This is a genomic window from Paenibacillus sp. J22P218, from assembly GCF_056269195.1.
Genome location: NZ_JBWDNL010000003.1, coordinates 114906 through 172576, shown reverse-complemented (window position 1 = coordinate 172576; position 57671 = coordinate 114906). Strand labels below are relative to the sequence as shown.

Below are 57671 nucleotides of genomic sequence, written 5' to 3'. Positions count from 1 at the left end.
ATCGCAAGACAAGATCAAGGTCAAGTACGTGCTGCAGCAGGATATGATTACGAAATTTCTAACGGCAGCGACTTCCGGCGGCTCGCCGGACATTCTGTTCTGGGATAGATGGCGCACATCGCTGTACGCGCCGAAGAACGTCCTGCATCCGATCGACGAATTCATGGAGAAGGACGGTCTGGCTCGCGGCGAGTTTTACGAGGAATCACTCAAAGAGCTCTCATATGGAGATAAATTATACGGTTTACCTTTAACGGTCGATGCTCGCGCTTTATTTTACAATAAGAAGCTTCTTGCGGAAGCGGGCGTTGAGCCGCCTACGACATGGGCGGAGCTCGAAGCTGCTGCGGCAAAGCTGACCAAGTGGAACGGCAACAAGCTTGAAGTATCGGGCTTCTCCCTAGGGGATAACGGTCTGTTCAACATGTATCTGCAGCAAGCGGGCGGCCAAATGCTGACGGAGGACGGCAAGACGGACTTCAACAATGAGCAAGGGAAGCAGGTTCTGGAGCTGTGGGATCGCTTGCTGAACAAGGATAAAGTGTACAAAGTCGGCTTCGAGCAAGGGCTTGGCGAAGGCACGGACGCTTTCGTAACAGGGAAGCTGGCGATGCAGTATACAGGACCATGGATGCTGAGCACCTACAAGAAATACGGCAAAGATCTCGACTTCGGCATCGTGCCGCCTCCTGCGGGACCGAATGGCGACAAGGCAAGCGTCATGGGCGGCTTCGGTCTCGTTATTCCGGAGGGCTCCAAGCATCAAGCGGAGGCATGGGAGTTCATTAAGTGGTGGACGGCGAACAAAGACAATGCGCTGCTATGGGCAAAAACAAGCTTCAATATCCCGGGCTTCAAGCCGGCGCTTGAAGATCCGTTCTTCCAGGACGATCCGTTCTGGAAGCCGATCTTAGAAACGCTGGAGTTCGCGAAGATTCGTCCGCAGCATCCGGGTTACTCCGTCATGGAAGGCGATGCATTGACACCGAACCTGCAGCTGCTTCAACAAAATAAGCAGAGTATCGAGGATACGCTGTCCAAAGCGCAGTCGCAAGGCGATAAGCTGCTCAAGGATAACGAAGTGAAATAATCGGCGTGGATGAAGAGGGGGAGGAGGTCCTCCCTTTCTTCGTTCCGCTAAGAAGGAGGTATTCCTCATGGCTTCCATGAAAAAGCTTGAACGGCATCAAGCGCGAACGGCTTATCTATTCATTACGCCAACGATGCTGCTGTTCATCGTATTCACGGTCATTCCCGTCTTTATGGCGCTTTATCTTAGCTTTACGAACTATGACGTCATTAGCAAAAAAGATTGGGTAGGCCTCGACAACTACAAACGGCTGATCGATGACACTCTGTTATGGACGACTTTCAAAAACGTACTTATCTACTCCGTCATATTCGTTCCGCTGAACATTATAATCTCGTTGTCGCTTGCGATGCTGATGAATCGCGCTTGGCGGGGCGTTAAGCTGTTCCGGACGCTTAATTATTTGCCGACCTTAACATCCGCGGTGGCTGCGGCTACCGTATGGATCTGGCTGCTTCATCCCGAATACGGGCTCGTCAACGGGCTGCTGTCTTCTATCGGCATAACCGGTCCTGCATGGGTAGCGCAGACCGAAACGGCGATGATGTCGATTATTATGCTGACGTTATGGCAATCGGTCGGCTCGAACATGATTATTTATTTGGCAGGGCTGCAAGGCGTGCCGGAATACTTATACGAATCGGCCAAGCTGGACGGCGCTACGAAATGGGATAGCTTCCGATACATTACATGGCCGCAACTGAGACCGACGACTTTCCTCGTCAGCACGATGTCCATCATCGGAGCGCTGCAGTTGTTCGATCAAGCATTCGTGTTGACGCAGGGCGGTCCCGCGAATGTCACGAAGACGCCTGTCTATCTGATCTATCAGCAGGGATTCAATCAGCTTCAGATGGGTTACGCTTCGGCGCAGGCATTCGTGCTTGCCATGGCTATTCTTATTTTCTCGCTTATTAATATGAAAATCAGCAAGGCAGAAGAGTCTGTCGTATAAGGAGGAGAAGCGATGGATACCATCGGAAGCACGGCAACCCTGCGAGTGGTCCGCAAGCTCGCTTATTACATCCTTTGCATCGGTATTGCGGTCGTCATGTTCCTGCCATTCTATTGGAGCGTCCTGACGTCGATCAAGCCGGATTCGGATATATTCTCGATGCCGATCAAGTGGTTCCCGACGGACATTACGTTCGAGCATTATGTCAAAGCGTTTACGACTGTACCCTTCGGGTTGTTCTTCTCGAACTCGCTCATTCTTGCCGCATCGGGCGTGCTTATGAATTTGTTCTTCGGGTCGCTGGCGGGCTTCGCGTTCGCGAAGCTGAAGTTCAAGCTGAGTCAGCCTTTGTTCCGCGTGCTGCTGGCCGCCATGATGATTCCGGGCATCGTTACGATGATACCGAGCGTCTACGTGCTCAAGCATCTGCCGTTGTTCGGCGGCAACGACTTGTTCGGAGCCGGAGGCAACGGGCTGCTGAATTCGTTTTGGGGCATTATTTTGCCGGGTGCGTCCGGTTCGTTCGCAGTGTTCTTCATGAGGCAGTTTTTCCTTACGCTGCCAAGCGACATGATGGAAATGGCGCGCATTGAAGGGGCTGGCGAGTTCAGGATATTTTGGCGCATCTATTTGCCGCTGACGAAGCCGGCCTTGGCTACGCTAGGCATCTTCACCTTCCAAGCGGGTTGGAACAGTTTCTTATGGCCGATGATCGTTCTTAACGATCCCGCCAAAGCGACGATCCAGATGGGGCTGCAGGCTTTCTCGTACAACTATCAGACCGATTACGGTCCGATGATGGCGGGGGCGCTCGTCGCTATTTTTCCGATACTCATTATGTTCCTGCTGCTGCAGCGTTACTTCATTCAAGGGATCGCGTTCAGCGGAATCAAGGGATAGGGGGATAAACACGGCTATGGGTTCACGGAAAGTTGTTCTCCTAACCGCATCCTGTCTTGTTCTGGTCGCTTTGTTAGCTGGAGGAAGCCTATGGGCGGCGGGAGTATGGAAGCCGTTCGGCGGCGGCACTTCGGATGGCGTATGGCAGGAGAGAGCCGATCTCGCGCAAGCGGAGCTGGCGGATTCGTTCTGGAATGAGAGCCGGGGTTTGTATGACAATGTCTCTCCGTGCATCGCGCAGTTATGTACCGACCCTTTCAACTATTGGTGGCAGGCTCATGCCGTTGATGTGCTGGTTGACGGATATGAACGCACAGGCGATGAGCGGTACGCGAAGCTGCTAAGCGGAATGTATGACGGCATAGCGGAGCGGAATGCCGGCGTCTATCCGAACGATTATTACGACGATATGGAATGGATGGCGCTTGCGTGGCTTCGCGCCTACGATGCGACGCGGGATGAGAGATACATGGAGGTTGCGAAGCTGCTGTGGGAGGATATCAAAACCGGCTGGAACGAGGAGCAGGGCGGCGGCATCGCTTGGCGTAAGGAGCAGTTGAATTATAAGAATACGCCTGCGAATGCGCCTGCGGCTATTTTGGCAACGAGATTATATGAGCATACGAACGATAAGGAAGAGCTGGAATTCGCGACTCGCATCTATGAATGGCAGAAAGAAACGCTGGTCGATCCCGATACCGGATTTGTGTGGGACGGTATTAATCGACAAGGTGACGGGTTAGTCGATAAAGATTGGAAGTTTACTTACGGTCAAGGCGTCTATATAGGCGCGGGGGTCGAGCTGTACAAGGCGACGGACGATGAACGTTACTTGCAGGATGCGAAGAGAACAGCTGCTGCTGCGATTAACGAGCTTACCAGTCCGGCTACGGGCATGCTGCCTTCGGAAGGCGACGGAGACGGAGGATTGTTCAAAGGCATATTCGTTCGTTATTTAGGAGAGCTCATTCAGGTGGACGACGAGCCGGAGGCGTGGATAGAGCTGCTGGAGACCAATGCGGCAAGCTTATGGGAATATGGCAAGGATAGCGAGAAGGCACGCTTCAGTAATTCGTGGGCGCAAACACCCGAGAAAGCGGTACAACTTAGCACGCAACTAAGCGCCGTTATGCTGCTGGAGCAACGGGCGCGACTGGAGGAGAGAGAGAAATGAATCAGGCAGAGCATGGGATTTGGGAGAATCGGGCGGATGATGCGCAGGCAGCGCTGGAGCGATTATTTTGGAACGAATCGATACGGCTGTACAATATCGAGACGCCGTGTCCGGACGGCGCATGCAACACGATCTTTCATTACTGGTGGATGGCGCATGCCGCTGACGTCCTGACGGATGGTTATCTTCGAACAGGCCAAGAGGCGTATGCCAAGAGGCTAAGCGTGTTTTTTGATGGATTGCTGGAACGCAACGGCGGCGAATGGCCGAATGAGCTGTACGATGATATGGAATGGATGGCGCTTGCATGGTTGCGCGCGTATCAAGCGACGGGAGCCGCGAAGTACAAGGAAGCCGCGCTCTTGCTTTGGGAAGATATCAAGACGGGCTGGAATGAGCATATGGGAGGCGGCATCGCATGGCAGAAGTCGCAGCTTGATTATAAAAATACGCCTGCAAACGCTCCGGCGGCAATCCTTGCCGCGCGGCTGCATCAAGCGTTCGGATCGGAGCCGGATTTGGCATGGGCCGTAAAGATTTACGAATGGCAGAAAGCCAATCTCGTAGATCCGGCCACCGGCTTCGTATGGGATGGGATGAATCGTCTCGGCGACGGGCAGATCGATAAGCATTGGAAGTTCACGTATTGCCAAGGCGTGTTCATCGGAGCTGCCGTTGAATTATACCGGATCACGAGTGATGATCGGTATTTGGCCGATGCATCGCGTTCCGCTTCGGCATCTCTTGCCGAGCTTGCGCACCCATCGACGAAGCTGCTGCCGGATGAGGAAACGGGCGACGGCGGGCTGTTCAAAGGCATCTACGTTCGCTATTTGACGGAGCTTGCACTCGAGAGCCGCGGTGTGGAGCAGGCGGTTGCCGATACATTAGCTGCTAACGCCAAGCTGTTGTGGGAGCAGGGCAGAACGGGCGAGCCGGTGCTGTTCTCGCCGAACTGGTCGGTGAAGCCGGAGGGCATTGTAACGCTGAGCGTCCAGCTTAGCGCGGTAAAGCTGCTCGAGGCGGCGACGAGACTGAACGCTGCTGGTCTTATTGGGGAGGAGGCGCTCGCCTAATGGGATTGTCCGATCCATTGGTTTCGGCGTGGAATGATTTGGCGAATGAGGCGCAGGCTGCCTTGAGAGAGCGGTACTGGAACGATGAGTTAGCGATGATGAATCAGTGGTACCCGCCTGTCAAAGCTTTCGGGGAAGAGAACTTCTATTATTGGTGGCAGGCGCATGTCATGGATGTTCTAGTTGACGGCTTGGAGCGAACGGGAGAAGCGGCGTACAGGGAACTGCTGAGTAAGCTGGCGGAAGGGGTTCATGCCTATAACGGCGACACCTTCAAACACAATTACTACGATGATATGGAGTGGACGGCGCTCGCCCTATTGCGCGCCTATGAAGCAACTGGTGAAGAGCCCTATTTGTCAAACGTGCTGGAGCTGTGGAAGGATATCAAGACGGCTTGGAACGGTCATATGGGCGGAGGCATGGCGTGGAAGAAGGATCAGCTCGATTACAAAAACACCCCAGCCAACGCGCCTGCCGCCATTCTGGCTGCCAGGCTGTATCGTGCCTATGGCAAGGAAGAAGACCTGGCGTGGGCGGAGCGAATCTATAAGTGGAATCGCGATAGCTTGGTAGACCCCGCCAGCGGTTTCGTGTGGGATGGGATGAACCGGCTTGGCGACGGACGGATCGACAAGGACTGGAAGTTTACCTATTGCCAAGGCGTCTTCATCGGAGCGGGCGTGGAGCTATATCTGGCAACGCGCGATGAGACGTATTTGCAGGAAGCTTGCCGTACGACGAGAGCCTGCTTTGCGGAACTTTGCGATGCCGGGACGCTGCTGCTGCCGGATGAAGGCATTGACGACACGGGTTTATTCAAAGGCATCTTGATCCGTTATCTTATGCAGATGGCCCTGGTAGCTCCGCCAGCAGAACGCGATGCCATCATCGCGGTCATTGAAGCGAATGCCGCATCGCTGCGGGATCAGGGGCTTAATCGCGAGTTGAATCTGTGCGGCCCGTCGTGGTCGATGCCCCCGTTGCTGCCAATCCAATTGAGCGTCCAGCTAAGCGGCATCATGCTCCTCGAAGCGATGGCGAAGTTAGCAAAACAATAGGCGTAAATCTAGTACTCTTTGAATAGGTATAGTGTATACCGAAATGAAAGAGGAGGATTGCGATTATATGGATTCCGCAACGCGCTCGCATGGCGATAGAGTAGAGACGGTCCTGACCTACGACAAAGAGACTGGCGAGATACGGATTATTGCCGCAACCATCGGTGACGACAATAACCTTACCGCAGAGAATGAAATTGTGCTCGATCGCGACAAAGCGCTCAAATTGTACTTGTTCCTTAGCAATATTTTCGCTGAGAGCGATCGTCCTAATTAATCGAATATGGTGAGCTTTAAAGAGTGCATATAAGACTTTTCGTTTGACCCAAAAAAGACGGGGGCGAAAAGTCTTATTTGTTTGAAAAAATGAGCAAAAAAATAGTTCTTGACGCCAATTTATGTCAATGTTATCATTTCGTTAAATACAAGTTAACTCATCGGATTAATTATATATTTGACGCTACCGGACCACCGGAGGTCTCTCTAATCGCACTGAAGGTGCGGGTGGGGAGACCTTTGTCTATTTATAACGATTCGATTAGAAACGAAGACGAGAGGGGTTTTGGATGATGAAGAAAAAGTGGGGGACTTCCAAGTTTGTAGCAGCGGCATTGCTTGCATTAACGATGGTGGTGACGGCATGCGGCAATAACGGAGAGAAAGCAAACGAAGGGGCATCGGGTAAGGAGACTAGAGATATTACGATCAAGATCGGTTATCAGAAGTATGGAACGATTAACATTTTGAAGGCAGACGGAGCGCTTGATAAGCGCTTGAGCGAGGAGCGCAACATTAAGATCGAATGGATCGAGTTTCCCGGCGGGCCTCAATTGCTCGAAGCGCTTAACGTAGGCAGTCTCGATCTGGGACATACGGGAGAAGCGCCGCCAATCTTCGCGCAGGCTGCAGGCGCACCGCTCGTTTATTTGGCGCATGAACCGGCTAGTCCGCAGAGTGAGGGCATTATCGTTCCGAAGGATTCGCCGATCAAGTCGGTTGCCGATCTGAAGGGCAAGACGGTCGTGCTGAACAAAGGCTCTAACGTGCATTACCTGCTCGTGAAGCAGCTCGAGAAGGCAGGCGTCGATTACAAGGATGTTGAAGTTAAGTTTCTGCCGCCGGCAGATGCACGGGCTGCTTTCGAGAAGGGCAGCGTAGACGCATGGGTCATCTGGGATCCGTTCCTCGCGGCAGCACAGACCGCTACAGGCGGCACGATATTAGCTGACGGCAAGGATGTCGTATCGAATCACGAATTCTATCTTGCCACTCGTACGTTTGCGGAGAAATATCCGGATATCGTTGACATCCTCCTAGAGGAAGCGGACAAAATCGATGCTTGGTCGAAGGATCATCCGCAGGAGCTGGCGGAGAAGCTGTCACCGCAGCTTGGCATTGATGTAGAATCGCTGCTGCTGGCGGCAGGCCGTCGCAATTACGGCGTGCAGCCGATCGATGAAGAGCTGATTAAGGCGCAGCAGGCCATTGCCGATACGTTCTTCAATCTGGAGCTCATTCCAGAGAAGCTAGATATTAACGATGCCATTCTTAAATAACCAAATACAAGATGAAACGGCTAACGCCGTCCTTTGGCTGCGCGGCTCGGTTATAAGTAGAAAACTTCTTATATTTTAAATAAAAGGTGAGGGTGATTATGATGAATGTATTCTGGTTTATACCTACGCATGGAGATGGTCGCTATCTCGGCACGAGCCAAGGCGCGCGTGCTGTGGATGCCGATTACATGCAACAGATCGCTGTTGCCGCGGATCGACTTGGTTATGAAGGCGTATTGCTTCCGACCGGTACTTCTTGCGAGGATCCTTGGATTATTGCGTCCTCGCTTGTACCGGCAACGAGACGCCTGAAGTTTCTCGTTGCCGTTCGTCCGGGCTTGATGTCGCCAACGTTGGCGGCTCGAATGGCTGCATCGCTGGATCGCATATCTGGCGGCAGGCTGCTCATTAACGTGGTAGCAGGAGGCGACCCGGTTGAATTGGCCGGCGATGGACTATTCCTGAACCATACGGACCGATACCACCTCACAAGCGAGTTTCTCCAAATATGGCGGAGGGAGCTTTCGGGTGAGAATGTGGATTTCGAAGGCGACTATCTGCATGTGAAGGGCGGCCATGTGCTGTATCCGCCGATTCAGCAGCCGTATCCGCCGCTCTGGTTCGGAGGTTCCTCGGAGGTAGCGCAGGGAATCGCGGCGGAGCAGGTCGATGTGTACTTGACTTGGGGCGAACCGCCAGCCGACGTTGCTGCCAAGATCGCGGAGATGAGGAAGCTTGCGGAAGCTCAAGGCCGCACGCTCAAGTTCGGCATCCGGCTGCACGTTATCGTAAGGGAGACGGAGGAGGAAGCGTGGCAAGCGGCAGATAAACTGATCCAGCACGTCGACGATCAGACGATAGCCGAAGCGCAGCGCATCTTCAGCCGCTTCGACTCGGTAGGTCAGCAGCGGATGGCGAAGTTGCATGAAGGCAGCCGCGAGCAGTTGGAGATTAGCCCTAACCTATGGGCGGGAATCGGGCTTGTCCGCGGCGGGGCGGGTACTGCGCTCGTCGGCAGGCCGGAGATTGTCGCGGAACGGATGCGGGAATACGAAGCGCTCGGGATCGAAACGTTTATTTTCTCCGGCTACCCGCATCTAGAGGAAGCTTATCGGGTGGCAGAGCTGTTGTTCCCGTTATTGTCGCTAGATCAGAAGCCGATAGCCGGTCCGACGTCTATTAGTCCTTTTGGCGAAATTATTGCGAATGTTGTCAAACCTACACCTAGAGCCTCGGCTCATTAATGGAGAGGGTTATAATGAGACATTCAGCTCGCAAGTTCACAACAATCGCGTTGCCGTGGTATATACCCGTACTCATTGTAGTTGTATGGCAAGTGTTAAGCAGTGCTGGCGTGATCTCCACACGAACTTTGCCGTCGCCGGATCAGGTCGTCAGAGCCGCGTTCGAGCTGCTGGCTAATGGAAAGCTTATTGAGGCGCTCGCCGTTAGTACCTGGAGAGCGGCAATTGGTTTCGTAATTGGAGCGGGTATTGGGTTCGTTCTTGGATTATTGAACGGTGTCATCGGATTATCCGACAAACTAACGGATTCGACGCTGCAGATGATTCGAAATGTTCCCCATCTCGCCATGATTCCGCTCGTCATTGCCTGGTTCGGAATTGGTGAAACGGCGAAAATATTTTTAGTGGCGCTCGGCGTTATGTTTCCGATCTATCTCAACACGCTTCACGGGATCAGATCCGTCGATACTGGCCTTATCGAGATGGGCAACGTTTACGGACTAAACAGATGGCAGCTCTATCGCCGAGTGATTTTGCCTGGAGCGATGCCTTCGATTCTCGTCGGTCTTCGCTTCGCGCTCGGTATCATGTGGCTGACGCTCATTGTCGCAGAGACGATCGCGGCTGATTCCGGCATCGGTTATATGGCGATGAATGCACGGGAGTTTTTCCAATTGGACGTCGTCGTTCTAGCGATTATTTTGTATGCGCTGTTGGGTAAGCTGTCTGATTTAATGGCCAAGTGGCTGGAGAGGAGATGGCTGCAATGGCATCCCCATTTCGCAAAAGCGGCGCCGCAGTCGAAGAGCTAGAACTAGAGAGGGAGACGGCGCAAAAATCGCAGGCTGCTACTAATAAGCAACTCTCGGCAGTTGCTCCTGCTGCTTCCGGTGAAGCATCAGAGGCACACGGCGTATCAATCGAACTGAAAGGCGTGTCCAAACGGTTCGGCGAGAAAAAGGTATTAAGCGACCTTAATCTATCAATCGAACCTGGCAAGTTCATCGCGATTGTCGGCCGAAGCGGCTGCGGGAAGAGCACGCTGCTAAGGCTGCTCGCAGGGCTGGACGAAATTTCCTCCGGCTCGCTGACGAGACAGGATGAACCGGTATCCGGCATTAACCAAGATACGAGGTTTATGTTTCAAGATGCAAGGCTGCTGCCTTGGCAGACCGTTCTTGATAACGTGAAGATTGGACTGGCGGGAGACAAGTCGGCGGACGCGGAGCGGAAGGCATATGCCGCGCTTCAATTAGTCGGTCTATCGGATCGGGCTAAGGAGTGGCCATCGATCCTATCCGGCGGTCAGCGCCAGCGCGTTGCGCTTGCGAGAGCGTTAGTCGGCCATCCTCATTTGCTGCTGTTCGATGAGCCTTTAGGCGCGCTGGATGCGCTGACTCGAATTGACATGCAGCGGCTGATTGAACGGTTATGGCAGACGCGCGGTTTCACGGCTGTTCTTGTCACCCATGATGTCAGCGAAGCGGTTGCTTTGGCAGACCGCGTCATTCTGATCGACGAGGGGCAAGTAGCGCTCGATATTCCGATTACGCTTGCCCGCCCGCGGGTGAAGGACAGCGGATTCGCATATTTCGAGAAGCTGATTCTCGACCGGGTGCTTACGCCGGCTGAGCAGTCTGTCATAGATCAGAGCGAATCTGTCTTTGACATCTAATCTATCTAAAAAAAAGTCGGAAGATCGCGGTAGGGCAGCCAATAGGTGCGCTAACGCGATCTTCTTTTGTTTTTTGCTTTATAGGGTTGATGGTGCATCCTATGTCATTATCCAGTATTATGAAGATGAATATATGTCGGGACTTGCAACTGGCGTTGTCGATTCCGAGTCAATCTGTTCGTCGTCTATATGGAGGCTGAAAGAGTTATGATGCCTCACATTATATCGAGGGTAGGTTATGAGTTATGCGATTTATGATGATTGTCAAAGCAAGTAAAGATTCAGAGGCGGGCGCAATGCCCAGCCAAGAGCTTATCGAAGCTATGCAGCGCTATAATGAGGAGCTCGTTAAGGCCGGTGTACTGCTTGCGGCGGATGGACTCCATGCGAGCTCCGGCGGTATTCGCATCTCGTATCCGGAGCCGGGCGGCAAGCCGAAAATAACGGACGGGCCGTTCACGGAAGCGAAGGAGATTATTGCCGGTTATACGCTGATCGAGGTGAAGTCGAGGGAAGAAGCGATCGAATGGGCGCTTCGGATGCCGGATCCGCACGGCTTCGGCGAAGGGCAGATCGAGCTTAGGCAGGTCATCGATCTGCATGATCTGATGGAAGATCCGGAGACGCTGGCCAAGGAGCTTGCGCTTCGCGATCAGATTGAGAGGTCTAAACCATAATGACCGATTCTTTGGCGGGGCGTACGATAGACGCTATCTGGCGCATCGAATCGGCGAGGCTTATCGCTGGATTGGCGCGAATGGTTCGCGATGTCGGCCTCGCCGAGGACTTGGCTCAGGACGCGCTTGTGATTGCGCTGGAGAAATGGCCTGAGTCGGGAATTCCCGATAATCCCGGTGCTTGGCTTATGACAACAGCGAAACGGCGAGCAATTGATCATCTCCGCAGAAGTAAGCTGCGGGATCAAAAATATGAAGAGATCGGACGCGGAAGCGAGCTGTATTCCGAGGATGATGTGAACAAAGCTATGGATGGAGAGGTCGGCGACGACCTTCTTCGTCTTATTTTTACTTCCTGTCATCCTGTATTGTCGCGAGAGGCGCGGGTCGCCCTTACATTGCGGCTGCTTGGCGGACTAACGACTGATGAAATTGCGCGAGCCTTTCTCGTTCCCGAGCCAACCGTGGCGCAGCGAATCGTTCGAGCGAAAAAAACATTAAGCGCCGAGCGGGTCGGGTTCGAGGCGCCATCTGGTGAAGCGCTGAAGGAACGTCTAGCGGCGGTTCTGGAAGTTATCTATTTAATGTTCAACGAGGGTTATTCGGCGACATCGGGAAGCGAGTGGCTTCGTCCGACCTTATGTCTCGAGGCGCTGAGGCTTGGTCGTATTCTCGCCGAGATCGCACCGGGCGAGTCGGAGGTTCATGGGCTTGTTGCGCTTATGGAGCTGCAATCCTCCAGATTCAGAACCCGTGTAGGCGCAGGCGGCGAGCCTATTCTTCTAATGGATCAGAACCGTGCGAAGTGGGATCATCTGCTGATCCGTCGCGGCTTAGCGGCGCTGGATCGAGCCCGGGCGCTTGGAGGACTGCTTGGTCCTTATACGCTTCAAGCTTCAATCTCTGCTTGTCATGCTCAGGCGATGGTCGCTGCAAATACCGATTGGGTACGCATTGCCGCTCTCTACGAAGCGTTGTCGCGCGTCCAACCGTCTGCGATTGTGGAGTTGAACCGTGCGGTCGCGATTGCTATGGCTTTTGGCCCTGCGTTCGGACTGCAGCTGGTCGAAGAGCTTGCCGCAGAGCCTGCACTTGCGACCTATTATTTGCTGCCGAGCGTAAGAGGAGATTTGCTAGTCAAGCTTGGACGAGCTGCCGAGGCGCGCGAGCAATTCGAGATAGCTGCCTCGCTGACGCGCAATGAACGCGAACGCGAGCTGTTGTTGAGACGTGCCGAGGAATGCGGTTAGCCGAGTCGAAATATTTTTTTGTGAAGCGTGTCGATTTCATTCCTTTCCATTCGTCGTCTTAGTAGAAAGCCAAATTCCAACTACTAAGAAATGAGAAAGGTTGATGAGAGAATGAACGTACTGCTAACCCCTTACCTAATGTCGGAGGATGCTAGAACGCAAGCGGAGTTCTATAAGCAAGCGCTTGGAGGAGAGACCATATCTGTCATGACGCATGCCCACACGCCTGGTATTCCAGAGGCATTCAAGAACAAGGTGATGCATTTGGCAATGTCGGTTGCAGGCGGCAACACGCTGTTCATGTCGGATTCCTTCGAGCCAGTGGCCGGCTCTCGATGCTTGAGTCTATCGCTAAGCTTTGAGAGCGAAGCCGAAGCGAAGGGAGCTTTCTCCAAGCTGAGCGAGGGCGGGGTCGTGAAGTATCCTCTCGAGAAGCAGCCATGGGGCGCTTCATACGGAGAGTTGCAGGACAAGTTCGGCGTAACTTGGATGATCGTGAACGAGACGAAATAGGATGTGTGACTAACGATAGCAGAGGAGAATGGAGAAATGAATCAAGAAGTAACTGACTTTATCGATGCATTGCCGGAGTCGTGGCACGCCGAGCTTAGCACGGCGCTGCGCGATGTTGTTCATCGCGCTATTCCGGATGTTCAGGAGCGTATTCAATATAAGAAGCCTCATTTTCTCAAAAACGGCAAGTACGCAGCTGCAATATCGACGTCGAAGGATGCGGTAAGCTTCATTATTTTCAATACGACGGGTCTAGCGCTGCCAGATGGGCTATTCGAAGGTCCGTCTGAACGCAAGACGATTAAGCTTAAGCGAGGCCAATCTGTTGATGCTGACTTGCTAATCCCGGTTGTAAGCGAGGCTTCTAGGGCGTTATAGGGTGAAATGAAGGGGCTGTCCTGAACTAACATGGTCTTAAGGCATGTTCGTTTGGGACAGCCCCTTTTATTGATCTCAATTTATATGATTTTTCACATAAGACCAGTTAAACAAGATGTAAACTGTCAAAACTTATACGATTTATCATACAAAAGTGGTCAATCTATCTACGCACTCAATGATTTAGTACGATTTTTCGATCAAAAACCCAGATTTGACCTATCCGTAAGGTTGTTTTATACGATAAATCGCCTAATTCGCCCATTAGCCCGTATGAAATCCATTCACCTCCGACTAGCTAAAGACTCGCGGCATTTTCCTTTTCTCTGCAGGCTATTTCCTTTAGCTTCAGTCTCCCTATCGCAGTGTAAGAAGATTGATTATTTTCCCAATTATCGGTATAATAACAAGAACATACGTTCTGTTCATTATACAGGGGAAGGGAATGGTTCTGTGGGGCGGCATGATGGGCAACTGCTGAAGTTGGAAGACCGAATGAGGCGGAGCAACGTTCAGGGCATTGGAGTAGCGGTCGTTCGAGATGGTTATGTGGAGTGGTCGGAGAGTTGGGGCGTATTGGAAGCGGGAGGACTTCGGCCGATCGATGCGGACACCCTCTTTCATGCATGCTCCATGAGCAAAATGGTGACGGCAATAGGAGTGCTGCGAGTAGTGCAGGACGGGTTGCTTGATGCGGAGTCTGACGTCAATCGGTATTTGACATCGTGGCAGGTTCCTGACAATACATATACGGACCAGGAGAAGGTAACGGTAGCGAGTCTGCTTGCTCACCACGCGGGTATCGTAGATCCTGACGGAAGCTTCGATGTTCATAATGGAGAGGATGACTTTCCTTCGCCAAAGCAGCTACTATCGGGACATACAGCGTATAATCCGGTTCCTGTAGAGGTAAGACAAGTTCCGGGCAGCCGGTTCTCTTATTCGGATGCTGGCTATACCGTTCTGGAGCAACTCATTGAGGACATTACGGGCGAGTCTTTCGCAAGTGCAATGAACAGGCTGGTGATAGAACCGCTGGAATTAAAGCGCACCTTATTTTGGAATGGCGAAACAGTAGATGGGGAATATGCTAATGCGCGCTTTGTGGAGAATGCAGCAGCAGGGCATGACAAGAACGGCCGCCTAGTTGAAGGAAGGAAGTGGCACTATCCCAATCTGTCGGGGGCAGGCCTATGGACGACGCCAGCTGAATTCGCTGCGTTGACCTTGGAGATTATTCGCGCTTGGGAAGGAAGCGTTACGTCAATATTGCGTCCTGATTTAGCGAGAGCAATGTTGACGAGCTATGGTCCGGCGCCGGGAGTGGGTCTAGGTGTTTTCCTTCCCGATGCCGCTGGAATGCCTTGCTTCTTTTCGCAAGGATGGGGCGTCGGGTATCAATGCAAGATGGTATCATTTCCGAGTCTTAAGAGCGGCGTTGTCGTCATGATGAACGCTGAACCGGGGAAACACCAGGATGAATCGTTAGTCGGTGAAGTCATTAGAGAAGTGAGCAAGGTGTGTGGCTGGCCAATTATTTAGGCCGAGGAACGACAACCGCCGATTGCTCGGCGGTTGTCAGGCATTACAGATGCAGCTTGCGGATGATTTCTTGCTCGGACTGCTCGGCGATAACGAATCCGAGAGATGCATATAGGCGGGCTGCCCGCTCGTTGCCTTGTCGATGTCCGAGCGTGATGCTGCTGCAACCGTGCTTCTCTTTTATATAATGAATGAGCTCAAGCATACCGGCTTTTCCGAAGCGCTTATTTTGATAATTGTGATCGATCATATAAGCCATAATCCAGTAAGCGCCATCGTCGGGATCAACGGCATAAACGGTAAAGCCGATTAATTGTTCGCCCGCATAAATAGCCAGTGGAGTGAATCCGCAATAAGCGGATTCTGCAAGCCAATAGACGGCGGGGCTAGGGAATACGCTTCGCTGTTCTTCTGTTACCTCAAGCGAGGAGCAAGCGTACCAATTATTATGGTCGATCGGCGCAAGTCTGACTGCCGGGCTATATTTTTCGCGAATTTGACCGCATATTCGCAACAGCTTATCTCTCAGCGCAGTGGCCCATTCGGGTGATGTCGCATCGTCCATTCCCTCGACGCTGCGCAGCAGCCTGGCGAATGAATTGAGATCGGAGAACTTCTGAAACAGGGGAATTCGTTCTATATAAAATTCATCCAATGGTTTAATTGATCTGTATCCAGCAAGGAACGACGCTAATTGTCGTCTTGCTTCTTCGCTATCTTGTTCGAGAAGATCGGATACAGCGGACGCCACGTCCATCATGAACCAATGAACCATCGCGTCATCGAAATCAATGGCGTAATAAAGCGCCTCATCAGACGAATAAAACATATTATCGGTCTCGAAATCATAGTGAATAAGTCCGGTATGTCCCTCACCGATTGGCAGCGCTTGAAGTTGTTCGTGTAAGCTTGAGAGCTCATGCTTAAGCGCGGTCTCTTCGGGGTAACGCTGCAAGACCGATGAAACGAAATGCAGCGCATCGTCCCAGCTCTTGCGCGAATTTGTGTCTGGGCGGTACGTTTCGGATAAATAATGCAGCGACGCTAGAGCCTTTCCCCAGCTAGTCAGGTGATCATCGGACATTTTCTCGAGGGGAATATACGAGCCTTTGGCCTGTTCGAATACCGTTCCGAAATAACGCCCATGATCGGTCGATATAGTCTCTAACCATTGCCCGTTCTTCGAACGGACCGGGGCGGCGGCCGGATAACCTTGGGCGATCAAATAAAGGATGAAATCGAGCTCGGCCCCAATTTGCTGGGGCGTATTATCTTCTTCGTGGATGAAACGGAGGAAATATCGTGTTCCGCTTCGTTCGAAGGTATAAACAAAGTTGCTGCTAGCTCGCCAAAACTTCAGCGTGCCTGCATCGTGCTCCCATAATTCAAGCAATTGCTCGGACGGAATAGGGCTTACCGTACCCCGAATCATATTTCTTAAATACATCATTGCCTGCTTGCCTCCCATTGCCTAATGAGAGGTGTATTTTACAAATGCGCTATACGACCTCTCATTGGCTCTTGTCTATTAAGGATCTTGTTCAAACACCATCACTCCTTCAAGTTATTGTAGGGAGGCGACTGGAACTGCATTTGTCGTTTGTACTCATTCCCTCGTTACACATTGTCAGTCAGTTTGCCTCGTGACATCAAGGTACAATTCAGATTAAAGCGAATGTTACCGTCCGCAGGAGACGGGTTTAGGAAACCGAATTGTTCATATTAGAGGATTTGCAATAATTTTTATGCGCGATTAAGCGGGGTGAGCTTTATGGAAGAAAGTCGGGAAGAGTATGACTCTTTGAAAAAGCGGATGGGCAAATTAGCCGTCCCTGACCAGGATTGGGAGATATTTGTGGAGCGGACGATGGTCAGAAGGTTGAAACGGGACTATTTTGCAGTGCGGGCAGGGGAGACGGTTCATTGCGCATACTTCTGCATAAAAGGATTATTTCGCTTCTTCTATACGTTGGACGATGGCAAGGAGTTCACGAAGAGCTTCGCGTTAGAGGGGGATATCGTTACATCTTATGGAGCAATGATTAGCGGCGAGCCTTCCTATTTCTCGATACAGGCGCTGGAGGAGGCGCTCGTCATTGAAATTCCGTATACGCTGCTGTTGGAATTAGTGGACCGGAGCCGTCATTGGGAAAGGTTCTTGCGTCATAGCGTGGAGCAGCTATACAGGAAGAAAGAAGAGCGAGAGCGGGAGTTGCTCTACTTGAGCGCGGCAGAGCGGCTGGAAGCGTTTAAGAAGAAATACCCAGGACTCGATGCGCGCATTCCTCAGTACTTTATTGCTTCCTATTTGGGTATTAGTCCGGTTTCGCTAAGCCGAATCGTCAATCAATCCAAAACTTAACCTATGTTAATGAAGCTCGCTGCGGGTGAAGCTACAATAAACTCATATTTCACTGCGATACGATTGTTTCTTGCCTCCAAAGGAAGGTAGCAGTCGTGTAAGTATGAATAATGAGGGAGTGGGCGGGGATGAGGTTGACGGGCCATACGGTGTTGATTACAGGCGGCGGATCTGGAATCGGGTTCGCGGTTGCGAAAAAGCTTGTTCGAATGGGTAATAAAGTGATTATCGTTGGGCGGGATGTGAGCAAGCTTGAAGCTGCGCGGAGAGCTATCCCTGAGCTGGCCATTCATGCTTGCGATATTGGTGTGGAGGAGCAGCGGGTATCGCTTGCGGAATGGCTGAAGGCGGAGTATTCGGAGCTTTCGGTACTAATTAATAATGCGGGTGTTCAATACCATGCGCGCTTCGATCAGGATCCACCTTCCCTGAATGCTATTCATCATGAACTGGAGATCAACTTTATAGCGGTTGTAAGGTTATGCTCGTTGTTGATTCCTATGCTGTCATTGCGCTCGGAAGCGGCCATCATTAATCTATCGTCGGGACTGGCGATCGCTCCGAAGTCGGGAGCGGCAATTTATTGTGCGACCAAGGCTGCCGTTTCCACATTTACTAGATCGCTTAGGTATCAGTTGGAACAATCTTCAATACAAGTATTTGAAGTGTTGCCGCCGCTTGTGGATACGGATATGGTGCGAGGAAGAGGCAAAGGCAAGATTAGTGCCGATGCTTTCGCTGATCAGATGATTGCGGGAGTGGTCAGAGGGCGCTTTGTACTGCATGTAGGCAAGACAAAGCTGCTTTATTATTTGCATCGTTTTATGCCTAAGGTGGCCTATCGGATTATGAAGCACGGGTTATAAATCTAGGATGATGAATGGTTCAGGCGTTATAAGGTTGACATAATGGAGGGGCAGTGCGGGATGAACAGTCCTGTGTTGCTCCTTTTATGCGTGGAATTGATAGCCCTTTTAGACAAACCTATGCTCTTTTATAGAAGTTTTTGTGTGTAATACAGATGAGAGTACAATCACTAGATGAAAAGAATCCATTAACTAATCATATGTGGGTTACGGGAGTGTTGGGGAAATTGGAAGCGGGATGACGACTATTGTAACGGGGGCCCAGAAGGTCTATGAATATGTATTGCGGTAATCCCAAATGTAAGGCGGGCGGCTCATGCGCAGGCGGGTTAAGTTGTGATGGACTTAAGCCTAAAAAAGGAATAACGGGAGCAACGGGGGCTACTGGAGCTACAGGAGCTACAGGTGCGACAGGCCTGAGTGGTGTTACTGGGGCAACTGGCGCTACAGGTCCAACGGGTGGAACTGGTGCAACCGGGGAGACTGGTCCGACCGGTGAAACTGGAGTGACTGGTGCGACCGGGGTGGCGGGCTCAACTGGTGTAACAGGAGCAACGGGTGCGACTGGTCTAACTGGAGCAACAGGATCGACTGGGCCAACAGGTCCAACAGGAACAACCGGTCCAACTGGGGTGACGGGTGCAACTGGTGTTACAGGTCCAACAGGTGAGGCTGGAGCGACTGGCCCAACGGGTGAAACAGGAGCGACTGGTGCAACCGGGGTGACGGGTCCGACTGGAGTTACAGGAGTTACGGGTCCGACGGGGGAGATTGGAGCGACTGGAGTTACAGGTCAAACAGGTGCAACCGGTCTGACAGGAGTTACAGGAGCAACCGGTCTGACGGGATCTACAGGAGTGACAGGTCCAACAGGTCCAACGGGTTCAACCGGAACAACGGGTGAGACTGGAGCGACTGGAGTTACAGGTCAAACAGGAGCAACTGGTCTGACAGGAGTTACAGGAGTGACGGGTCCGACTGGTCCGACTGGTGTTACAGGCCCAACGGGCGAAACTGGTCTAACAGGAGCGACTGGAGTTACAGGTGAAACAGGAGCAACCGGTCTGACAGGAGTGACAGGTCCGACCGGTCTAACGGGAGCGACAGGTCTAACGGGTCCGACTGGTGTAACAGGTCCAACCGGATCAACGGGTGAAACAGGAGGGACTGGTGCAACCGGGTTGACGGGTCCGACTGGTATTACAGGCCCAACGGGCGAAACCGGCCTAACAGGAGCGACAGGCTCGACGGGAGTTACAGGAGTTACCGGTCCGACGGGTTCGACAGGTCTAACTGGTATTACAGGTCCAACAGGAGAAACCGGATCAACGGGTGAAACAGGAGTGACTGGAGTTACAGGTCCAACCGGTTTAACAGGAGCAACTGGAGCGACAGGCTCGACTGGTGCAACCGGTTTGACAGGTCCAACTGGTGAAACTGGTGCAACCGGTTTGACAGGTCCGACTGGAGTTACAGGTCCAACAGGAGCAATCGGTCTAACAGGAGTTACAGGTCCAACGGGTGAAACTGGTCTAACAGGAGCGACAGGCTCGCCGGGAGTTACAGGAGTTACTGGTCCGACTGGTGCAACCGGTTTGACAGGTCCGACTGGAGTTACAGGTCCAACAGGAGCAATCGGTCTGAATGGTATTACAGGTCCAACAGGTCCAACAGGAGCAACAGGAGCAACCGGATCAAAGGGTGAAACAGGAGCGACTGGTGCAACCGGGTTGACAGGTCTGACTGGTGTAACAGGTCCAACGGGTGAAACTGGTCTAACAGGAGCGACAGGCTCAACGGGAGTTACAGGAGTTACCGGCCCGATGGGCGAAACAGGAGTGACTGGTGCAACTGGTTTGACAGGTGCGACTGGGCTTACAGGTCCGACGGGTCCGACAGGTGAAACTGGAGCGACTGGAGTTACAGGTCAAACCGGTTTAACAGGTCCGACTGGTGATACCGGTCCAACAGGTGAGACTGGAGCGACTGGGGCAACTGGGTTGACAGGCCTGACAGGTGTAACGGGTCCGACGGGTCTTACTGGAGCGACTGGTGTAACAGGTCCAACAGGAGTGACTGGTCTGACAGGAGTTACAGGAGTGACAGGTCCGACCGGATCAACGGGTGAAACAGGAGCGATTGGTGCAACCGGGTTGACGGGTCCGACTGGGACAACTGGAGCGACCGGTCCGGCGGGTGAGACTGGAGTGACTGGAGTGACTGGTGTGACAGGTTCAACCGGTCTAACGGGAGCGACAGGTCCGACTGGTGCAACTGGTTTGACAGGTGCAACTGGTGTTACAGGTTCAACCGGAGCAACAGGTCCAACGGGCTCGACGGGTTCGACAGGTGAAACAGGTGCGACTGGGACAACTGGGGTGACAGGTGCAACTGGTATTACAGGTCCAACAGGAGCAACGGGTCCGACCGGTTTAACCGGAGCGACAGGTCTAACTGGTGTAACAGGTCTAACGGGAGCGACAGGCTTGACGGGTGGAACAGGTGCGACTGGTGTAACAGGTCCGACAGGAGCGACCGGTCTGACAGGAGTTACAGGAGTGACAGGTTCGACCGGTCTAACGGGAGCGACAGGTCTGACTGGTGTAACAGGTCTAACGGGAGCGACTGGTGCAACCGGGTTGACAGGCCCGACTGGTGTAACAGGTCCAACAGGTCCAACTGGATTAACGGGTGAAATAGGAGCGACCGGTCCAACGGGTGAGACTGGAGTGACGGGTGTGACAGGTTCAACCGGTCCAACAGGTGAAACTGGTGTTACAGGCCCAACAGGAGCAACGGGTCCGACCGGTCTAGCGGGAGCGACAGGTCCGACTGGTGTAGCAGGTCCAACTGGTTCAACAGGAGCAACCGGTCCGACTGGAGCTACAGGAGTGATAGGCCCAACCGGTCTAACGGGAGCGACAGGCCTGACGGGTGAAACAGGATCGACTGGTGCAACCGGGATAACGGGTCCTACTGGAGTTACCGGTCCAACGGGTGAAACTGGTCTAACAGGAGCGACAGGTTCGACGGGGGTTACAGGAGTTAGCGGTCCGACTGGTGCAACTGGAACGACTGGGGCAACCGGGGTAACAGGTCCGACCGGTGTTACAGGTCCAACAGGAGTAACCGGTTTAACGGGTGAAACTGGAGCGACTGGGGCAACCGGAGTTACCGGTCCGACTGGTGCAACCGGTCTAACGGGAGCCACAGGTTTGACGGGGGAAACAGGCGCGACTGGTCCAACCGGGGTGACGGGCCAGACTGGAGTTACAGGTCCAACCGGTTCAACAGGTCCAACAGGTCCAACAGGCGAAACTGGAGCGACGGGTCTAACAGGAGCGACAGGTTCAACGGGTGAGACTGGGGCAACCGGGGTGACAGGTCCAACCGGCGTTATTGGTCCAACTGGTGTTACAGGTCCAATGGGAGCAACAGGCCCAACGGGTGCAACCGGTTCAACAGGTCCGACAGGTCCGATAGGTCCAACAGGAGCGATAGGTCTAACAGGGGCGACAGGTTCGACTGGTGTTACAGGTCCAACCGGTTCAATGGGTGAAACGGGAGCGACTGGGGCAACTGGGTTGACAGGTCCGACTGGTGTGACAGGTGTTACAGGTCCAACGGGAGCAACGGGTCCAACGGGTGAAACAGGAGCGACCGGTGTTACAGGTCCAACAGGAGCCACCGGTTCAACGGGCGAAACAGGCGCGACTGGTGCAACCGGAGTGACAGGTCCGACCGGTGTTACAGGTCCAACAGGAGCAACTGGTTTGACGGGTGAAACAGGAGCGACTGGGGCAACTGGAGTGACGGGTCCGACGGGTGCAACCGGTCTAACGGGAGCCACAGGTTTGACGGGTGAAACAGGCGCGACCGGTGTTGCGGGTCCAACTGGTGTTACAGGTCTAACAGGAGCAAGCGGTCCTACAGGCGAAACAGGAGCGACAGGTCCGACTGGAGTGACAGGTCCAACCGGTTCAATAGGTGAAACAGGAGCGACTGGGTTGACAGGTCCGACTGGTGTTACAGGTCCAACGGGGGCAACAGGCCCAACGGGTGAAACTGGAGCGACTGGTGTAACAGGTCTGACTGGTGCAACCGGGATGACGGGTCCGACAGGTATGACAGGTCTAACAGGAGTAACAGGTTCAACGGGTGAGACTGGGGCAACTGGGTTGACAGGTCCGACTGGTGCAACCGGGGTGACGGGTCAGACTGGAGTTACAGGTCCAACCGGCTCAACAGGAGCAACTGGTCCAACAGGAGCAACTGGTGCAACAGGTTTAACGGGTCCAACAGGATCAACGGGTGAAACAGGCGCGACTGGGGCAACCGGGTTGACAGGTGCGACCGGTGTTACAGGTCCAACGGGAGCAACTGGTCCTACAGGTGAAACTGGTGCAACAGGTTCAACGGGTGAGACTGGGCCAACTGGGTTGACAGGTGCGACCGGTGTTACAGGTCCAACGGGGGCAATGGGTGCAACTGGTGCAACCGGAGTGACAGGTGCGACCGGTGTAACAGGTCCATCAGGAGCAACCGGTTCAACGGGTGAAACAGGCGCGACTGGGGCAACCGGGGTTACAGGTCCAACCGGTTCAACAGGTCCAACAGGAACTACAGGTCCAACAGGTCTAACAGGAACGACAGGTCCAACTGGTCCGACAGGAGCGACAGGTCTAATAGGAGCTACGGGTTCGACAGGAGCAACTGGTGTTACAGGTCCAACGGGTGCAACTGGGTTAACGGGTTCGACTGGGCTTACAGGTCCAACAGGAGCACCCGGTGTAACAGGTTCAACAGGCTCGACTGGTGCAACCGGGGTTACAGGTCCGACCGGTGTAACAGGTCCAACAGGCTCGACTGGTGCAACCGGGGTTACAGGTCCGACCGGTGTAACAGGTCCAACAGGCTCGACTGGTGCAACCGGGTTGACAGGTCTGACCGGTGTAACAGGTCCAACAGGCTCGACTGGTGCAACCGGTGTGACAGGTCTGACCGGTGTAACAGGTCCAACAGGAGCAACCGGTTCAACGGGTGAAACAGGCGCGACTGGGGCAACCGGGGTTACAGGTCCAACCGGTTCAACAGGTCCAACAGGTCTAACAGGAACTACAGGTCCAACAGGTCTAACAGGAACGACAGGTCCAACTGGTCCGACAGGAGCGACAGGTCTAATAGGAGCTACGGGTTCGACAGGAGCAACTGGTGTTACAGGTCCAACGGGTGCAACTGGGTTAACGGGTTCGACTGGGCTTACAGGTCCAACAGGAGCACCCGGTGTAACAGGTTCAACAGGCTCGACTGGTGCAACCGGGGTGACAGGTCCGACCGGTGTAACAGGTCCAACAGGCTCGACTGGTGCAACCGGGGTTACAGGTCCGACCGGTGTAACAGGTTCAACAGGCTCGACTGGTGCAACCGGGGTGACAGGTCTGACTGGTCCAACAGGCTCGACTGGTGCAACCGGAGTGACAGGTCCAACAGGAACGACGGGTCCAACCGGTCCAACAGGAGCGACAGGCCCGACGGGTGCAACTGGGTTAACAGGCCCGACTGGTGTTACGGGTCCGACAGGTCCAACAGGAGCGACGGGTCCAACCGGTCCAACAGGAGCAACAGGTGCAACAGGAGCGACAGGGCCAAACTTTGCTGCGGAAGGGTTCTCAGCCTTCTTGTCTACCGTTACGCTAAGTGCTTCTGCGCAGCTTACGAACTGGTCGACTGCCAGTCCTTATTACGGCAATGCTAACTTCAATGCCGTGACAGGAAATTACACCATTCCTAATACAGGCAGATATACGATTCTGGCAACGATTAACTACTCGATGACAGCAGCGCTTAACGTTAGCCTTGGGGCAGGAGTTAATCCATATTTTCAAGTGCAAAGGTCTTCCCCGACCACTACCTCCCTTATTACAGGCCTGCTGCCGGTCTTGAACGTGAGTATTGTTCTCTTACTGACGCTAAGAGCGGTGCTTGGAAGCGGGGAAGTAACGTTAGCTGGAGAAGTGACGTTGAACGCAGGTGATGTTATCGGGTTGTATTATGTAGCTAATGGACTTACCGTCAACGTGAATATCGGTGGAGGACCGCCGAACGGGATTGTGTGGTCCGTGCATGAGATCACGTAACCGTACAACTCTGTTACCGAGGCTAGACGCCTATTAAGAACTAGGCATTCTACTATTATTCGCTCTATGTCCTAAGAGTTGTTAACCATACCTGCAATAGATACATTTACTATAAGATGTGGCGTTCATATGCGAGCGAAGGGAGAGGATTACGTGTGATCAAAAAGTACAGAAGAAAAAGACGATTGTTCACCATACCCTTTTCTCTTCGTATGAATCCCTACAAATGCAGAAAAAAATGTCGCCGCAAATGTAAAACAAAGCATAGATGCCGTAGAAAAAAAGACTGTTGCCATCACGAACGCTGCTGCAAGCCGCATCCGCACCCTCCAGTCCCGCCGTGGCCGCCTATTCCTCCCGTTCCGCCAATTCCGCCCACAAGATGCGAGCAACTTATTGATAAGGAGTGCTGCGGAAGCATACTTGTTCAAGGCGTCCAGCCCTCGTTTCAAATATGGCAGTCGGGTGTGGAGTGTTATATCAATATTGTCCAAGTCAGCGTGTATTCTTCGGGTAATAGCACGAATCCATTAATCGTTGACATTGTCGGCGAGGACAATAGACAATTCGTGATTCAGCCAGGAAATACCGTTAATTTCATCGGAAGATCGATTCATATCGTCCAGATATCTGTCCAGAATGCTAACGAGTTTTCATATGTAGAGGGGAAATACGTTGTCTCGACCTCGCTGCACACTCATAATCCTTCCATTGCCAGTTAATAAACAGCATGCAAAAAAAGGTGGTTCTCCAACTCAACCGAGCGGAGTAACCACCTTTTCTAGTTATAGGGGATAACGGACTGTGATGCAGAACTCGCCTTGACCGGCTGCTGTTGCGACAAGGGCAATCGTATCGAACCTTGCGACGGTGAACGTTGCGCTGCTGCTCGGGGTGATGACGATTTGTTGAATAGGGGTAACTACACCGGTTCTTATGAAGTTAACTGTAACGATTCCCGCGCCGCTCTCGAATTTGACATAGCCGGATGCATTAATATTTTGGGATAGATTATTTGTAAAAACCGTTTGGCTGCCCGCAGCAGTAAATTGCCAGTTGATACAAACTTTATCTTGCACGAAAGTTTTGTCTGAGCAACAAGTTAGCGTCGTATTTGCGCACATCCTTTTCTCATGCCTCCCTCTAGAGTTGCTTTCTACCCCTTACTAAATGGAATAACGAGTTGTTATGCAGAATTCGCCTTGATAAGTACCGGCGCTTGCGCCTGGCAGTATGATCTGAATCTCGCTAAAGCGGCGATAAGTGAAAGCCATGCTCGTTCCCGGCGTTAAAGTGAAGGGGGTAGGGTTAATTGCATTGCCTGCGCTATCGAGAAAGTTGACTGTTATAGCAGCAGGTCCTACATCGTACTGTACATAACCTGTACCTACGATATTTTGATTAATGTTATTGGTGAATACGACGATTTCAACATCGGTTGCGACAACCGTTCCGCTCCATGGCGCGCATACTTTATCTTGAACGAAGTTTTTTTCCGTACAACAGGTTAGGGCCGCCGAGCTATTGTTGCAAGACATAGACAAGTACCTCCCCATATATGGTATCTACCTATTAAATGCAGGCGATAGCTTGCATGCTTGGATACTAGCCGTTAGGTCCCCTCAAAATTTAAAAAAGGCCGACCGCTAAACGATCGACCTTCTCCTTATTTCGTTGTTTTCTCGAGACGCTCCACTTCTTGGTTGATTTTCTCCTCCAACGTGCGAAGGGCGGTATTAACGTCTATGCCGGATAACGCGAGCTCTTTGGCGGCATCGGTAACAAACTTGCTGACGTCGCCTTCGAATTCATGCGGTGCGTGGAGCTGGACGCTTTTCGCTTTGAAAATATTTTCGATCTTCTTTCCTTTCAGCGCCTCGATATCGGCACCAAACTCCTTCTCCAGCTCGGGATTCACGATTGACGGCACGCGGCCATTCCGGGATAGAACACGCTGAACCTCATCCGATAAAATATAGTTCAGCACCTGGAATGCCTCGTCCTTATGCTCACTTGTCTTCGAGATGAAGAGCGAGTGAATATTGACTTCCTTCGACGTGCCAAGGGCCTCCTTGAAGTTGGGTACGGGGGCAATATCCCAATTAATAATCTCTCCTTGCTTGCGCAGCTCTTCGAGCGGTCCGACCATATTGGCCAGATAGGTGGGGCGCATCGCCAAAATCTGATCCTTCAGAAACGCATCCTTATTGTACAAGTAGGTGTCGCCTTGGATGTAGCCGCTCACCTCGAACGTTTTCTTGAGAAAGGTGAAAGCTTTCTCCCACTCCGGCGTGTTCACGATCGCTTTTCCCGTCTTCGGATCGAGAGTGCCTAAAGCGAGGCTACTCTGTATGTACGCCGGACCTGCGGCAACTTCAAGCCCGATGTAATTGACGCCGTCCTTCGTCTGGGTTAGCTGCTGGCCGATTGCAAGCGCTTCTTCCCATGTAATCTGTTCATCTGGCGGGTAAGGGACTCCGAATTTATCGAAAATATCCTTGTTGTAATACAATATCGTTTCATTCGAGTTAAACGGTATCGTATAAATTTCGCCGTCCTCGGCGTAAGCCTTGATGGAGTTTAAAATGTCCGGTTTAATGCGGTTTAGGTCCAGCTTATATTTGTCGACGTATTCGTCAAGACTTTGGAGAATGCCTAGCCGCTTGAAGTTGTAGTAGCTTCCAGCGCTTGCATAGATAATATCGGGAACGGTGCCGGCCGACACGAGATTATCGATTTTCTGGCCTTCCGGCGTAACGACTTTCTCGAGCGTAATATGAGGGAATTTCTTCTTAACCGGCTCAGCGATCATCGTATTGAATTCAGTGTCGGTGAAGGTTAAGCCGCTGACATAGAACTTCAAGGTAATCGGTTTCTCGCTGGATGCCGGCTCTTCCTTGCCATCGGAGTTTTGGCCGCAGGCTGCCAGAGAAAGGGAGAGAAAAAGCAGAATTAGGATCAATAACGAACGTTTTCTCATAGATCAACGCCAGCCTTCTTTCTTCTTTAGAGTGAAAAATAAAGGGTTAACCCCTTCGAAGCATGAGAGGATGTTTGGTAATTGGGGTCCGCCCCGGTCCCCAGCCTATTTGCTCGCGGTAGCTGCCAATAAGCCCTTTGCTCTCCAGCTCTGTCTCGGACAGAACGGATTTCTCCTCGGCATCCGGCGACACATATAGCGCATCGGCAGGGCAATACAGCTCGCACATGAAGCAGGTCTGGCAGTCGCTCTGTCTTGCGATAATGGGAATACCGCCTTCCACGCGGTCAAAAACATTCGTCGGACAAACGGATACGCAGAGATTGCACTCGATGCATTTTGATTCACTTACGATTTCGATCACACCGATACAGCCTCCTCTGATACTTGCTCTGTTCTGACTTTGATTTCGTCCAAACCGCTGCTGATTAGCCGGTATCGTTGATTAGGGTCGAGGGCGGGGAAGTCTGCACGCTTATGCATGCCCCTTGTTTCAGTGCGTTCCTTGGCGGAATGGTACATGAGCCGCGCCGTGGCCGTCATGGCTGCAACCTCGCGTGCTTTGTAAGCAGAGGCATTCAACGTGATCGGCTCGCTCCGAATTTCCTTCCACAAGTGATCCAGACGATCGAGAGAGGAGGTGAGCCCTTGCTCGGTGCGGAAAAGGTTTTTGTCGTAGGGGTGAGTCTCCGCCTGTATAGCCTCAATGCGCTCAGACAGCTTAGCAGCGGCTGCGGAGGAATCCGTACTCTGATTCGTCAACGTCGTGGAAGATAAACCTGCAACGCTCCTTGTATGTGCCGCCGCACCAAGCTGCAGGGCATATTCGGCAGCTCCTTGCCCGGCGAAAGAGCCGGAGGACATCGCCCAAGCCGCGTTATGGCTTCCGCCGCCAGTGAAGCCGCCGCATATTAATTCGCGTGTCGCCGCATCGCCGGCCGCATATAGTCCAGGCACGTCGGTTGCGCATGACTCGCTTGCAATACGTATACCCCCGGTGCCGCGTACGGTACCTTCAAGCCGCAAGGTGACGGGGAACATATCTGTGAACGGATCGAGTCCAAGGCGATCGAACGGAAGGAAGAAGTTCGTCTGGCCGACTCGCAGCGCGGGCTTAATATCTTCAGGCGCTTGGTCGAGCCTTGCGTAGACCTGCTTGCCTTGAAGCAGATTCTTCGCGATGATCGAGCGACCGCGCTGGGAGCCGGCACCTTCCACGACCGTGCCATCCTCGTAATAGAACGAAGCATAGCGGTAATATGCTGTTTTCGTAACGGAGGAGAAGGTTGGCGCAATGGCGTAGGCGTTGGAAAATTCCATACCCGAGAACGATGAACCGGCTTCCGCCGCCAGCAGGTATCCGTCACCGGTGAGAACATTGCAGCCGAGCGCTTTGCTGAGGAAGGCGCAGCCGCCGGTAGCGATGACGACCGCCCCGGAGCGCACGCTCCATGGCTCGTTCGTCTGCGTTCGGATACCTCTTGCCCCTCCGACACCATGCTCGTCTGCGAGCAGTTCGAGAACGGGACTGTGATCCAATATTTTCACGCCGGCCTTAAGCGCGATCTTTCGCATTAGCCGCATATATTCCGGCCCTTGCAGCCCTCTAACATGCACCGTACCATCGTCGCTCTCCGGATACGGGTAACCCCATACGGCGAGACTGTTCATTCGCTCGAACGCCTTGTTCAGCACTCTGTCCATCCAAGCGTTCTCGGCCAGCCTGCCGCCAAGCTCGTATCGGCTTAGCTTAGCTTCGGTACGGAGCTGGGCATCCGGCTGGATATACCACACGCCAGTGCCGGAAGGGGCGGTTGCGCCGCTAGATCCGCAAAATCCTTTGTCGGCAAGCACGACGCTAGCTCCAGAATGTGCAGCAGAGATTGCGGCCCAAGCGCCAGCCGGACCACCGCCAATCACGAGTACGTCCGCCTTAATCTCCAGCCCGATTCGGCTGCTAGTTGCTTCGCTCATTATTCATTCCTCCTGAAAATTAGTAATAAAAAAAGGCCGCCGGAAGCAATCAACAAAGTGATTGTTTCCAGTAGCCTGGTGAACAATTAATACTATTCCAATGTATGTTATCGGATTTGAAAATATCATATGCTCCTTTTCTAAAGTCGTCAACCCCTTTTTTTGAGGAGGGGGCAAATGGTCATGATGAACAATAAAACGCGTTTATTTTATGCATGATTATGAAATTTGCCTGGAATCTTTCAAAGACGAGCTAGATAAGATAGAATAAACATAAACTTAACACTACATGTTCGAAAACATAACATAAGTTGCTGGCGAGTGACTGTTGTTGGTTGAGTGTAGGGTGGCAGCCAGAGGAAAGGTGTGATGATATGAGTCTAGAAGCGTTAAATGAACGAGTGGCAACCGATCTTTCTTATCTCGCTTATGGAGGTCCGAACTGGGTACGGCCACGCAGTCACTCGGAAGGGCATGTGTATGATGTTGTCATTGTTGGCGGCGGGCAGAGCGGCTTAAGTATCGCCTTCGCGTTATTGCGCGAACGTGTATCTAATATATTGGTGATTGACGAAAACCCGGAAGGCTATGAAGGGCCATGGGAAACCTATGCGCGTATGATGACGCTGCGTACACCGAAGCATCTGACATCCGTTGATCTGGGTATTCCTTCGTTGACGTTCCGATCCTGGTGGGAAGCGCAGCATGGGGTAGAAGGCTGGGCGAAGGTGGATAAGATCCCGCGTGGCGACTGGATGAATTACTTGCGCTGGTATCGCAAAACGCTTGATTTGCCTGTCGTTAATGAAGTTAAGCTTCGATTAATAGAGCCGACGGAGGAGTATATACACCGGCTTCATGTTGAGGGAATCGGTGCCATATCGGATACGCTGCTTGCTAGAAAAGTTATTCTTGCTACAGGAATCCAAGGCGGAGGCGAATGGCATGTGCCGGAGATGATTTCGGAGAACCTGCCGACGGCGCTTTATGCGCATACATCGGCTCGAATTGACTTCGAAGCGCTTAAAGGCAAGAAGATTGCCGTACTTGGAGGCGGTGCATCGGCATTCGATAACGCCAACTTCGCGCTCGCTGAAGGTGCCGGAGAAGTGCATGTATTCGTACGCCGCAAGGAGCTTCCGCGAATTAATCCGATCCGTCAGATGGAAGGATCGGGCATGATCGAGCGGTTCGCGGCGCTCGAGGATCGCGACAAATACGAGGTTATGGCACATTTCTTCAAGCATAATCAGCCGCCGACGAACGATACGTTCGAGAGGGCGGCGTCATGGCCGGGATTCCGCATGCATCTCGGAGCGCCTTGGGTGGCAGTTGAGGCAGCTGGAGATCAAGCCGTCGTAACGACGCCGCAAGGCAAGCACTCCTTTGATTTTCTTATTATTAGCACGGGGTTGCTGACGGATCCGGCTTATCGTCCGGAACTGAAGTTGGTAGAGCAGCACATTGCCCGTTGGGGCAATCGGTATGAAGCGCCTGCTGAGGTGGCGAGTCCGGTTCTGGATGCACATCCTTACTTGAGTCCCGGTTTCGCTTTCGCTAGCCGGAGTGAAGAGGGGGAGAAGCTGCTGCATGGCCTGTTCACCTTCAGTTACTCCGCGCTCATCAGCTTCGGAGTTTCGGCTTCCGCATTGTCGGGCATGCGATTCGGGGTGCCGAAGGTGGCATCTTCGGTAGCGGAGCAGCTGTTCCTCGACGATCGGGAGACAATCTTGGAAGATTACTTCGCATACAAGGAGCAGGAGTTCGTTGGTGCCCTGCCTCAGAATGCATAATGAACAGCGTTAAGCAGCCGTTGCTCTTCGGAGTGGCGGCTGCTTTTTTATTAACTCAAGCTATTATTGATTAGGCGGATGCTAAGAAGTTAACGCTCTAAAATAGTGATACACCTTGTTCAGCTTTTGTTCGTGTCGTCCTTTCGCGCTCTCCATGCTGCCAAATTCGAAAAACTTCACTTTTTTGATGCCGACATATTGGAAAAGCGCTTTTCTCATGAGAATCTTGTGCGAATTGCCCAGCCAATAAAGCGGATAGAATGCCGGCCCTTTCATGGTGGAGATGCATACGACGGACTTTCCCTTCAGTAAGCCTTCGGGCAGCAGACCTCCCGTATCCCGATAGGCGAAGCCGGAAGCGAACATTTGATCAATGAAACCAAGCAGCATAGCAGGAGGCCGTCCCCACCAGATCGGATAGACGAACACGATTTTATCTGCCCATAGCAGTTGTTCTCTGTACTTGGCCAATGCCGGGTCGGCGTGCATGTCGCGTCTGCGTTTGTTCGCATTGAAGACGAGGACGGGGTTGAAATTTTCCGCATAAAGATCCAGTACTTGAACGTCCGCGATTTTTGGGTTATCGCCAATGCCTGCAAGCGTCTTTTGGAGAAAAGCGTAGCTTAAGCTCTCATGATTGGGATGTGTATAAATGATTAACGTTTTCATGAATGGGTCACCTCATTAGTTATCATATGATAACAAAAAGGTAACACATGGAACAAATGGTTGTCAAATGATAATTGTTTTATAACAATAATTTTGTTATTGTACGCGGTAAGAGGTGATTGCGAAGTGGCGCAAGAAGTCGATAAGAAGGTATTGTTTCAACAATTGGTCGCGTTCATTACTGATGTTCACCAGATGAAGCATGATGTAACGAAAGATCTTTCTATAGCGGACATAACGCCTGCCCAGTACGGAATTCTTGAATATATCGCGGTGTCGCAGCCGGTAACGGTTAGTGAAATTAGCGAGTGCAAGGATATGTCCATGCCCAATACGAGTCGCGAGCTTAAGAAGCTGAGCGACAAAGCGTTGTGCGTGAAGTACGAAGCGGATGATGACAAGAGGAAACAGTATGTTCGTCTGTCGGAACAGGGCGAGAAGCTGATGGGTAATGCTTTTGCTCATATGGAGGATTGGATGGGCGAACGCGTTCGGGGGTTGTCCGGCGAAGAGCTGGGGCAGCTGTCTAATGCGATGGAGTTGTTAAGGACGACGATCTTTCGGGTTGAACAATAGAAGCAGAACGAGCGGATAGTGAATCGCCGCCCGCTCTGCTTCTTTGTTTATTTAAAAATAGACTTTCAACGTTTTGATTTCGAAGGCACGGAAGTCAAGTGAGACAGAATGGCCGCCGATGATCGGCAGGTCTGACAGCTCTTCCTCCAGTATGTTGGCAGTGGTAACGCGTACTGGTGCAGTGCCGAAAGCTAATGTTGCGCCGGATACGGCTGAACGTTCTGCCTCGTAAAGTCTGATGATGATGGCATCATCGTCTTCAGCCGGCTTGACCGCTTCGATAATAATATTCGTTGTATCGATGGACAAGAAGGAGTCGCCGGATCTCGGTGCGGCTCCTTGGTTCGCAAGCAGCGGCACGTTCAGCTCGTATGCCGGTCGTATGACGGATTCGGCGCTGAATCCTGCTGCATGCGGCAGGAATGAATAGGTGACGGCATGAACGCCGGCGTCACCGCGCGGATCAGGGTGGGTGCCGCCCTTGTGAAGGGTAAGGCGCATATCCGATCCGTGAACCGAGATACCGTATTTGCAATCGTTCAGGAGCGCGACGCCGTAACGATTCTCGGAGAGATCCGTCCACTTGTGTGCGCAAACCTCGAACATGCCTTGATCATAAGGAGTGTTCGTATGCGTCGGGCGTTCGACATGTCCGTATTGAACCTCATGTCTAGCTTGGTGGGCGAGCACCGCGACCTCGAAACCTGCTTTGAGCAGTTGATGCTGCTCCTGCCAGTCGATTACGGTCTCGAAGTCGACTTTGGCGGTATTCGAGTGGAATACGAGTTGCTGCTTCAAGGTGGATTTATATCCGATCCGATACTCGCTGCTAATGCGGAATTGCAAAGGACCATCCGCCGTGATGCTGCGTGAGACGAGTCCTGTCTGAAGCTTCAGCTTGCCTTCGATATCGCGGTCGATGTCCCAATTATCCCAAGCCCCGGGAAGGTCTTCGCCCATCAGCAATGCGCCGAGCGGGTGTCCCGCGCCTCGCAGTTCCCTTTTTGCGGACTTGTCATAAAAGGATTCGATATAGCCGCTAGCGTCGAAGCGTACGATTGCATGCGGCGTTTCTAATTGCTGCGCTGCCTCGTCATAATGGAACGGACTGGAAGCTGCATCGGATGGATGGCTTGTGCTGAGCGGTATGAGCAGCGACCCCATCGCCGGTACGGTGGCGCCGCCGATAAGCAGCTTCTCGTTGCCATCAGCATCGATAATGCGCTGGCTTAACAACGATTGATCCGATGGATATAGGTTTGGCGCAATGCCCTTCACGGCAATGATGTCGTTGCGATCCCAGCTCAGCGTATTCCATGCGGTTACGGCATTCTCCTTCGTATTTACGAAGCGGGATAGGAGGGAGGTTGAAGCGGCTTCAGCGGAAGCAATAACCTCTCCGACCTCTTGAATGGCGCGGTCATGCACTTCGGGAATCGATGTGCCGGGCAAAATATCATGGAACTGGTTGATGAGCAAAAGCTCGTACAGTTGTTTGAGTCTTTGGCGATCCGGCGATGAGCCGTCATGGACCGCAGTGATGCTTTCGAACAGCTCCAAGTCGCGCAATGCGAGTTCGGCCTTGCGGTTGTTACGCTTAATCTGGTGCATCTGCGTTAGAGTACCGCGATGTCCCTCGAAGTAAAGCTCGCCAACGTGGAGCGGCGGGTTAACCGCGTTCTCCTCCAATTGCTGCATGAACACGCTTGCAGTCATATGCTCGCTGCGGGGAACGCCTTCCAAGTCGGAGACGCGCCTTGCCATTTCTATCATTTCGTATTGCGGACCGCCGCCCCCGTCGCCGAAGCCGTAGGAGACAAGTCGGCTGTCGTTCACGTGCTTGTGCGCGATCGCGTTATGATTCGCATATACGCGGTCAATAAGCGTCTCGGCATCCGGCCAGCAATGGATTGTATTGAAGTGGGTAAGCACTTTCGTTCCATCGAGTCCTTGCCAGTAGAAGGTATCGTAAGGGAAGTGGTTCGTATCGTTCCAAGACAACTTGGTCGTTAAGAAGTAGCGTACGCTGGCGCTATCCATAATCTGTGGAATCGCCGCGCTATAACCGAATGTATCGGGCAGCCAGAAGCTGTCCGCTGTATAGCTGAAGTGTTCTCTTGTATAACGTTGACCGACAAGGAACTGACGAACGAGCGATTCGCCCGATACGAGATTGCAGTCGCATTCGATCCATACGCCGCCGTTGATTTCCCAACGTCCTTCGGCGATCCTTTGCTTCATCCCGTTAAATATATCGGGATAATGTCTGCGCATGAGCTCGGCATGGAAGGCGGAGCTTTGGATGAATTTGTACTCGGGATATTGCTCCATAAGACTAAGGACATTCGCGTAAGTTCGCGCGCATTTGCGAATCGTCTCGTCGCGTGTCCATAGCCAAGCGGTATCCATATGGGAATGGCCGATTATACCCGTCGTAGGTGCGGAACTGCTAGTCGGCTGCTCGAGTAAAGGCTTCATTATCGCTCTTGCTTCGAGTAGCTGCGGTCGCCACAGTTCTTCGGACACTTCGTCCGGCGATTGTATAAGGAGCGGAAATAACTCGAGCAATGCATTCTCGATCTTGGCTTTGCGGAAAGGATCGACTGCGCCGGAGCTGGCAACTTGAAGCAAGGTGCGCAGATCGAATACGAAGTCTTTCACGTCGTCGCGCCGGATCATTACGTCAATCGAACGGAAGATCCGGTTGTAGCGCTGTTGGCCAGAGAAGTTTGCCTCGCTTACCTGGTACGGCTGTGTTCCGACGCATGGATGTCCGGCATACGCCTCGAAGGCTAGCTCGAAGGCAGTGCCAGCTTGAGCGGCATCGGTTAGCAGGAGCGTGTGATGATTGCCGCGATTGGCAGCTTCGTGCTTGTGGGTGTAGATGCCGCTGGGCTTGCCGCCCACCCAGAAGAATGTCTCGACGCCGTCGGTGTTGGCGGCAATGAACAGCTTTTGTCCGCTGAGCTCATGAGGAACAGTGTAGCTGCCCTTGAACCATGCGGAGCTCCACTCCTGTCCCCATGGCTGATTGCTGCCAGCAGGCTGCCAATTCTCGCGGTCGCTCGGAACTTCGTATCGATGCTCGGCCGTCTCGAAATAGTTGACGGCTACCTCGCCGGTTTTTTGGAATATAAGGGAGGTATATACTTCGTCTAGCTTCTTCAGCTTACCTAATGTTTTGCCTCTGTGATTCGGATGGATCATGTGCGGATAGCTCCTTCATGACGGATTGTAATTGCCATTGGATGAACGACAGATAGGCTGCCAGTAAACGTGGCAGCCATGGATGTTAGTAACACCGATGGGGAATTCGCTGCTACAAATTACGATTAGTATAAGCTGTAGCTCGGCAGTCGGATATGAGGGAAAAACAAACTTTCAATGGGAGTATTGGCGATTGTTGCGGAGGCATGGTATGGAATGCTCGGGGCGGCCTGTAAGAGCATAGATGCTCTTACAGGGCGGAGTAGCATCGAGGTGAGCAGTGGTTATTTTACAGTCTCGATGAGACTGGTATTGTCGTTGCTCTCGACGAGGCGAGTCTCTTCTGGTGTTACTTCGTAGATCCAGTAGCCGCGGAGCTTCTCGTCATTGATGGTGTACTCCAAGTTTTTGGTGAGCGTTACTGTATAGGTGCCGGCATTGGACGAGGCGGCAACAGTGGTGGCGAGCGTTCCCTTCACCTTCGTGCCAGGCTCTTTGCCTCCCGCCGCGACCTCTATTTCCTTTGCTTGTCCGGCTTCGGGGAATTCGGGCATCTCTTTAAGCACGGCTGCTACCGCCTGGACTTCATCGAAACCAGCGGCTTGCTCCGTGGAACTCTTCTGTGTGACTTGCGGAGCTGTTACTTGGTTCGCATTCGTATCCGTATTTGTTTGATCCTCGTTCATACTGCAACCGCTTAGTACAATCGATAACGCGCAGGCAATAACAAGCCCTCTAAACTGCATAGATAGAACCTCCAAAAGTTAGTTAATAGGTTTGACGCCAACTAGACGTTTTGGTTGCGGTTCTTCCTCACACCACTACGATGTCATATAACATAACGCAAACTATCTTGCATATGCTCGGACTCACTCTTTTTTTTGTATAATTCCACAATCCAATTATAAAAATCATAGTTATTCCCCGTTAAAAAGTGCCTAACTCTATTATTGATGTTATAATACATGACATAAAGTAGCATTTAGCGAACGATGCGTAGGAAGATCGAGAGTGATTTTGACGGGAGGTTGACAGAGATGGGGAGCGTGCATGAGGAGCTAAGCGTTGCGAATAAACGTCTTTATAGTGGAACGGCAAGTCCGCTGCTTGTCGAGCTGCAGCATGTAGGGAAAAAGTACCCGAACGGCACTGTCGCGGTGCAGCAAGCGAGCTTAAGGGTTGGCGAGGGGGAGTTTCTGTGCTTCGTCGGACCATCCGGCTGCGGCAAGTCTACCATATTCAATATGATTGCCGGCCTAACGGCTCCAACGGAAGGCAGATTGACCGTTATGGGAACGACGCCGAAGGAGGCGCTTAGGCATAACGATATTTCATTCGTGTTTCAGGAGCATACGCTGTTGCCTTGGACGAACTTAATCTCGAATGTGACGCTCCCGTTAACGCTGCAAGGCATATCGAAGAACGATAGGCAAGCGGAAGGCGAGAGAGTGCTGGAGCTTGTCGGGTTGAAAGACCATATGAAGGTGCTGCCGCGCGAGCTTTCTGGAGGCATGAAAATGCGCGTGTCGATTGCAAGGGCACTTATCTCTAGACCGAAGCTGCTGCTTATGGACGAGCCGTTCGGCGCGCTGGACGAGATTACGCGTCAGACGTTGCAGGACGAGCTGCTGAGTATTTGGAAACAAGAGAAGTCGATGACGGTGCTGTTTATTACGCATAACGTCTTCGAAGCCGTGGCGCTGTCTTCGAGAGTTATCGTCATGACGCCAAGACCCGGCAAAATTTCCGATATTATCGAAATTCCAAGCTCCTTCGAGAGGAATGAAGAATATAGAACGACGCCGGAGTTCGTGGAGTATATCCGCCAAGTATCGGCTGCGCTTAAGCATTAATCGTGCATCATGATTCCAGATCCGGAGAGGAGTAAGAATGACTATGGCTGCTAATGAATCGTACCTATCGAGTTCTCCGTCGGAACAGTCCATGGACACTAGTAATAGAACGTGGAGAGCGAATCCCGTGATTCGTCTCTTGCTGCAGATGGCTCCGCCAATCGTTGTATTTATCGTTGCCATCGGTGCATGGGAATTGATCGTATCGCTCGCGGGCACACCTTCGTACCTGCTGCCAAAGCCGTCGGATGTGTTCGTCGCGGCGAAGGATAATTGGGGCAATCTTTTGTCTTCGGTCTCGACGACGGTGCTGGAGTCCGTGCTGGGATTTGCGATCAGCGTCGTACTCGGCATCGTATCGGCCATTCTATTGTCATTATCCAAGTTGATTGAAAAAAGCTTCTATCCTTACGCGATCATTCTTCAGACGATCCCGGTCGTTGCGATTGCGCCGATCATCGTGATTTGGCTTGGTGCGGGGGTTAACGCCATCGTTATGATTGCATTTGTCATTAGCTTTTTTCCGATCCTATCGAATACGCTCATTGGTTTGAATTCGACCGATACGAATATGAAAAACCTGTTTCACCTATACAATGCATCGAGGCTGCAAACGATCATTCGCCTCCGTATTCCCGCGGCGCTTCCGTATATATTGGCGGGTCTGAAAATATCCTGTTCGCTCGCGGTTGTCGGCGCCATTGTTGGCGAATATATTGCGGGAATCGGCGGAGGCAACGGCGGGCTTGGCTATGGTATTACGATTGCGGCAACACGGTTGCAGACGCCATACTTATTTGCTTGCGGCCTCTCGGCGTCGCTTCTCGGCATCGTGTTCTATTTGCTTGTTAATGCGCTATCGAATCGACTGCTCAGCTCATGGCATGAATCGGCGATGAAGTCCTAGCATTAACATTGCCTTCCTTAAGAGAGAGTGGTCTTATGTCGACTAACATAAGTCTGCTCTCTTATGTATTTATGCACGGATTCTCATTTTAGCGGAAAAAAGGTGACTGCGATGTGTACGACTGGTGCGATTGTTATCAACGGTAATGACGGCAAGAGGCGTGTCTTCGGTTTCAAAACATCCGATTCGCCGTGGACGGGCTTTTGGCATGGCCAGTTGAACGGGCCGGGCGGCTTTGATTCGTTAGCTTACGGCCTCGTGCCGCAGCAAGGCGTGAATGCCGGGATGAACAGAGCTGGACTGACGCTTATTAGCTCTTATTTTGATTATGTAGAGAATGATCGTGGTGCGCAATCAACCGTAGATTCGTCTTCCGCGCCAGCTGTGATAGATAACCCGCATTGGGACGGGGATCTTCGAGGTATCGTGCAAGCCGAGGTGCTTAGCAAATGTGCCGACGCTCCAGGGGCGAGGCAAATATTCGAGCAAGCCTTTGCCGATGTTAACGCGCCGGTTGGCGGTAATCATGTCATCGCTGACGCTAGCGGCTTCATCTATGTTTTCGAGCACTGCAGAGGTAAGATGGCGCTGCAGGATGCGTCCGATGCAGGCTTCGTTGCCCGAAGCAATCAATCTTTTCTGTTGTTTAAGGAGGAGCAGGGGTGCATGGCGGAGGTTACGCGCAAGGACCGCGAGCAACGACTGGAGCAAGCGGAAGGGGTACTCGCCGAACTAAAGCGGAATGAGGGGGATATCGCTTCTGCCGAAGTCATTGATCGCTTGAAGCAGCTTGTTTCGATGCATCGGGGGGCGGGAGATGAGCCGGGTAGCATATGCGCGCACGGTTTGGTGAAGGGGCGGTCGAATGCGGCTGAGCCGCATGAAACGATGAGTGGACTGCTATGGGATATAACGGGTCGAACGATGTTTTACACGATTGGCCATCCGTGCCGCTCCGAGTGGAAGGAACTGCGTTTCGCGTAATCATACACACTTTATAACGGAAGAGGGAAATTCTAATGAACGTCACCTACAACTATTCAGGAAAAAAAGTACTCATAACCGGCGGTGCGTCAGGAATTGGTCTCGCTGCAGCTAGGGCGTATGCGGACAGCGGGGCTGACGTCGCCGTGTTCGATAAGAAATTCGAGACCGAGACGAAGGAGGGGCGTCTCTGGCGAATTCCTGTTGACCTGACGGACTCATCGCAGATTGACGCTGCCTTCGCGAAGCTGGAACGGGAATGGGGCGCACTGGATGTGCTCGTCAACAACGCGGGAATTGAGCTTGTGGCAGGGCTTGAAGATATGGCCGAAGCAAGCTGGGATCTTGTATTTGACACGAATATTAAGAGTGTCTATCTATGCAGCAAGGCGGCGATGCCATGGCTGAAGGCGTCGAAGGGCAATATCGTCAACACGGCATCGCAGCTTGCGGTTGTTGGCGCAGGGTCGTTCACCGCCTATACGGCAGCGAAGGCGGCGGTTGTCAATTTCTCGCGCAGTCTTGCGCTTGAGACGGCTTCATCGGGGGTGCGCGTGAATGCGATCTGTCCGGGAGCGATCGATACGCCTCTGCTGCGCAGACAATTCGCAGGCGGACAGCGCGGTCCGCAAGGAACGATCGAGGATCTGATCGCGATGCATCCGCTTGGCAGGCTGGGCGATGCGGAGGAGATTGCCAATTGCATTCTGTTCTTAAGCAGTGACGCGGCATCGTTCGTAACGGGAAGCGCGATGTTCGCTGACGGGGGTTATACGAGTTTCTGAGGATGCAATCGCAACTAGGCTTGGGGGTGAGAGGGATGAACATGACCGTCGAACAGGCACTATCCATCTTTCCTCTTCAGCATGGAAAGCTTGTTGCTGGAGAGGCTGGGCTCACGCGAATTATTCGCTCCGTTAACGTGATGGATGCGCCGGATATTGTGAATTGGCTGAAGTACGGGGAAATATTGCTGACATCGGCTTTCGTGTTCAAAGGTTACCCGGAGGCGGCGATTGATCTCATTCGCCGGCTGCATGCCGGTGGATGCTCGGCGCTTGGCATTAAGCTTGGACGCTACTGGGAGGTCATTCCTGATCATCTTATCGAAGAAGCGAATGAACTGGGCTTTCCGCTCATCGAGCTGCCTTACGAATATACCTTTTCGGACATGATGAAGGGTCTTTATACGACGTCCCTTGGGGAAGAAGTGAAGGGGCTTAATCTTGTTCTTACGAAGCAAAAGAGTCTTATCCAACTCGCATTAAGCCAGTCTGCGGAGCAGGATGTGTACAATACGCTGTCGGATATTCTTGAATATCCGGTAGCGGTTATTAGCCGAAGCGGCCATTTGCTGTTCAATACGAGCGGCTGGGAGGAGTCGTTCTGGCGGCCGAGACTCGCGACTGCGCAAGGGACGAGATGGTGCGGCTCGCAGGAGACGAGATACTTTCAAGTTCCGCTGCAGCAGGGCGATGCGCTGTACGGTTATTTGATGGTCGTACCGGGCAAGTCGCAGGTGATGAAGGACGAGGATGGCGTATTCGTGCTCGCCGGCGACTTGCTGTCGCGCTACATGGGAAGGAAGAAGCGGCAAGGCGAAGGGGAGCGGGAGGAATGGGTAACCGATCTTCTGATGTACTTGCAGAGCCGCGCGCCGCTGGCTGTCCTGCTCTCGTCGCTCGATAAATACGGGATTGCGCTGCCGCTTGATCAATACCGCTGCGTGCTTGCAACAGTGAACGACCAAGAGGTAGATGCGTTCTGGGATGTGCATGAGAAGCTGGAGTTCGCGCCGGAGCTGGCTGCCTACAAAGGGATTCATATCCCGATCGGCAAAACGATTCTGTCGCTCTATTCGTTAGCGTCGTTGCCGGAAAGCGAGAATCGGGCGCTCGGAGAATGCTTGGCGGCGCTGTTCGGCGGTCCCGGCTCAGAGCGTCTGCAGCCGAAGTTCTACATGAGCAGGATCAAGGACCAAGCGTCGCAGCTGAAGGATGCTTATGCGGAATGCGTCAATACGCAGCAAACCGTTCAGCAGACCGAGATGCCGGGGGCGGTATTTTATGACGAAGATTTAGAAGTATATCGCCTGCTGCAATATATCCCTGATGATGTGCTGGCTTCTTACAGCAGCAAATTCCTTGGTCCGCTGCAGCATTCGGAAGAGATGATCCGTACGCTGGAGCTATTCCTGGAATATGACGGGCAGATCAACGAGGTAGCTAAGCGGATGTTCGTTCATCGGAATACGATTGCTTATCGAATGGAGAAGATCAATTCGCTGCTGCATATTGAGTTTCGCAATTTCAATGATATTTTGAAGCTGAAGCTTGTGTTTTGGCACTACAAGAAACATAAAGAAGAGGATTGAGTTTGCTTACTATTAATATATTATATGAAATTGTTGTCGTGTAAACTTATCTAACTCAAAATATATCATTTTCACAAATCGGCTCCATTATTTTTATGAAAATATAAAAAACGCTGTAAATCGATTGTTTCAAACGGTTCACTCCAACATAATGGTGGTATGAAGTTAGATTATCTAACACAAAACTAACAAGAGAATACGGAGGAGTAACCAGATGAACAGAAAACGCAGTCTCGCTCTTATGGTGTTGTTATGTGTATCGATCGTACTATCGGCTTGCGGCTCCAACAACGAAACGAATAATGCTGCGAATGAAACGAATGACGGAGGCGCGAAACCTGCGGCACTGAAGAAGATTACGCAGGTGACGAACTGGTTCGCCGAAGCGGAGCATGGCGGTCAATACGCGGCTTTGCAACAGGGCTTCTACAAAGAAGCGGGACTGGATATGACGATTCAATCCGGGGGTCCGCAAGTTTCGGGCGTTCAACTGGTTGCCTCGGGCAAGGCGGAGTTCGCCATGGCGCATGCCGACGAAGTGCTGATGGCTCGTGCGCAAGGTATTCCGGTCGTAGCGATTGCATCGGTGCTGCAGACGAATCCGATCGCCTTCATGTACCACAATGAGAATAAGCTTGCCCAGATCGAGGATCTATCGGGTAAGACGACTTACATTTTGCCAGGGCAGCCGTTCTGGAACTATATATTGAATACGAGTGATGTGAAGGGCGTGAAGGAAGTTGCGTATACGGGTTCTATGGCGAACTTCATCAATGACAAGTCTTCATACACGCAAGGGTATGTAACGAATGAATCGTATACGCTGCAGCAAGAGGGCGTTGACTTTGGCAGCATGTTGATCGCCGATGCAACGGGCTATAACCCTTATGCTTGCATGCTTATTACGACGGAGAAATATATACAAGAAAACCCCGAGATCGTTAAAGCGTATGTCGATGCATCGCTCAAGGGCTGGAACTTCTACAAGGACAATTACGAGGAAGTGAATCCGTTCATTCAAACCTATAATCCGGACGCGACGCTGGAGTGGTTGAAGTTCGGCGCGGAAGCGGCGATAGACTTGATCTGGACGGGCGATGCAGTGGAGCATGGCGTAGGCTACATGTCGCTTGAACGGTGGGAGACGCTGGCGAAGCAAATGTTAGAAGGGAAAGTGATCGAGAAGGAGCTTGATGCAAGCAAGGCGTTCACGACGGAGTTTATTTCATAAGTGCAGGATCTAGATTGCGGAGGCGATGAGAATGGAGAACGAGACACGGTTAATTGCAGGCGGAATTGTGCTGACGATGAATAACAACGATGACATGCTGACAGACGGCGCAGTTCTTGTGGAGAACGGGAGAATTGCCGATATCGGGCCATCTACGGAGCTGCTAAGCAAGTATGAAGGCGTAGAGGTATTGGATGCCGCAGGCCAAGTGATTATGCCGGGTCTCGTTAATCTTCATCTTCACTCCGGCCTGATTAGAGGGACGGCTGAGGACCTGCCGGTGTTCGAGTGGCTGCACCGGTATGTCGATCCGAAGCATCGCGCCTTGCAGCAGGAAGAGGCGTACGCGGCTGCAAGACTCAGCTATGCGGAAGGAATTAAGTCGGGAACGACGAGCGTGCTTGATATGTACCGTCACGTTCATCGATGCGCCGATGCGGCTGACGAAATAGGCGTGCGTGCGGTGTTCGCGCCGTACGTGGCTGATCGTCCGGGCTACGATTATTTTGAAACGCTGGAGAGCAATATTCGGTTGATCGAGGATCGGAACGGGAGCGCGCAGGGGCGAATTCATGTATGGGTTGGCTTGGAGCATCTATCGTATTGCACCGAGGAGGCGTATCGCGAGGCGGCGAGAATTGCGGAGAAATATAACACCGGCATTCATACGCATGGCGAAGAATCGATCGAGATGGCGAAGGAAGTGTACAAAAACTACGGCAGATGGCCGGTGGAGCTCTTTTACGACCGGGGTATTCTAGGTCCGCGCACCGTTCTTGCCCACTGTGTATGGATGCAGGAAAGCGAGATGGAGTTAATGGCGAAGACGGGTGCGGCTGTAGCGCATTGTCCTGTCAGCAACCTGAAGCTTGCATCGGGAATTGCACCGATTCACGAGATGGCGGAGCGAGGCATTACAATCGGCATTGGCACGGATGGGGTTAAGGAGAATAACAATCTCGACATGATGGAGGAAATGAAGTACGTTCCTCTGCTGCAGAAAGTTAGGCATTACGACGCGAAAGTGATGAAGGCGGATAAGGTGCTGCGAATGGCGACGATAGACGGGGCGAAGGCGCTCGGACAGGATGGCGAGATTGGCTCAATCGAGCTTGGCAAGAAGGCGGACATTATAACGGTCGACTTCCGCAAGCTGCATCTGACTCCAGTGCTGACGCAGACATACAACAATATTGTCAGCAATCTTGTTTATTCCGCACAGGGCAGCGACGTGCAAAATGTGATGGTAGACGGCAAGCTGCTGATGAAGGACCGCGTCCTGACAACGGTCGACGAGGAGCAGGTGAGGCTGGCGGGACAATATGCAGCCGAGCAATTGCTGGAGCGGCGGGAAGCGTTCATTCCCGAGCAGTACAAGTTTCACGGCGTATAAGCATCCGTAGAAAAAAATGAGCCTTGGAGGGACTACTATGAAAAAATATAAACCATCAGAAACCGTTCTATCTATCTTGGAAGACATCGCACCATCCTTGCTAGAGACGAAGGAAGCCCGTTCCATGCCGGCAGAGATTTATACCTCCGAGGAATTCTATCAATTCGAGAAAGAGGCAATCTACTACCGCGAATGGTTATGCGTAGGGCGCGTAGACCAAATTCCGAACGTGGGCGATTACTTTACCATTACGATTCAGGACGATCCGCTTATCGTCTCGCGCGGCAAGGACGGCGGCATCTATGTCATCTCCGCGGTGTGCCAGCATCGGGGTCATCTTGTTGCCGAGGGCAGCGGCAATTGCAAAAACTTCCGTTGTCCGCTGCACTGGTGGACCTACGATCAGACGGGAGAGCTGGTGTCGGCTCCGGAGATGATCCGCATCGAGCCTTTCGACATTTTGCGCCATGACCATAGTCTACCGCAGTTGAAGACGGAAATATGGAACGGATTTATTTTCTGCAACTTCGATAAGGATGCTGAGCCGCTTGCGCCTACGCTTAAGAAGCTGGACGACGAGATGAAGAACTATAACGTGAACGACATGATTGCGATGCCGTTCGTAGATGTAGAGGACTGCAAGTGGAATTGGAAAATCATGATCGAAAGCTCGCTAGAGCCGTACCATACGACTTATTTGCACAGCGGTCCGCATGACTTCGCGCCGGGCAAGCTTGCCGGATTTATCGACTTTGAGGATGGAGACGGACAAGTGATGCACCCAACGGGCTTCACGCATGAGGGGGCGGGCTTCTCTCCCGATCAGAAGGCGATCTTCCCGATCATTCCGACCTTGTCGGAGGAGCAGCGCAGCAAGATGACGATTGCTGCCGTGCCGCCTATGCTGACGCTTGGTTTGCTGCCGGATCAAATCTTCTGGAACATTATATTGCCGCAAGGACCGGGTCAAATACTGTTCCGCGCCGGACTCTGCTACCCGAAGGAAACGACGGAGCTGCCGGACTTCGAGGAGCGTTACAAACTTGCTAATGATAGCGTGATGGAGATAAATGAACAGGATCTTGCCGCGAACGCTGCGATTCAGAAGGGGATGTACGCAAGATTGTCGAGCCGAGGCCGATATGCAGCGCTCGAACGTACGTTGCCTCAGCTTAACCGCTGGCTGGCGAAGCGATACAATTCCTATTTGAAGGAACACAAAATTACGGTCAAAGGGCTTGAGCATGCATGAGCATCATGTTGAATCTGGAGGTAATCGCTTCATGGATGAGAATGGATTCGCCTATGAGTCGGTGAAGATTCAAACGTTGGACGGTGAGCTTCGTTATATCGTATCGGGAGACAAACAGGCGCAACCGATTGTATTCCTGCATGGCATCACCGAGTACGCGAAGTCGTTCCTTCCTGTCATGAAGCTGATGCCGAAATCATTTTATTGCGTTGCGGTCGATTTAAGGGGCAGAGGCGAATCGTTCAAGCCGGAAGAAGGTTACACGCTTCGCGATTATACCAATGATCTGCTTGCCGTTATGAACAGCTTGTCCGGCCATGCGCAGCGGCCCATTCTAGTTGGCCACTCGCTTAGCGGCCGGATAGCTGCGGCGTTCGCAGCGGAACATCCGCAGCTGATTAGCGCGATGGTGCTGATCGATCCGCCGATCAGCGGTCCAGGCAGGCGGCCTTTTCCGCCGCCGCTGTCTCGGTTCACTGGGCCGAAGGAAGCGATTGAGGCCGGTGATATGGAAGCTTTCGCAGCCTTTTATGCGAATACGAAAATGGATGTGTCGCTCAAGGCGGAGGAACTGCGCGCATGTGCGCTGCCGGCGATCGTGCAGTCGTACCGATCGATGAATGTCGAGCCGTTTCATTCGCATTATAGACGCATAACGACAAGGGCGCTGCTTCTTGCTGCGGAGCTGTCGCCGCTCATTGCGAATGAGGAGCTGTATGAGCTGCGGCAGATGAACGCTTACGTGAAAGTGAAGCGATTGCCCGGTATCGGTCATGAAATTTACAAGGAAGATCCGAAGCTGTTCGTGAGCGAGGTTCTCTACTTTCTAGATGTGTAAATGTATAGAGAATGAGAGGCGATAAGAAATGGCGATTAAAGAAATTTGGCCGGAAGGCATGCCGAGGCCGGCTATCCCATATAGCCCAGCTGTGAAAGCCGGCAACTGGCTGTTCATATCCGGGCAGTCCGCTTCGGACTTGACGAGCGGAATTGCGGAGGAGGCGCAGGTGCATCCTTCCTTCCCGTATTACTCCGATCCTGTCGCCAAGCAAGCGGATTATGTATATAAGCGAGTGAAGGATATCGTTGCGGCGGCTGGATATTTGCCGGAGCATATCGTTCGCGCGAATCAATGGTATGTAACGGATATGAAGCGTGAGGGCTACCGAATTGGCGATCTGACCGTCAACAATAAACGGTATGTCGAGAGCAAGAACCGCTACTTCACGAAGCTTAGTCCGCCAAGTACGGGGATTGGCGTGCGTCAGCTGCTTGTTGAAGGGGCGCTGTTGGAGGTCGACTTCACCGCTTTGCTGCCGGAAGAGGGGCAAGTGCTGGAGAAGGTATCTGCGCCGGATGTCGCGAAGCCTGGACCTGGATTCGCCGAAGGCGTTAAGCTTGGCAATTGGGTGTTTCTGTCGGGGGATATTCCAACCGATTGGCAAGGGAATTGGGGAGCGCCTGGGCAGGAGGGCGAGGTTACTTCGCTTGCGCCAGAAGCAAGGACGAATGGGCTGTTCTGGGGCGATCTGCCGATCCGGAAGCAAGCCGAATACTTGATGGATAAGCTAAGCAAAGTAGCCAAGGCGGCAGGAACTAGCCTGGATATGGCGGTTAAGGCGCATGTGTTTCTGGCTGATCCGAATGACTTCGTTGGTTTTGAAGACGTATGGAGCAAGTATTTTCCGGACAAGTTCGAAGCGCCGTCACGCACGATTGTGCCCCATGTTGAACTAGGTGCGAAGGGCTGCCGGGTGGAAGTATCGCTTGATCTGCTGCTGCCGGAAGCGAAGCATCTGCGCCAACCGATTCGCGGCGGGTGGACGCCGAAGAGTCACGAGTCCGCAGCGATGCGGGCTGACGACCTCATTTACATTAGCGGCTTAATGGCAACGGCGCCGAACGGACTAGCGGCGGAAGCGTCGCTAACACCCGGTCTTCCATACTTCGGGCTCGCAGGCAAGAAACAGATGGCGTTCATTATAGCCAAGGCGCGCAGCATCTGCGACGCAGCGGGCGTACCGCTAGAGAAGGCGGTTAAGGCGAATCTGTACTTCGCCGATCTGGGTATGTATGCCGGCGCGATGGAGGCTTGGTCAGAGCTGTTCGCCGGAGCGCATAAGCCGGCTGTTACTGTCGTTGAGGTTAACCGTGAACTATGGGTGCAAGGCTGCGGCATGATGGTAGATTTCGTTTTGTATGATCCGCAATAGAGAAGTTTCTTGATAGTAGATTTGATTCCCGCTTGGGAGGTTGCAGATATGATTAAGATAGGGATGCTTACGCCGTCTTCCAATACGATATTAGAACCGATAACCTATCGGATCATTGCTGATATTCCGGACGTTTCCGTTCATTTCTCGCGGTTCGTCGTCAGAGAGATTGCGCTCTCTGACAAGGCGAACGACCAATTCCGCGATGAGCCGATGCTGGCTGCTGCCGCATTGCTTGCCGATGCCGATGTCGACCTCATCGTCTGGAACGGCACTTCTGCAAGCTGGCTTGGCTTGGAGAAGGATCGCAAGCTATGCGCCATGATTGAAGCAGAGACGGGTATACCGGCTACGACTTCGGCGCTTGCGATTATAGAGGCGTTCGAAGCGCTGGGCGTTAAGAAGCTAGGGCTCGTAACGCCCTATACGGCAGACGTTAGCGGCATGATTCGCAAGCAATACGGTGAGCTTGGATATGAATGTTTAGTTGAGCGTATGAGCGGCATTTCCGTAAATAAGGACTTCGCTTACGTGCCGGAAACCGATATTCGCTCAATGATGGAAGAGGCTTCGGCTGTGGAGGGCGTTGAGGCGCTTGCGGTCGTCTGCACGAATTTTCATGCGGCTTCTATGGCTGCCCAGCTTGAGGAGCAATTCGGCGTGGCCGTCATCGATTCCGTCTCGGCTACCGTATGGCATAGCTTTCGCAAGCTAGGCGTTGGCGCTCAAGGAGTGCCGCTTGCGGCGAAATGGGGCAGGCTGTTTCTTTGCAGCTAACAATTAAAACGAGCGTGCCGGGGGAAACAACTATGGACTACGACATTTGGGTTAGCGGATACACCGATCCATTCACCGGAGAACTGCGCGATCTTGGCGTGAAGGACGGAATCATAACATATAATGGCCGTTTCTATGATGGCGTGAAGCATACGGTTCGTGCGAAGGAAACGGTAACTGCGGCGGGCAGGCTAGTGTTGCCGGGATTAGTGGAGTCGCATATCCATTTGGATAAGGCGTTTCTGACGCAGCGAATGAGCCGCGAAGCGGACAGCTTAAGCGATGCCATTGGCATGACTGCGGCGCTTAAGAAAGATTACACGTTTGAAGACATTATGAGGCGATCGGTTGCCGTCATCGAGCGAAGTATGCAGGCTGGTGTTACGCATCTGCGCTGTCAGGTTGAGGTTGATTCGATCATTGGTCTGCTTAGTATGGAGGCTGCGTTGCAGTTGAAGGAGCTTTATCGTTCGCTTATGACGATTCAGCTTGTTGTCTTCCCGCAGGAGGGGATCTTCCAGCAGGAGGGGACTGAGGAGCTGATGAGGCAAGCGGTCGCTATGGGCGCTGATGCGATAGGCGGCATTCCTTATAACGATACGGATGCGCGCGAGCATCTAGAATGGATATTTAAGCTGGCTGAGGAAACGGGTCTGCCTGTTGATCTTCACGTTGATTTCTCTGACGATCCTTCCCATCGCACAATCGTCGATATTGCCGACTTGACGATTGCATACGGCTTGCAGGGAAGGGTGACAGTCGCGCATCTGACGTCGCTTGGATCAATGGAATCGGACGATGCGAGGGCTATTGCTTTCAAGATGGCGGCTGCGGGCATCCATGTCATAACGCTTCCCGCAACAGACCTCTACCTAAATGGCCGCGGTGACTCGTATAAACCGCGCAGAGGTCTTACTCCTGTTAGATTGCTGCTGGAGGAAGGCGTCAACGTGTGCTTCGGTTCGAACAATATTCGCAATGCGTTCACGCCGTTCGGCAAAGGTGATCCGCTAGACATTGCGTTGCTGTTGGGACAGACGGCTTACATGGGGACGCGAGCGGATGCGGTTCTGCTGCTGGAGATGTGCACGACGCGGGCGGCGAGGGCGCTTAACCTCGAATATGGTGCGCTCGCTTGCGGCTCCGCTGCCGACTTCCTTCTGACAGGCGCAAGCGATATTTGCGATCTCATCTACGACCGGACGCCTGAGCGTATCGTTTGGAAAAATGGGCTTCGTACCGCCGAAACTGCACTAAACAAATTCGTCATTTCACCTGAGCCGATCGTCAGGCGTGCTTAACACACACACCTATCACTTCATGAGCGAGAAAGACGCAGAGATGCGTCTTTTTTTGTTGTTAGCATTTCATTTTCTGCTCTTAATTGTGTATATTAAGTTTCAAAACAATTAAGAGGGACTGAAGCTATCACCTGGATTTCACCGCTGGTTTGAACGGAGATTGGAGTGTGTCGATTGAATAGGTTTGTTTTTATGAATAAGTTTAATGCGCTGAATACGCTGCGCAACCAGATTTTTCTCGGATTCATGGTCGTTATGGTTATTGTGCTCGCTTCTGTCGGCTTGTTTACGTATGATCAAGTGTCGGTCCTGCTTCGCAATAATGCCGAGAAGCATATCCAGCAGACGGCTGTGCAAGCATCCGGCAAGCTGGATGCGCTTCTGATGCAGATTGACACGCTGACTGCGCAGGTAGCGACGAACGCGACGATTCAACGGTTGCTGACGCAAGAGGTTGAAGGTCGAAAAATCAGCTTCGAGGAGCGACAATTGCTGCAGCAGGAAGTGCGCAAGTATACGCCTTATGCGACTGGCATTCAATCGTTAGAGCTGTTCACAACAGACTATCGGATGTTATTGCCGCTTACGGATATGAGTCTGGACAGCCGAGTGTCGGAGGAGTGGATTAGGCTTGCCGACGAGGGCAAGGGGAGGCTCGTATGGTACGGTTTGGATCCGCGCTACCCGAATGTCGTTATTGGTATCCGGCATGTCCGGCTGATCGACAAGTCCTTTTCCCATGCGGGGTATTTGATGGTCCATATGGACAAAAGCTACTTCGAGCTGACGGATTCGGAGCAGGAAGGGGATAACGATGCCCGCGAATCGATGGGACTTGTGGATGCTGCGGGTCAAGTGATCGCATCCGATTTCTCGAAGGAACTCGATATCAGCTCGATGATCGAGCAAGGTGAAGAAACGGTGCAGATCGATGAAGAGGAATACATCGCGGTGCAGAAGAAGTCGGAAGAAACGAACTGGCGGATCATTATCTTAACGCCCGTAAAGTATGCAACGGAAGGCATATCGATCTTGCGTACTGCCATTATCGTATCCGTTATGGTGGGCGGACTGCTGTTCCTTATTTTCACCTTTATCTTATCGACGATGATTACAAGACCTATTCTAAATCTCATCAAAGCGATGCGCATTGCGAAGCTTGGGACGCTGAAGCCGATCGACGTATCGACATCCTCTATGGAGATTAACGAGCTTAACAATACGTACAACCAGATGGTTGTTTCGCTGAATGAGTTGATAGAGGTCGTCTATCAGAAAGAAATCATTCAAAGCCGAACGGAGCTTAAGGCGCTGCAGGCGCAGATCAATCCCCACTTTTTGTTCAACACGTTGGAAGCGTTCTATTGGGCGCTTGATGAGAAAGGGGAAGAGGAGCTGTCGCAGGTTGTCGTGGCGATGTCGGGACTTTTCCGGTACGTAATCGCCCGTCCTGACGACGATGAATGGGTGACGATAAGCGATGAGCTGGATCACGCGGAACGTTATCTCAAAATAATGGATATGCGGCTGATCGACCGATTGTCCTGGCAGATCGTTGCAAGCGATGCTTGTCGCAGGACGCCAATTCCGAAGCTTCTTGTCCAGCCGTTAGTGGAAAATGCGATTCTGCACGGAGTGGAGCAGCGAATTGGACCTGGGACCGTCGAGATTCAAGTGATGCCGTCCGTTCGCACGGGCTACACGAGAATCGAAGTAACCGATAACGGTCCGGGTATGGATACGGACAAGGTTCAGCAGTTGTACGCGTCCATGCAAAGCGGCATCAATCGCTCCGCTAGGGGGAATGGAGTCGGAATTGCGAACGTGGATCGAAGATTAAGGCTTTATTATGAATCGGATACGGAGGGACTCGTCATTCGCAGCGAGAAAGGCCGCGGGACGACGATTGCTTTCGAAATACCGAATGAATATGGGAGTGAGAGCTAATATGAAAACGATAGTAGTCGTAGATGACGAACCGAGAACAAGAGAAGGCATTCGCAAGTCGCTGGAAGCGTGGGCGGCAGGCCGATACAAAATCGTAACGGCGGCAAGCGGTGTTGAGGCGTTGGAGTGGCTGGGGGAAAATGAAGCGAATCTGCTCATAACGGATATTCGCATGCCCGAGATTGGCGGTCTTGATCTCGTGGAGAGAGTGAAGGGAATGGAGCGCCCGCCTGTCGTTATTATTATATCCGGTCATCCAGAGTTCGATTATGCGCAGAAAGCGCTGCAATTTGGTGTAGTGGAATATTTGTTGAAACCACTGGACAAAACTAAGCTTGTTCAAGCGGTAGAGCTGGCGCTGAAGCGGGAAGAAGACATACATCGGGTCGAACGAATGGAGCGACTCGTGGATCCGAAGCTGATGGAGACGGTCCGTCAAGGCAAGCAATACGGCTCGCAGGTGCAAGAGGCTATACAGTTCCTTGACAATCATCTTCATGAGCCGATCTCCATGCGCGATATTGCGGACCATCTACATATGAACGCCAGCTACTTCAGTGTTCTGTTCAAGGAGCAGACGGGACTTACGTTCAGCGAATATTTGACGCGCAAAAGGGTGCAGCGGGCGAAGGAGCTGCTATCTGGAACGAGGCAGACGATTGCCGAAATTTCCGATCAGGTCGGCTACCAGACGGCCAAGTATTTTGTGAAGGTGTTCCGTTCAATCGAAGGGATGAGTCCGGGACAATATCGTAAGAGCGTCGCGCATTCGGAAGAGACAATCCAATAAAAGTAGAACTTTTCCCAATTCACATAGCCTTACCACGTTGCAGCCGCGTTGCTACAATTATTTTGAAGCAATACGAACCAACCAAACACCAATAGAAAAGGGGTTGTAAACGTGTTCAAAAAGAAATGGTCTATCACGCTCATGACGACGCTTTGCCTGGCAATGGTAGCTGCAGGCTGCGGCAACAATGGTAATAATGGCGCTAACAACGAAGGCTCGACTAATGGGGGCTCTACTGAAAGCGATTCCAAGAAAGTAACAATCAACTTCATGCATTTATGGCCAGAGGGTGTATCTGCCGGTCAAAATAAAATCGTTAACCAAATTATCAAGGACTATCAAGCTGAGCACGAGAACGTAACCATCAAGCAAGAAGTACTGGATAACGAACAATATAAAAACAAATTGAAAGTGCTTTCAGCTTCCAATCAGCTTCCTGACGTAGGCGTAACTTGGGCGGCCGGCTTCCTTCAGCCTTATGTTGAAGGCAACCTGTTCACTCCGGTTGACGATGTGCTGGGCGGCGAGCTGAACGGTAAATTCGTAGCAGGAACGACAGAAGCTTATGCTATTGACGGCAAAACGTATGCGCTTCCACTAGAGTTCAATATTGCTCCAATCTACTACAACAAAGCGATCTTCGAGAAATACAAGCTTGAAGTTCCGCAAACCTATGACCAGTTCAAGCAAGTTGTGAAGACGCTTAGCGACAATGGCGTAGCGCCGATCGCTCTAGGCAACAAAGATCGTTGGACGGGATCGCTGTGGTATATGTACATGGCTGACCGCTTCGCAGGTCAAGAAACGTTGTCCAAGGCAATCAAAGGCGAGACATCGTTCGCAGACGAGAATCTGATGAAAGCTGCTACCGAGGTTCAATCGCTCGTTGACGGTAATGCATTCGTGAAAGGCTTCAATGGCCTATCGAACGAAGAAGCAAAATCCGAGTTCACGAACGAGAAAGCGGCTATGTATCTGATGGGCACATGGGAGCTTCCGAACTGGACGACAAACGCTGACATTCCGCAAGAATTCCGCGACAAGGTTGGATTCTTCAAGTTTCCTACTGTAGAAGGCGGCAAAGGCGACATCAACAGCTGGGTAGGCGGACCAGGCGTAGGCTTGTTCGTTGCAGAAAACTCCAAAGTGAAAGAAGAGTCCAAAGCTTTCGTTGAATACTTCGTAACGAAGTGGGGCGAACAATCCGTAACCGGTGCTGGCGTTATCCCGGCTACGAAAGTTGACACATCGGCGCTTGAGCTTCCGCAGCTTTACATTGACTTGTTCAACGAAATGAATCAAGCAAGCAGCATTACTTTGTTCGCAGACGTTCAAATGCCGGCTAACGCAGCTGAAACTCATCTGAACATGATTCAATCATTGTTCGGCAAAGCTGTAACGCCTGAGAAATTCGCGCAAGAGCATGACGCTGCCGTAAAGAAATAAGCGGTCGCACAGACAGCAAGGAAACTTGAGGGAGCTTAGCTTAACCGGCTGCTGCAGCCGGTTAAGCAGCCTCTTGCGTTATGACCCAAGAGAGAGGAGTCGGCCGATTTGGATAAGGTAATGTCGAATAAAAAGATGATCGCACTGTACGTTCTGCCTTCCTTGATACTAATTTTGGCTATTGTATACATTCCAATCGTACTGACAGGTTATTACGGCCTTAACGAGTGGAACGGAATCGGAGCTATGAAGTTTATTGGGCTGGACAATTACAGCGCCCTCATTCAAGATAACAAGTTTTGGAGCAGCGCAGGTCATTCTCTGCTGCTAGCCGTGTTTTCAGGCCTCAGCCTTATTCTGTACTTAGTTGTTGCTATGGTATTATCCGCACGCCTCAAAGGGGCGAACCTGTTCCGCAAAATTTATTTGATTCCGATGCTTTTGTCTTCGGTTGCGATCGCGCAGCTGTGGCTCAAAATTTATCACCCTACGAACGGTATTATGAACAGCTTTCTAGAATCTATTGGGGTCGCTAATCCTCCCGCATGGCTGGCAGAGCCGTCGCTTGTATTGTTCGCTCTGTTCATCCCGATTCTATGGCAATATGCGGGCTTCTATATTCTAATCTATTATGCAGCGCTTAAGAACATCCCGACTTCGCTGGAAGAAGCGGCGAAGATCGATGGCGCGAATGCGTTCCAAATTGCTTACAAAATCAAGCTTCCGCTCGCCATGGAAGTCATTAAAGTGACGATCGTGTTATCCGTGGTCGGCTCGCTGAAGTATTTCGATCTGATCTACGTCATGACGGACGGCGGACCGAACGGTTCAAGCGAAGTTATGGCCTCCTACATGTATCACGAAGCATTCCGTGCTTATGACTTTGGCTACGGAAGTGCAGTAGGATTCTTCCTGCTCGTTATTTGCCTAATCGCTACATGGATCATCCGCAAGCTGACCGTTACGAAAGATACGATTCAATATTCATAAGCAAGGAGGAAGCCTCATGACGAGCACAACCGCTGGACAACTTGGCGGCGTATCGAAGGAAAAGGGTTCAAGCTTCGCGCTTAAGCTCGGGTACGCGCTGTTATATATGGTGTTGATTGTCGTTGCCGCATTGCAGCTGTTTCCGCTAGTATGGCTGCTGTTTTTCTCTCTTAAGAGCAATCAGGAAGTGTTCAATCTTCCTCCGCTGTCGCTGCCTACGAACCCGCGCTGGGAAAATTACAGCAAAGTATGGAGCGCGGGCAATATCGATACTTATTTCTTGAATAGCGTTTGGATTACGGTTGTAGCTACTGCGCTTACTGTCGTTCTGGGCAGTCTCGTGACCTATGCCATCACAAGAATGAAGTGGAAGGGCAGCTCGCTTGTCCTCGGCCTATTCATGGTTGCGATGATGATCCCTGTCCATTCGACGCTTATCCCGCTGTTCAGCATGTTCAATAAGGCGGGTCTGATCGACCATCCGCTATCGCTCATTCTGACGTATGTCGCATTTAATATGCCGATTACGATCATGATATTGCTCGGGTTCTATTATGCATTGCCGCGTGAGGTTGAAGAGGCGGCGGTCATTGACGGATGTTCGGTCAACCGGATGTTCTTCCAGATCGTATTGCCGATGACAGGCTCCGTTATTGCAACCACGTCAATTATTAACATGATTTATAACTGGAACGAGTTTATTTTCGTCAATACGTTCATTAGCTCGGATTCCTACAAGACGCTTACAGTCGGCGTTCAAAACTTTATCGGCCAATACACAACCGATTGGGGCGCGATTGGCGCTACGCTGATGATTAGTATTTTGCCGATTCTGATCGCATTCCTGTTCCTCAGCGATCGTATCGTTGAAGGTATGGCTGCCGGTTCGGTTAAGGGGTAAGAAGGTATGGATAACCTGGATGTCTTCCGATAGGGAGGGCGGCCGGGTTATTTTTTTGCGGACAACAGAGACTTTAACAGTAGATTTTTTCGCCGTTCTCCATTCTTACGGACACTGGACTCTAACCGCAGTATACTGTATTGGTTTGTCTGAAAAAGGAGGCAATAAGATCTACTCGGTCCGCAGCTTCGTGAAATGATGAATATTTTGTGTTTAAACGTCCTTGTTTTCCGTAACTTGGGCTTTTTTTTATTGTTAGTAAAGGAAATGAAAGGGAATTACATATTTAGCGCGAATAATGGTTAACAGGATAAATGAATGTACTGGGGGATGAAGAGGGATGAATGATTTGGAGAATGGGGATGTAGGAAGGCAATCTAGCGAACCAAAGCTTTTACCGTTAGGCGTTAAAGGTTTAGCTGGGTGGCTTGTTTTGGTGCAAATCGGATTGTACTTAACAATGATTACGCTGCTTGTTCAAATTTTTCGCGTCAACTTGCCGGCGTTTGAACCAGATACCTGGGGAATGTTGACTTCGAAGGACTCTGAGCTCTATCACGCTCTTTGGGGGCCGATTATCGTGTTCGAAGGCGCATACAATATCGCGTTTTTGTTGTTCTGTATTTTCGTACTGGTGATGTTCTATACCCGTAAATCCATACTGCCGAAGCTTATGATTATTTTCTACAGTGCCAGCCTTGCGGTCGGTATTATAGATACGATCCTTGTTTATCAAATTCCGCTTGCTAGAGAAATGGAGACGGGCAGCTCGTTTACCGATATTGTTCGTTCAGCAATAACTTGCGCGATCTGGATTCCCTACTTCCTTAAATCCGAGCGCGTGCAGAATACGTTTATTAAGTAATGAGACTTAGGAGGATGAAGATTTGTATTCAAACTATGTTATGAAATCAATGAAATTGACGTTGTTATTTGTTTTACTGCTTACGTTCACAGCGCTCCAACCTGCGTATGGTCAGGGAAACTCATCGAAGGCGATTGCGATATTCATCGACGGTAATCCGCTGCAGGTGAAGAAAGAAGCTTTTGTGGAAGGAGAAAAACTGTTTATTCCGTTGAGAGCTGTTTTTGAGCAGATGGGATGGGGCGTTGAGTGGAAGGATAAGACGATTTCTTTATCATACCAATCCGCTGATCTTATTGGTTTCCATACTGCTCTATTTGTAGATGACATAGAGGATGACGACGATTACATGAGGATCATCAAGGGATCGACCTATCTGGAGTCCAGTCTTTTTATCCAAATGTCGAATGCGGTTATTGATTTCGATCAAGCTGCGAATCGTCTTACTATCACTTCAGGAAATCCGGCCGAGGGCATGCCTGGGGTGGAGGAGGAGCAGGAGAGGCCCGAACTTACCGAGGAGGAAAGCATAGCGGTAAACCTCGGAAAGTATGAAGTTCCACCGACCTTGAAGGCATTGATAGACGTGGAAGCGGAGCTCGCCAAAGAAGGTTATGAGCTTTGGAATGTGGTAGGGTTTTATCCTTCGCTTGGGCATAGCGGGTATTTTAATTCGCCTGTCGATGTGGTTGCGTTCGGCTGGACGGGAGGCGATGGGGAGCATTTTGGGTTTTTGACCGACTTCGGGTCGGCTTTGAATCTGGAAGAGGCGCCGATTGTGATGGTGTCGCC

Annotated in this window: 50 protein-coding genes (2 of these 50 cut by a window edge); 41 read left to right on the top strand and 9 right to left on the bottom strand. The window is 52.0% G+C overall.

Features of this window, described 5'->3' with window-relative positions:
• From AC0YN0_RS15475 to AC0YN0_RS15400, 16 genes are all read left to right on the top strand, one after another.
• Positions 1 to 1090: the 3' portion of an ABC transporter substrate-binding protein gene (locus tag AC0YN0_RS15475; RefSeq protein ID WP_475822044.1), read on the top strand. 224 nt of this gene lie to the left of the window's left edge; 1090 of the gene's 1314 nt are visible here — the last part of the coding sequence; its start codon lies off the left edge, out of view; it ends in the stop codon at positions 1088 to 1090.
• A 67-nt stretch (positions 1091 to 1157) separates the two neighbouring features.
• Positions 1158 to 2045 (top strand): carbohydrate ABC transporter permease, encoded by an 888-nt coding sequence (locus AC0YN0_RS15470; protein WP_442051035.1) that lies wholly within the window; start codon positions 1158 to 1160, stop codon positions 2043 to 2045.
• A 12-nt stretch (positions 2046 to 2057) separates the two neighbouring features.
• Complete coding sequence (locus AC0YN0_RS15465; protein WP_475822043.1) at positions 2058 to 2945, top strand: carbohydrate ABC transporter permease; 888 nt, start codon at positions 2058 to 2060, stop codon at positions 2943 to 2945.
• A 16-nt stretch (positions 2946 to 2961) separates the two neighbouring features.
• Positions 2962 to 4119 (top strand): glycoside hydrolase family 76 protein, encoded by a 1158-nt coding sequence (locus tag AC0YN0_RS15460; protein ID WP_475822042.1) that lies wholly within the window; start codon positions 2962 to 2964, stop codon positions 4117 to 4119.
• A complete protein-coding gene (locus tag AC0YN0_RS15455; protein WP_475822041.1) occupies positions 4116 to 5195 on the top strand; it encodes a glycoside hydrolase family 76 protein in 1080 nt (359 codons plus the stop codon). The genes AC0YN0_RS15460 and AC0YN0_RS15455 overlap by 4 nt, the downstream gene beginning before the upstream one ends.
• The gene (locus tag AC0YN0_RS15450) at positions 5195 to 6256 is read left to right on the top strand and encodes a glycoside hydrolase family 76 protein (RefSeq protein ID WP_475822040.1); all 1062 of its coding nucleotides are present in this window, start codon (positions 5195 to 5197) and stop codon (positions 6254 to 6256) included. Before AC0YN0_RS15455 ends, AC0YN0_RS15450 begins: the two co-directional genes overlap by 1 nt.
• A gap of 67 nt (positions 6257 to 6323) precedes the next feature.
• Positions 6324 to 6533, top strand: a complete 210-nt coding sequence (locus tag AC0YN0_RS15445) for a hypothetical protein (protein ID WP_475822039.1) — start codon at positions 6324 to 6326, stop codon at positions 6531 to 6533.
• Positions 6534 to 6825: 292 nt separating this feature from the next.
• Complete coding sequence (locus tag AC0YN0_RS15440) at positions 6826 to 7812, top strand: sulfonate ABC transporter substrate-binding protein (protein ID WP_475822509.1); 987 nt, start codon at positions 6826 to 6828, stop codon at positions 7810 to 7812.
• A gap of 101 nt (positions 7813 to 7913) precedes the next feature.
• Positions 7914 to 9056, top strand: coding sequence for an FMNH2-dependent alkanesulfonate monooxygenase (ssuD, locus tag AC0YN0_RS15435; RefSeq protein WP_475822508.1), 1143 nt, complete (start codon positions 7914 to 7916; stop codon positions 9054 to 9056).
• Positions 9057 to 9070: 14 nt separating this feature from the next.
• Complete coding sequence (ssuC, locus tag AC0YN0_RS15430; RefSeq protein ID WP_475822038.1) at positions 9071 to 9868, top strand: aliphatic sulfonate ABC transporter permease SsuC; 798 nt, start codon at positions 9071 to 9073, stop codon at positions 9866 to 9868.
• Complete coding sequence (locus AC0YN0_RS15425) at positions 9823 to 10731, top strand: ATP-binding cassette domain-containing protein (RefSeq protein WP_475822037.1); 909 nt, start codon at positions 9823 to 9825, stop codon at positions 10729 to 10731. Before ssuC ends, AC0YN0_RS15425 begins: the two co-directional genes overlap by 46 nt.
• A 245-nt stretch (positions 10732 to 10976) precedes the next feature.
• Positions 10977 to 11408, top strand: coding sequence for a YciI family protein (locus tag AC0YN0_RS15420; RefSeq protein WP_475822036.1), 432 nt, complete (start codon positions 10977 to 10979; stop codon positions 11406 to 11408).
• A complete protein-coding gene (locus AC0YN0_RS15415) occupies positions 11408 to 12658 on the top strand; it encodes an RNA polymerase sigma factor (RefSeq protein WP_475822035.1) in 1251 nt (416 codons plus the stop codon). Before AC0YN0_RS15420 ends, AC0YN0_RS15415 begins: the two co-directional genes overlap by 1 nt.
• Positions 12659 to 12769: 111 nt before the next feature.
• Entirely contained in the window at positions 12770 to 13171 is a 402-nt protein-coding gene (locus tag AC0YN0_RS15410; protein ID WP_475822034.1) for a VOC family protein, read from the top strand.
• A gap of 36 nt (positions 13172 to 13207) precedes the next feature.
• Positions 13208 to 13549, top strand: a complete 342-nt coding sequence (locus AC0YN0_RS15405) for a DUF1801 domain-containing protein (protein WP_475822033.1) — start codon at positions 13208 to 13210, stop codon at positions 13547 to 13549.
• A gap of 453 nt (positions 13550 to 14002) precedes the next feature.
• Complete coding sequence (locus tag AC0YN0_RS15400) at positions 14003 to 15091, top strand: serine hydrolase domain-containing protein (RefSeq protein ID WP_475822032.1); 1089 nt, start codon at positions 14003 to 14005, stop codon at positions 15089 to 15091.
• Between the two features lie 43 nt (positions 15092 to 15134).
• On the opposite strand, the gene AC0YN0_RS15395 is transcribed toward AC0YN0_RS15400, so the two are convergent.
• Positions 15135 to 16541, bottom strand: coding sequence for a GNAT family N-acetyltransferase (locus tag AC0YN0_RS15395; protein ID WP_475822031.1), 1407 nt, complete (start codon positions 16539 to 16541; stop codon positions 15135 to 15137).
• 321 nt (positions 16542 to 16862) lie between these two features.
• Between AC0YN0_RS15395 and AC0YN0_RS15390 the strand changes: the two genes are divergently transcribed.
• From AC0YN0_RS15390 to AC0YN0_RS15375, 4 genes are all read left to right on the top strand, one after another.
• Positions 16863 to 17453: a Crp/Fnr family transcriptional regulator gene (locus AC0YN0_RS15390; protein ID WP_475822030.1), complete on the top strand. Its 591-nt coding sequence runs from the start codon at positions 16863 to 16865 to the stop codon at positions 17451 to 17453.
• A gap of 128 nt (positions 17454 to 17581) precedes the next feature.
• A complete protein-coding gene (locus AC0YN0_RS15385) occupies positions 17582 to 18319 on the top strand; it encodes an SDR family oxidoreductase (RefSeq protein ID WP_475822029.1) in 738 nt (245 codons plus the stop codon).
• Between the two features lie 278 nt (positions 18320 to 18597).
• Entirely contained in the window at positions 18598 to 24456 is a 5859-nt protein-coding gene (locus AC0YN0_RS15380) for a beta strand repeat-containing protein (RefSeq protein WP_475822028.1), read from the top strand.
• A gap of 116 nt (positions 24457 to 24572) precedes the next feature.
• Positions 24573 to 25178: an S-Ena type endospore appendage gene (locus AC0YN0_RS15375; protein WP_475822027.1), complete on the top strand. Its 606-nt coding sequence runs from the start codon at positions 24573 to 24575 to the stop codon at positions 25176 to 25178.
• A gap of 63 nt (positions 25179 to 25241) precedes the next feature.
• Here AC0YN0_RS15375 and AC0YN0_RS15370 read toward each other — a convergent pair whose 3' ends face one another.
• The 5 genes from AC0YN0_RS15370 to AC0YN0_RS15350 form a co-directional block, all read right to left on the bottom strand.
• On the bottom strand, positions 25242 to 25580 hold the full coding sequence (locus AC0YN0_RS15370; protein WP_475822026.1) for a DUF3992 domain-containing protein: 339 nt from the start codon (positions 25578 to 25580) through the stop codon (positions 25242 to 25244).
• 42 nt (positions 25581 to 25622) lie between these two features.
• Positions 25623 to 25994, bottom strand: a complete 372-nt coding sequence (locus AC0YN0_RS15365; protein ID WP_442049693.1) for a DUF3992 domain-containing protein — start codon at positions 25992 to 25994, stop codon at positions 25623 to 25625.
• Positions 25995 to 26122: 128 nt separating this feature from the next.
• Positions 26123 to 27436, bottom strand: coding sequence for an ABC transporter substrate-binding protein (locus AC0YN0_RS15360; RefSeq protein WP_475822025.1), 1314 nt, complete (start codon positions 27434 to 27436; stop codon positions 26123 to 26125).
• A gap of 46 nt (positions 27437 to 27482) precedes the next feature.
• On the bottom strand, positions 27483 to 27800 hold the full coding sequence (locus tag AC0YN0_RS15355) for a ferredoxin family protein (protein ID WP_337100361.1): 318 nt from the start codon (positions 27798 to 27800) through the stop codon (positions 27483 to 27485).
• The gene (locus AC0YN0_RS15350) at positions 27797 to 29410 is read right to left on the bottom strand and encodes an FAD-dependent oxidoreductase (protein WP_475822024.1); all 1614 of its coding nucleotides are present in this window, start codon (positions 29408 to 29410) and stop codon (positions 27797 to 27799) included. The genes AC0YN0_RS15355 and AC0YN0_RS15350 overlap by 4 nt, the downstream gene beginning before the upstream one ends.
• Before the next feature lie 374 nt (positions 29411 to 29784).
• Here AC0YN0_RS15350 and AC0YN0_RS15345 point away from each other — a divergent pair, with 374 nt between their 5' ends.
• Positions 29785 to 31203, top strand: coding sequence for an FAD-dependent oxidoreductase (locus tag AC0YN0_RS15345; protein WP_475822023.1), 1419 nt, complete (start codon positions 29785 to 29787; stop codon positions 31201 to 31203).
• Positions 31204 to 31284: 81 nt separating this feature from the next.
• On the opposite strand, the gene AC0YN0_RS15340 is transcribed toward AC0YN0_RS15345, so the two are convergent.
• The gene (locus AC0YN0_RS15340) at positions 31285 to 31872 is read right to left on the bottom strand and encodes an NAD(P)H-dependent oxidoreductase (RefSeq protein ID WP_475822022.1); all 588 of its coding nucleotides are present in this window, start codon (positions 31870 to 31872) and stop codon (positions 31285 to 31287) included.
• Between the two features lie 126 nt (positions 31873 to 31998).
• Between AC0YN0_RS15340 and AC0YN0_RS15335 the strand changes: the two genes are divergently transcribed.
• Entirely contained in the window at positions 31999 to 32448 is a 450-nt protein-coding gene (locus AC0YN0_RS15335; RefSeq protein WP_475822021.1) for a MarR family winged helix-turn-helix transcriptional regulator, read from the top strand.
• A 51-nt stretch (positions 32449 to 32499) separates the two neighbouring features.
• On the opposite strand, the gene AC0YN0_RS15330 is transcribed toward AC0YN0_RS15335, so the two are convergent.
• Together AC0YN0_RS15330 and AC0YN0_RS15325 are read right to left on the bottom strand one after the other, a co-directional pair.
• The gene (locus AC0YN0_RS15330) at positions 32500 to 35655 is read right to left on the bottom strand and encodes an alpha-mannosidase (RefSeq protein ID WP_475822020.1); all 3156 of its coding nucleotides are present in this window, start codon (positions 35653 to 35655) and stop codon (positions 32500 to 32502) included.
• A gap of 284 nt (positions 35656 to 35939) precedes the next feature.
• On the bottom strand, positions 35940 to 36401 hold the full coding sequence (locus AC0YN0_RS15325) for a hypothetical protein (protein ID WP_475822019.1): 462 nt from the start codon (positions 36399 to 36401) through the stop codon (positions 35940 to 35942).
• Positions 36402 to 36692: 291 nt separating this feature from the next.
• On the opposite strand from AC0YN0_RS15325, the gene AC0YN0_RS15320 reads away from it, so the two are divergent.
• The 19 genes from AC0YN0_RS15320 to AC0YN0_RS15230 all read left to right on the top strand — a co-directional run.
• Entirely contained in the window at positions 36693 to 37508 is an 816-nt protein-coding gene (locus tag AC0YN0_RS15320) for an ABC transporter ATP-binding protein (protein WP_475822018.1), read from the top strand.
• A 91-nt stretch (positions 37509 to 37599) separates the two neighbouring features.
• Complete coding sequence (locus AC0YN0_RS15315; protein WP_475822507.1) at positions 37600 to 38415, top strand: ABC transporter permease; 816 nt, start codon at positions 37600 to 37602, stop codon at positions 38413 to 38415.
• A gap of 102 nt (positions 38416 to 38517) precedes the next feature.
• On the top strand, positions 38518 to 39399 hold the full coding sequence (locus AC0YN0_RS15310; protein ID WP_475822017.1) for a C45 family peptidase: 882 nt from the start codon (positions 38518 to 38520) through the stop codon (positions 39397 to 39399).
• Positions 39400 to 39434: 35 nt separating this feature from the next.
• Complete coding sequence (locus AC0YN0_RS15305) at positions 39435 to 40184, top strand: SDR family NAD(P)-dependent oxidoreductase (RefSeq protein WP_475822016.1); 750 nt, start codon at positions 39435 to 39437, stop codon at positions 40182 to 40184.
• A 41-nt stretch (positions 40185 to 40225) separates the two neighbouring features.
• Positions 40226 to 41773: a PucR family transcriptional regulator gene (locus AC0YN0_RS15300; protein ID WP_475822015.1), complete on the top strand. Its 1548-nt coding sequence runs from the start codon at positions 40226 to 40228 to the stop codon at positions 41771 to 41773.
• 214 nt (positions 41774 to 41987) lie between these two features.
• Positions 41988 to 43004 carry an ABC transporter substrate-binding protein gene (locus AC0YN0_RS15295; RefSeq protein WP_475822014.1) on the top strand — a complete coding sequence of 339 codons (1017 nt, stop codon included), beginning with the start codon at positions 41988 to 41990 and terminating at the stop codon, positions 43002 to 43004.
• A gap of 31 nt (positions 43005 to 43035) precedes the next feature.
• Entirely contained in the window at positions 43036 to 44397 is a 1362-nt protein-coding gene (locus tag AC0YN0_RS15290; RefSeq protein WP_475822013.1) for an amidohydrolase family protein, read from the top strand.
• A 37-nt stretch (positions 44398 to 44434) separates the two neighbouring features.
• Entirely contained in the window at positions 44435 to 45649 is a 1215-nt protein-coding gene (locus tag AC0YN0_RS15285; RefSeq protein WP_475822012.1) for an aromatic ring-hydroxylating oxygenase subunit alpha, read from the top strand.
• A gap of 31 nt (positions 45650 to 45680) precedes the next feature.
• On the top strand, positions 45681 to 46487 hold the full coding sequence (locus AC0YN0_RS15280; RefSeq protein ID WP_475822011.1) for an alpha/beta fold hydrolase: 807 nt from the start codon (positions 45681 to 45683) through the stop codon (positions 46485 to 46487).
• Between the two features lie 28 nt (positions 46488 to 46515).
• Positions 46516 to 47862 (top strand): RidA family protein, encoded by a 1347-nt coding sequence (locus AC0YN0_RS15275; protein WP_475822010.1) that lies wholly within the window; start codon positions 46516 to 46518, stop codon positions 47860 to 47862.
• 48 nt (positions 47863 to 47910) lie between these two features.
• Positions 47911 to 48639 carry a maleate cis-trans isomerase family protein gene (locus AC0YN0_RS15270; RefSeq protein WP_475822009.1) on the top strand — a complete coding sequence of 243 codons (729 nt, stop codon included), beginning with the start codon at positions 47911 to 47913 and terminating at the stop codon, positions 48637 to 48639.
• 32 nt (positions 48640 to 48671) lie between these two features.
• Positions 48672 to 49940, top strand: coding sequence for an amidohydrolase family protein (locus AC0YN0_RS15265; RefSeq protein ID WP_475822008.1), 1269 nt, complete (start codon positions 48672 to 48674; stop codon positions 49938 to 49940).
• A 192-nt stretch (positions 49941 to 50132) separates the two neighbouring features.
• A complete protein-coding gene (locus AC0YN0_RS15260; RefSeq protein ID WP_475822007.1) occupies positions 50133 to 51887 on the top strand; it encodes a cache domain-containing sensor histidine kinase in 1755 nt (584 codons plus the stop codon).
• A gap of 1 nt (position 51888) precedes the next feature.
• Positions 51889 to 52677 carry a response regulator transcription factor gene (locus tag AC0YN0_RS15255; protein WP_475822006.1) on the top strand — a complete coding sequence of 263 codons (789 nt, stop codon included), beginning with the start codon at positions 51889 to 51891 and terminating at the stop codon, positions 52675 to 52677.
• Positions 52678 to 52788: 111 nt separating this feature from the next.
• Positions 52789 to 54123: an extracellular solute-binding protein gene (locus AC0YN0_RS15250; protein WP_475822005.1), complete on the top strand. Its 1335-nt coding sequence runs from the start codon at positions 52789 to 52791 to the stop codon at positions 54121 to 54123.
• Positions 54124 to 54231: 108 nt separating this feature from the next.
• A complete protein-coding gene (locus tag AC0YN0_RS15245) occupies positions 54232 to 55113 on the top strand; it encodes a carbohydrate ABC transporter permease (protein WP_337100338.1) in 882 nt (293 codons plus the stop codon).
• A 16-nt stretch (positions 55114 to 55129) separates the two neighbouring features.
• Positions 55130 to 56014: a carbohydrate ABC transporter permease gene (locus AC0YN0_RS15240; protein WP_337100337.1), complete on the top strand. Its 885-nt coding sequence runs from the start codon at positions 55130 to 55132 to the stop codon at positions 56012 to 56014.
• Between the two features lie 340 nt (positions 56015 to 56354).
• A complete protein-coding gene (locus AC0YN0_RS15235; RefSeq protein ID WP_475822004.1) occupies positions 56355 to 56879 on the top strand; it encodes a DUF2569 domain-containing protein in 525 nt (174 codons plus the stop codon).
• A gap of 22 nt (positions 56880 to 56901) precedes the next feature.
• Positions 56902 to 57671, top strand: the 5' portion of a protein-coding gene (locus AC0YN0_RS15230) for a stalk domain-containing protein (RefSeq protein ID WP_475822003.1). The gene runs 229 nt beyond the window's last position; only the first 770 of its 999 coding nucleotides appear in the window; the start codon lies at positions 56902 to 56904; its stop codon lies beyond the right edge, outside the window.

What these genes read in the sequence shown, in the direction of transcription:
- AC0YN0_RS15305 (WP_475822016.1), top strand. Translation starts at nt 39,435, where the DNA reads ATGAACGTCACCTACAACTATTCAGGAAAAAAAGTACTCATAACCGGC.
- AC0YN0_RS15380 (WP_475822028.1), top strand. Translation starts at nt 18,598, where the DNA reads ATGTATTGCGGTAATCCCAAATGTAAGGCGGGCGGCTCATGCGCAGGC.
- AC0YN0_RS15460 (WP_475822042.1), top strand. Translation starts at nt 2,962, where the DNA reads ATGGGTTCACGGAAAGTTGTTCTCCTAACCGCATCCTGTCTTGTTCTG.
- AC0YN0_RS15405 (WP_475822033.1), top strand. Translation starts at nt 13,208, where the DNA reads ATGAATCAAGAAGTAACTGACTTTATCGATGCATTGCCGGAGTCGTGG.
- AC0YN0_RS15350 (WP_475822024.1), bottom strand. Translation starts at nt 29,410, where the DNA reads ATGAGCGAAGCAACTAGCAGCCGAATCGGGCTGGAGATTAAGGCGGAC.
- AC0YN0_RS15295 (WP_475822014.1), top strand. Translation starts at nt 41,988, where the DNA reads ATGAACAGAAAACGCAGTCTCGCTCTTATGGTGTTGTTATGTGTATCG.
- AC0YN0_RS15330 (WP_475822020.1), bottom strand. Translation starts at nt 35,655, where the DNA reads ATGATCCATCCGAATCACAGAGGCAAAACATTAGGTAAGCTGAAGAAG.
- AC0YN0_RS15420 (WP_475822036.1), top strand. Translation starts at nt 10,977, where the DNA reads ATGCGATTTATGATGATTGTCAAAGCAAGTAAAGATTCAGAGGCGGGC.
- AC0YN0_RS15470 (WP_442051035.1), top strand. Translation starts at nt 1,158, where the DNA reads ATGGCTTCCATGAAAAAGCTTGAACGGCATCAAGCGCGAACGGCTTAT.
- AC0YN0_RS15450 (WP_475822040.1), top strand. Translation starts at nt 5,195, where the DNA reads ATGGGATTGTCCGATCCATTGGTTTCGGCGTGGAATGATTTGGCGAAT.
- ssuC (WP_475822038.1), top strand. Translation starts at nt 9,071, where the DNA reads ATGAGACATTCAGCTCGCAAGTTCACAACAATCGCGTTGCCGTGGTAT.
- AC0YN0_RS15360 (WP_475822025.1), bottom strand. Translation starts at nt 27,436, where the DNA reads ATGAGAAAACGTTCGTTATTGATCCTAATTCTGCTTTTTCTCTCCCTT.
- AC0YN0_RS15445 (WP_475822039.1), top strand. Translation starts at nt 6,324, where the DNA reads ATGGATTCCGCAACGCGCTCGCATGGCGATAGAGTAGAGACGGTCCTG.
- AC0YN0_RS15365 (WP_442049693.1), bottom strand. Translation starts at nt 25,994, where the DNA reads ATGTCTTGCAACAATAGCTCGGCGGCCCTAACCTGTTGTACGGAAAAA.
- AC0YN0_RS15280 (WP_475822011.1), top strand. Translation starts at nt 45,681, where the DNA reads ATGGATGAGAATGGATTCGCCTATGAGTCGGTGAAGATTCAAACGTTG.
- AC0YN0_RS15285 (WP_475822012.1), top strand. Translation starts at nt 44,435, where the DNA reads ATGAAAAAATATAAACCATCAGAAACCGTTCTATCTATCTTGGAAGAC.
- AC0YN0_RS15315 (WP_475822507.1), top strand. Translation starts at nt 37,600, where the DNA reads ATGGACACTAGTAATAGAACGTGGAGAGCGAATCCCGTGATTCGTCTC.
- AC0YN0_RS15395 (WP_475822031.1), bottom strand. Translation starts at nt 16,541, where the DNA reads ATGATGTATTTAAGAAATATGATTCGGGGTACGGTAAGCCCTATTCCG.
- AC0YN0_RS15410 (WP_475822034.1), top strand. Translation starts at nt 12,770, where the DNA reads ATGAACGTACTGCTAACCCCTTACCTAATGTCGGAGGATGCTAGAACG.
- AC0YN0_RS15465 (WP_475822043.1), top strand. Translation starts at nt 2,058, where the DNA reads ATGGATACCATCGGAAGCACGGCAACCCTGCGAGTGGTCCGCAAGCTC.
- AC0YN0_RS15240 (WP_337100337.1), top strand. Translation starts at nt 55,130, where the DNA reads ATGACGAGCACAACCGCTGGACAACTTGGCGGCGTATCGAAGGAAAAG.
- ssuD (WP_475822508.1), top strand. Translation starts at nt 7,914, where the DNA reads ATGAATGTATTCTGGTTTATACCTACGCATGGAGATGGTCGCTATCTC.
- AC0YN0_RS15255 (WP_475822006.1), top strand. Translation starts at nt 51,889, where the DNA reads ATGAAAACGATAGTAGTCGTAGATGACGAACCGAGAACAAGAGAAGGC.
- AC0YN0_RS15300 (WP_475822015.1), top strand. Translation starts at nt 40,226, where the DNA reads ATGACCGTCGAACAGGCACTATCCATCTTTCCTCTTCAGCATGGAAAG.
- AC0YN0_RS15370 (WP_475822026.1), bottom strand. Translation starts at nt 25,580, where the DNA reads ATGTGCGCAAATACGACGCTAACTTGTTGCTCAGACAAAACTTTCGTG.
- AC0YN0_RS15265 (WP_475822008.1), top strand. Translation starts at nt 48,672, where the DNA reads ATGGACTACGACATTTGGGTTAGCGGATACACCGATCCATTCACCGGA.
- AC0YN0_RS15320 (WP_475822018.1), top strand. Translation starts at nt 36,693, where the DNA reads ATGGGGAGCGTGCATGAGGAGCTAAGCGTTGCGAATAAACGTCTTTAT.
- AC0YN0_RS15440 (WP_475822509.1), top strand. Translation starts at nt 6,826, where the DNA reads ATGAAGAAAAAGTGGGGGACTTCCAAGTTTGTAGCAGCGGCATTGCTT.
- AC0YN0_RS15275 (WP_475822010.1), top strand. Translation starts at nt 46,516, where the DNA reads ATGGCGATTAAAGAAATTTGGCCGGAAGGCATGCCGAGGCCGGCTATC.
- AC0YN0_RS15235 (WP_475822004.1), top strand. Translation starts at nt 56,355, where the DNA reads ATGAATGATTTGGAGAATGGGGATGTAGGAAGGCAATCTAGCGAACCA.
- AC0YN0_RS15325 (WP_475822019.1), bottom strand. Translation starts at nt 36,401, where the DNA reads ATGCAGTTTAGAGGGCTTGTTATTGCCTGCGCGTTATCGATTGTACTA.
- AC0YN0_RS15385 (WP_475822029.1), top strand. Translation starts at nt 17,582, where the DNA reads ATGAGGTTGACGGGCCATACGGTGTTGATTACAGGCGGCGGATCTGGA.
- AC0YN0_RS15415 (WP_475822035.1), top strand. Translation starts at nt 11,408, where the DNA reads ATGACCGATTCTTTGGCGGGGCGTACGATAGACGCTATCTGGCGCATC.
- AC0YN0_RS15375 (WP_475822027.1), top strand. Translation starts at nt 24,573, where the DNA reads ATGTGGCGTTCATATGCGAGCGAAGGGAGAGGATTACGTGTGATCAAA.
- AC0YN0_RS15390 (WP_475822030.1), top strand. Translation starts at nt 16,863, where the DNA reads ATGGAAGAAAGTCGGGAAGAGTATGACTCTTTGAAAAAGCGGATGGGC.
- AC0YN0_RS15290 (WP_475822013.1), top strand. Translation starts at nt 43,036, where the DNA reads ATGGAGAACGAGACACGGTTAATTGCAGGCGGAATTGTGCTGACGATG.
- AC0YN0_RS15260 (WP_475822007.1), top strand. Translation starts at nt 50,133, where the DNA reads ATGAATAAGTTTAATGCGCTGAATACGCTGCGCAACCAGATTTTTCTC.
- AC0YN0_RS15270 (WP_475822009.1), top strand. Translation starts at nt 47,911, where the DNA reads ATGATTAAGATAGGGATGCTTACGCCGTCTTCCAATACGATATTAGAA.
- AC0YN0_RS15340 (WP_475822022.1), bottom strand. Translation starts at nt 31,872, where the DNA reads ATGAAAACGTTAATCATTTATACACATCCCAATCATGAGAGCTTAAGC.
- AC0YN0_RS15455 (WP_475822041.1), top strand. Translation starts at nt 4,116, where the DNA reads ATGAATCAGGCAGAGCATGGGATTTGGGAGAATCGGGCGGATGATGCG.
- AC0YN0_RS15425 (WP_475822037.1), top strand. Translation starts at nt 9,823, where the DNA reads ATGGCATCCCCATTTCGCAAAAGCGGCGCCGCAGTCGAAGAGCTAGAA.
- AC0YN0_RS15345 (WP_475822023.1), top strand. Translation starts at nt 29,785, where the DNA reads ATGAGTCTAGAAGCGTTAAATGAACGAGTGGCAACCGATCTTTCTTAT.